This is a genomic window from Acinetobacter higginsii (genome assembly GCF_000369525.1).
In the GTDB taxonomy this organism is placed as follows: domain Bacteria; phylum Pseudomonadota; class Gammaproteobacteria; order Pseudomonadales; family Moraxellaceae; genus Acinetobacter; species Acinetobacter higginsii.
This window is the reverse complement of the sequence record NZ_KB850072.1, coordinates 1,133,473-1,191,143: the sequence shown is the minus strand read 5'-3', so window position 1 is coordinate 1,191,143 and position 57,671 is coordinate 1,133,473. Positions and strand designations below refer to the sequence as shown.

General features: G+C 39.3%; 60 protein-coding genes and 1 pseudogene (1 of these 61 running past the window's edge). 28 read left to right on the top strand and 33 right to left on the bottom strand.

Going from position 1 to position 57,671, the window contains the following annotated elements:
• Both F902_RS11595 and F902_RS11590 read left to right on the top strand, forming a co-directional pair.
• A protein-coding gene (locus F902_RS11595) for an MFS transporter (RefSeq protein WP_005203600.1) crosses the window boundary here: on the top strand, positions 1–73 show its end. The gene continues 1,109 nt to the left of window position 1, outside the view; the window shows 73 of its 1,182 coding nt (coding positions 1,110–1,182); its start codon lies beyond the left edge, outside the window; it ends in the stop codon at positions 71–73.
• A 334-nt stretch (positions 74–407) separates the two neighbouring features.
• Positions 408–1,301, top strand: coding sequence for a LysR family transcriptional regulator (locus tag F902_RS11590; RefSeq protein ID WP_004653458.1), 894 nt, complete (start codon positions 408–410; stop codon positions 1,299–1,301).
• A gap of 164 nt (positions 1,302–1,465) precedes the next feature.
• Here the strand turns inward: F902_RS11590 and F902_RS11585 are convergent, their stop codons facing one another.
• The 3 genes from F902_RS11585 to F902_RS11575 form a co-directional block, all read right to left on the bottom strand.
• Positions 1,466–2,764 (bottom strand): NADH:flavin oxidoreductase, encoded by a 1,299-nt coding sequence (locus F902_RS11585; RefSeq protein ID WP_005203598.1) that lies wholly within the window; start codon positions 2,762–2,764, stop codon positions 1,466–1,468.
• Positions 2,765–2,991: 227 nt separating this feature from the next.
• Positions 2,992–4,260, bottom strand: coding sequence for an NADH:flavin oxidoreductase (locus F902_RS11580; RefSeq protein ID WP_005203597.1), 1,269 nt, complete (start codon positions 4,258–4,260; stop codon positions 2,992–2,994).
• 105 nt (positions 4,261–4,365) lie between these two features.
• The gene (locus F902_RS11575; RefSeq protein ID WP_005203595.1) at positions 4,366–4,863 is read right to left on the bottom strand and encodes a DUF2505 family protein; all 498 of its coding nucleotides are present in this window, start codon (positions 4,861–4,863) and stop codon (positions 4,366–4,368) included.
• A gap of 234 nt (positions 4,864–5,097) precedes the next feature.
• Here F902_RS11575 and F902_RS11570 point away from each other — a divergent pair, with 234 nt between their 5' ends.
• Complete coding sequence (locus F902_RS11570) at positions 5,098–6,126, top strand: AraC family transcriptional regulator (protein WP_026057457.1); 1,029 nt, start codon at positions 5,098–5,100, stop codon at positions 6,124–6,126.
• A 286-nt stretch (positions 6,127–6,412) separates the two neighbouring features.
• On the opposite strand, the gene F902_RS11565 is transcribed toward F902_RS11570, so the two are convergent.
• The 4 genes from F902_RS11565 to F902_RS11550 are packed head-to-tail and all read right to left on the bottom strand — an operon-like array spanning position 6,413 to position 9,752.
• On the bottom strand, positions 6,413–6,850 hold the full coding sequence (locus F902_RS11565) for a DUF2147 domain-containing protein (RefSeq protein ID WP_005203590.1): 438 nt from the start codon (positions 6,848–6,850) through the stop codon (positions 6,413–6,415).
• Between the two features lie 27 nt (positions 6,851–6,877).
• Entirely contained in the window at positions 6,878–7,669 is a 792-nt protein-coding gene (locus tag F902_RS11560; protein WP_005203588.1) for an enoyl-CoA hydratase, read from the bottom strand.
• Between the two features lie 33 nt (positions 7,670–7,702).
• Complete coding sequence (locus F902_RS11555) at positions 7,703–8,656, bottom strand: fumarylacetoacetate hydrolase family protein (protein WP_005203586.1); 954 nt, start codon at positions 8,654–8,656, stop codon at positions 7,703–7,705.
• Positions 8,657–8,672: 16 nt separating this feature from the next.
• The gene (locus tag F902_RS11550) at positions 8,673–9,752 is read right to left on the bottom strand and encodes an amidohydrolase family protein (RefSeq protein WP_005203584.1); all 1,080 of its coding nucleotides are present in this window, start codon (positions 9,750–9,752) and stop codon (positions 8,673–8,675) included.
• A 190-nt stretch (positions 9,753–9,942) separates the two neighbouring features.
• Here F902_RS11550 and F902_RS11545 point away from each other — a divergent pair, with 190 nt between their 5' ends.
• Entirely contained in the window at positions 9,943–10,407 is a 465-nt protein-coding gene (locus F902_RS11545; RefSeq protein WP_005203582.1) for a DUF2147 domain-containing protein, read from the top strand.
• 53 nt (positions 10,408–10,460) lie between these two features.
• Here the strand turns inward: F902_RS11545 and F902_RS11540 are convergent, their stop codons facing one another.
• The gene (locus F902_RS11540; RefSeq protein ID WP_005203580.1) at positions 10,461–11,747 is read right to left on the bottom strand and encodes an OmpP1/FadL family transporter; all 1,287 of its coding nucleotides are present in this window, start codon (positions 11,745–11,747) and stop codon (positions 10,461–10,463) included.
• A gap of 220 nt (positions 11,748–11,967) precedes the next feature.
• On the opposite strand from F902_RS11540, the gene F902_RS11535 reads away from it, so the two are divergent.
• The 9 genes from F902_RS11535 to F902_RS11495 all read left to right on the top strand — a co-directional run bounded on the left by F902_RS11535 (position 11,968) and on the right by F902_RS11495 (position 20,821).
• A complete protein-coding gene (locus F902_RS11535; protein WP_005203578.1) occupies positions 11,968–12,828 on the top strand; it encodes an alpha/beta fold hydrolase in 861 nt (286 codons plus the stop codon).
• 12 nt (positions 12,829–12,840) lie between these two features.
• Positions 12,841–13,845: a VOC family protein gene (locus F902_RS11530; protein ID WP_005203575.1), complete on the top strand. Its 1,005-nt coding sequence runs from the start codon at positions 12,841–12,843 to the stop codon at positions 13,843–13,845.
• A gap of 17 nt (positions 13,846–13,862) precedes the next feature.
• Positions 13,863–15,611: a bifunctional 3-(3-hydroxy-phenyl)propionate/3-hydroxycinnamic acid hydroxylase MhpA gene (gene mhpA, locus F902_RS11525; RefSeq protein WP_005203573.1), complete on the top strand. Its 1,749-nt coding sequence runs from the start codon at positions 13,863–13,865 to the stop codon at positions 15,609–15,611.
• The gene (locus tag F902_RS11520; RefSeq protein WP_005203571.1) at positions 15,608–16,399 is read left to right on the top strand and encodes a 2-keto-4-pentenoate hydratase; all 792 of its coding nucleotides are present in this window, start codon (positions 15,608–15,610) and stop codon (positions 16,397–16,399) included. Before mhpA ends, F902_RS11520 begins: the two co-directional genes overlap by 4 nt.
• 8 nt (positions 16,400–16,407) lie before the next feature.
• Positions 16,408–17,376: an acetaldehyde dehydrogenase (acetylating) gene (locus F902_RS11515; RefSeq protein WP_005203569.1), complete on the top strand. Its 969-nt coding sequence runs from the start codon at positions 16,408–16,410 to the stop codon at positions 17,374–17,376.
• 3 nt (positions 17,377–17,379) lie between these two features.
• The gene (gene dmpG / locus F902_RS11510) at positions 17,380–18,408 is read left to right on the top strand and encodes a 4-hydroxy-2-oxovalerate aldolase (protein ID WP_005203568.1); all 1,029 of its coding nucleotides are present in this window, start codon (positions 17,380–17,382) and stop codon (positions 18,406–18,408) included.
• 4 nt (positions 18,409–18,412) lie between these two features.
• Positions 18,413–19,261, top strand: a complete 849-nt coding sequence (locus tag F902_RS11505; protein WP_005203567.1) for an SDR family oxidoreductase — start codon at positions 18,413–18,415, stop codon at positions 19,259–19,261.
• A gap of 52 nt (positions 19,262–19,313) precedes the next feature.
• Positions 19,314–20,141 carry a lysophospholipid acyltransferase family protein gene (locus tag F902_RS11500; RefSeq protein ID WP_005203566.1) on the top strand — a complete coding sequence of 276 codons (828 nt, stop codon included), beginning with the start codon at positions 19,314–19,316 and terminating at the stop codon, positions 20,139–20,141.
• A 65-nt stretch (positions 20,142–20,206) separates the two neighbouring features.
• The gene (locus tag F902_RS11495; RefSeq protein ID WP_005203565.1) at positions 20,207–20,821 is read left to right on the top strand and encodes a TetR/AcrR family transcriptional regulator; all 615 of its coding nucleotides are present in this window, start codon (positions 20,207–20,209) and stop codon (positions 20,819–20,821) included.
• 282 nt (positions 20,822–21,103) lie between these two features.
• Here F902_RS11495 and F902_RS11490 read toward each other — a convergent pair.
• From F902_RS11490 to F902_RS11480, 4 genes and pseudogenes are all read right to left on the bottom strand, one after another.
• Positions 21,104–21,339: pseudogene (locus tag F902_RS11490) on the bottom strand (VF530 family protein).
• A gap of 356 nt (positions 21,340–21,695) precedes the next feature.
• Positions 21,696–21,827 (bottom strand): hypothetical protein, encoded by a 132-nt coding sequence (locus F902_RS22980; protein WP_005203564.1) that lies wholly within the window; start codon positions 21,825–21,827, stop codon positions 21,696–21,698.
• A gap of 20 nt (positions 21,828–21,847) precedes the next feature.
• Positions 21,848–22,174 carry a hypothetical protein gene (locus tag F902_RS11485; RefSeq protein ID WP_005203563.1) on the bottom strand — a complete coding sequence of 109 codons (327 nt, stop codon included), beginning with the start codon at positions 22,172–22,174 and terminating at the stop codon, positions 21,848–21,850.
• Positions 22,175–22,189: 15 nt separating this feature from the next.
• Positions 22,190–23,668 (bottom strand): phage/plasmid replication protein, II/X family, encoded by a 1,479-nt coding sequence (locus tag F902_RS11480; protein ID WP_005203562.1) that lies wholly within the window; start codon positions 23,666–23,668, stop codon positions 22,190–22,192.
• A 120-nt stretch (positions 23,669–23,788) separates the two neighbouring features.
• Between F902_RS11480 and F902_RS11475 the strand changes: the two genes are divergently transcribed.
• The 8 genes from F902_RS11475 (at position 23,789) to F902_RS11440 (ending at position 30,899) form a co-directional block, all read left to right on the top strand.
• Positions 23,789–23,992: a hypothetical protein gene (locus tag F902_RS11475; RefSeq protein WP_005203561.1), complete on the top strand. Its 204-nt coding sequence runs from the start codon at positions 23,789–23,791 to the stop codon at positions 23,990–23,992.
• A 465-nt stretch (positions 23,993–24,457) separates the two neighbouring features.
• Positions 24,458–25,093, top strand: a complete 636-nt coding sequence (locus F902_RS11470) for a CDP-alcohol phosphatidyltransferase family protein (protein WP_005203560.1) — start codon at positions 24,458–24,460, stop codon at positions 25,091–25,093.
• 10 nt (positions 25,094–25,103) lie between these two features.
• A complete protein-coding gene (locus tag F902_RS11465) occupies positions 25,104–26,852 on the top strand; it encodes a bifunctional alpha/beta hydrolase/class I SAM-dependent methyltransferase (RefSeq protein ID WP_005203559.1) in 1,749 nt (582 codons plus the stop codon).
• A 97-nt stretch (positions 26,853–26,949) separates the two neighbouring features.
• Positions 26,950–27,405, top strand: coding sequence for a hypothetical protein (locus tag F902_RS11460; RefSeq protein WP_005203558.1), 456 nt, complete (start codon positions 26,950–26,952; stop codon positions 27,403–27,405).
• 108 nt (positions 27,406–27,513) lie between these two features.
• Complete coding sequence (locus F902_RS11455) at positions 27,514–28,881, top strand: phosphatase PAP2/dual specificity phosphatase family protein (RefSeq protein ID WP_005203557.1); 1,368 nt, start codon at positions 27,514–27,516, stop codon at positions 28,879–28,881.
• A complete protein-coding gene (locus F902_RS11450; protein ID WP_005203556.1) occupies positions 28,878–29,300 on the top strand; it encodes a hypothetical protein in 423 nt (140 codons plus the stop codon). The genes F902_RS11455 and F902_RS11450 overlap by 4 nt, the downstream gene beginning before the upstream one ends.
• A gap of 7 nt (positions 29,301–29,307) precedes the next feature.
• On the top strand, positions 29,308–29,958 hold the full coding sequence (locus tag F902_RS11445; RefSeq protein WP_004807180.1) for a lysophospholipid acyltransferase family protein: 651 nt from the start codon (positions 29,308–29,310) through the stop codon (positions 29,956–29,958).
• On the top strand, positions 29,955–30,899 hold the full coding sequence (locus F902_RS11440) for a phosphatidate cytidylyltransferase (protein ID WP_005203555.1): 945 nt from the start codon (positions 29,955–29,957) through the stop codon (positions 30,897–30,899). Before F902_RS11445 ends, F902_RS11440 begins: the two co-directional genes overlap by 4 nt.
• Positions 30,900–30,902: 3 nt before the next feature.
• Here F902_RS11440 and F902_RS11435 read toward each other — a convergent pair whose 3' ends face one another.
• On the bottom strand, positions 30,903–31,928 hold the full coding sequence (locus F902_RS11435; protein WP_005203554.1) for a helix-turn-helix domain-containing protein: 1,026 nt from the start codon (positions 31,926–31,928) through the stop codon (positions 30,903–30,905).
• A gap of 130 nt (positions 31,929–32,058) precedes the next feature.
• Here F902_RS11435 and F902_RS11430 point away from each other — a divergent pair, with 130 nt between their 5' ends.
• Entirely contained in the window at positions 32,059–32,757 is a 699-nt protein-coding gene (locus F902_RS11430; protein ID WP_005203553.1) for an NAD(P)H-dependent oxidoreductase, read from the top strand.
• A gap of 47 nt (positions 32,758–32,804) precedes the next feature.
• Here the strand turns inward: F902_RS11430 and F902_RS11425 are convergent, their stop codons facing one another.
• The 5 genes from F902_RS11425 to F902_RS11405 all read right to left on the bottom strand — a co-directional run bounded on the left by F902_RS11425 (position 32,805) and on the right by F902_RS11405 (position 38,161).
• Entirely contained in the window at positions 32,805–35,495 is a 2,691-nt protein-coding gene (locus F902_RS11425) for a TonB-dependent receptor (RefSeq protein ID WP_005203551.1), read from the bottom strand.
• A gap of 78 nt (positions 35,496–35,573) precedes the next feature.
• On the bottom strand, positions 35,574–36,038 hold the full coding sequence (locus F902_RS11420; RefSeq protein ID WP_005203550.1) for a YbaN family protein: 465 nt from the start codon (positions 36,036–36,038) through the stop codon (positions 35,574–35,576).
• An 11-nt stretch (positions 36,039–36,049) separates the two neighbouring features.
• Positions 36,050–36,628 (bottom strand): biliverdin-producing heme oxygenase, encoded by a 579-nt coding sequence (locus F902_RS11415; protein ID WP_005203549.1) that lies wholly within the window; start codon positions 36,626–36,628, stop codon positions 36,050–36,052.
• Positions 36,629–36,699: 71 nt separating this feature from the next.
• Positions 36,700–37,668: a FecR domain-containing protein gene (locus F902_RS11410; protein ID WP_005203548.1), complete on the bottom strand. Its 969-nt coding sequence runs from the start codon at positions 37,666–37,668 to the stop codon at positions 36,700–36,702.
• A gap of 7 nt (positions 37,669–37,675) precedes the next feature.
• On the bottom strand, positions 37,676–38,161 hold the full coding sequence (locus tag F902_RS11405) for a sigma-70 family RNA polymerase sigma factor (protein WP_005203547.1): 486 nt from the start codon (positions 38,159–38,161) through the stop codon (positions 37,676–37,678).
• 173 nt (positions 38,162–38,334) lie between these two features.
• Between F902_RS11405 and F902_RS22455 the strand changes: the two genes are divergently transcribed.
• A complete protein-coding gene (locus F902_RS22455) occupies positions 38,335–38,559 on the top strand; it encodes a hypothetical protein (protein WP_151716717.1) in 225 nt (74 codons plus the stop codon).
• A 30-nt stretch (positions 38,560–38,589) separates the two neighbouring features.
• Positions 38,590–40,818, top strand: a complete 2,229-nt coding sequence (locus F902_RS11395) for a phosphocholine-specific phospholipase C (protein ID WP_005203545.1) — start codon at positions 38,590–38,592, stop codon at positions 40,816–40,818.
• A gap of 101 nt (positions 40,819–40,919) precedes the next feature.
• Here the strand turns inward: F902_RS11395 and F902_RS11390 are convergent, their stop codons facing one another.
• Positions 40,920–41,666, bottom strand: a complete 747-nt coding sequence (locus F902_RS11390) for an iron-containing redox enzyme family protein (RefSeq protein WP_005203543.1) — start codon at positions 41,664–41,666, stop codon at positions 40,920–40,922.
• 294 nt (positions 41,667–41,960) lie between these two features.
• Between F902_RS11390 and F902_RS11385 the strand changes: the two genes are divergently transcribed.
• Complete coding sequence (locus F902_RS11385) at positions 41,961–43,190, top strand: GGDEF domain-containing protein (RefSeq protein WP_005203541.1); 1,230 nt, start codon at positions 41,961–41,963, stop codon at positions 43,188–43,190.
• A gap of 107 nt (positions 43,191–43,297) precedes the next feature.
• Here the strand turns inward: F902_RS11385 and aroC are convergent, their stop codons facing one another.
• From aroC to F902_RS11350, 7 genes are all read right to left on the bottom strand, one after another.
• Positions 43,298–44,389: a chorismate synthase gene (gene aroC / locus F902_RS11380; RefSeq protein WP_005203539.1), complete on the bottom strand. Its 1,092-nt coding sequence runs from the start codon at positions 44,387–44,389 to the stop codon at positions 43,298–43,300.
• An 11-nt stretch (positions 44,390–44,400) separates the two neighbouring features.
• On the bottom strand, positions 44,401–45,411 hold the full coding sequence (gene prmB / locus F902_RS11375; protein ID WP_005203538.1) for a 50S ribosomal protein L3 N(5)-glutamine methyltransferase: 1,011 nt from the start codon (positions 45,409–45,411) through the stop codon (positions 44,401–44,403).
• Positions 45,412–45,537: 126 nt separating this feature from the next.
• Positions 45,538–46,743: a tryptophan synthase subunit beta gene (trpB, locus tag F902_RS11370; protein ID WP_005203536.1), complete on the bottom strand. Its 1,206-nt coding sequence runs from the start codon at positions 46,741–46,743 to the stop codon at positions 45,538–45,540.
• Positions 46,744–46,780: 37 nt separating this feature from the next.
• Positions 46,781–47,968 (bottom strand): vWA domain-containing protein, encoded by a 1,188-nt coding sequence (locus tag F902_RS11365; RefSeq protein ID WP_005203534.1) that lies wholly within the window; start codon positions 47,966–47,968, stop codon positions 46,781–46,783.
• A 12-nt stretch (positions 47,969–47,980) separates the two neighbouring features.
• Positions 47,981–48,832, bottom strand: coding sequence for an AAA family ATPase (locus tag F902_RS11360; RefSeq protein WP_005203533.1), 852 nt, complete (start codon positions 48,830–48,832; stop codon positions 47,981–47,983).
• 35 nt (positions 48,833–48,867) lie between these two features.
• Positions 48,868–49,254, bottom strand: a complete 387-nt coding sequence (locus F902_RS11355) for a hypothetical protein (protein WP_005203531.1) — start codon at positions 49,252–49,254, stop codon at positions 48,868–48,870.
• Entirely contained in the window at positions 49,247–49,552 is a 306-nt protein-coding gene (locus tag F902_RS11350) for a YcgL domain-containing protein (RefSeq protein WP_004653415.1), read from the bottom strand. The genes F902_RS11355 and F902_RS11350 overlap by 8 nt, the downstream gene beginning before the upstream one ends.
• 170 nt (positions 49,553–49,722) lie before the next feature.
• Here F902_RS11350 and F902_RS11345 point away from each other — a divergent pair, with 170 nt between their 5' ends.
• On the top strand, positions 49,723–50,457 hold the full coding sequence (locus F902_RS11345) for a class I SAM-dependent methyltransferase (protein WP_005203530.1): 735 nt from the start codon (positions 49,723–49,725) through the stop codon (positions 50,455–50,457).
• A gap of 20 nt (positions 50,458–50,477) precedes the next feature.
• Here the strand turns inward: F902_RS11345 and F902_RS11340 are convergent, their stop codons facing one another.
• From F902_RS11340 to F902_RS11325, 4 genes are all read right to left on the bottom strand, one after another.
• Positions 50,478–51,620, bottom strand: coding sequence for a ribonuclease D (locus tag F902_RS11340; protein WP_005203529.1), 1,143 nt, complete (start codon positions 51,618–51,620; stop codon positions 50,478–50,480).
• Between the two features lie 286 nt (positions 51,621–51,906).
• A complete protein-coding gene (gene recR, locus F902_RS11335) occupies positions 51,907–52,503 on the bottom strand; it encodes a recombination mediator RecR (RefSeq protein ID WP_004653413.1) in 597 nt (198 codons plus the stop codon).
• Between the two features lie 105 nt (positions 52,504–52,608).
• Positions 52,609–52,938 carry a YbaB/EbfC family nucleoid-associated protein gene (locus tag F902_RS11330; RefSeq protein WP_004653412.1) on the bottom strand — a complete coding sequence of 110 codons (330 nt, stop codon included), beginning with the start codon at positions 52,936–52,938 and terminating at the stop codon, positions 52,609–52,611.
• Between the two features lie 12 nt (positions 52,939–52,950).
• Positions 52,951–54,138, bottom strand: coding sequence for an O-succinylhomoserine sulfhydrylase (locus F902_RS11325; RefSeq protein ID WP_005203528.1), 1,188 nt, complete (start codon positions 54,136–54,138; stop codon positions 52,951–52,953).
• A 135-nt stretch (positions 54,139–54,273) separates the two neighbouring features.
• Between F902_RS11325 and F902_RS11320 the strand changes: the two genes are divergently transcribed.
• Together F902_RS11320 and F902_RS11315 are read left to right on the top strand one after the other, a co-directional pair.
• Positions 54,274–55,359, top strand: coding sequence for an alpha/beta fold hydrolase (locus F902_RS11320; RefSeq protein ID WP_005203527.1), 1,086 nt, complete (start codon positions 54,274–54,276; stop codon positions 55,357–55,359).
• 3 nt (positions 55,360–55,362) lie between these two features.
• Entirely contained in the window at positions 55,363–56,235 is an 873-nt protein-coding gene (locus F902_RS11315; RefSeq protein WP_005203526.1) for an NAD(P)-dependent oxidoreductase, read from the top strand.
• Between the two features lie 100 nt (positions 56,236–56,335).
• On the opposite strand, the gene F902_RS11310 is transcribed toward F902_RS11315, so the two are convergent.
• The 3 genes from F902_RS11310 to F902_RS11305 all read right to left on the bottom strand — a co-directional run bounded on the left by F902_RS11310 (position 56,336) and on the right by F902_RS11305 (position 57,535).
• Positions 56,336–56,893: an isochorismatase family protein gene (locus F902_RS11310; protein ID WP_005203521.1), complete on the bottom strand. Its 558-nt coding sequence runs from the start codon at positions 56,891–56,893 to the stop codon at positions 56,336–56,338.
• Between the two features lie 44 nt (positions 56,894–56,937).
• Complete coding sequence (locus tag F902_RS22640; RefSeq protein ID WP_171061119.1) at positions 56,938–57,114, bottom strand: hypothetical protein; 177 nt, start codon at positions 57,112–57,114, stop codon at positions 56,938–56,940.
• Between the two features lie 118 nt (positions 57,115–57,232).
• Entirely contained in the window at positions 57,233–57,535 is a 303-nt protein-coding gene (locus tag F902_RS11305) for a TM2 domain-containing protein (RefSeq protein WP_005203520.1), read from the bottom strand.
• Between the last annotated feature and the right edge of the window lie 136 nt (positions 57,536–57,671).

Here is a 57,671-nt window from a genome sequence, read left to right as displayed (position 1 = left end):
GATAACTTTTGTAGCCAGTGCACTTATTTTGGTTATTTCTTCTATTTTGATATCTCGTTTGACGACAAAGTAATCCAATTGAGTCGAATATTCATAAACGAATATGAATAAAGAAATAAGCATTGTCACGAGCAGAATGTTAGATTAGAGCTTATATATTTCTTTTAAAAATGAACGTGGTGAGGGAATATGCCATGTTCAAATCTCTTATAGTTTTTAAGAATCATAGATTTTTTATTTTTAACTTCAATTATTTGTCCGGAGCATAACAGATTATAGAAATACGAAAATGTATGAGCAAGGAGCTAAAAGGGGATAGAGTCATGAATAGGATTAATAAATCATACGTTTCTAAGTGGTATTATTTCAATATTAACGCTTAAATTACTGAACCATAGAGGATCTATATGATTACAAAAGAGAACTATAATGATCTATATGCCTTTCTGATGGTGACTCGTGAAGGTAGTTTTACTAAAGCAGCAGGTAAGCTAGGTGTTTCCCAGTCTGCTTTGAGCCATACCATTCGTGGACTGGAAGAGCGTTTAGGGATGTTGTTGCTCACTCGGACGACACGTAGCGTTTCTCCAACAGAGGCTGGTGACAAACTAAGACAGACGATTGGAGCGAGTTTTGATCATATAGATAATGAATTATCATTACTGTCGAAACTAAGAGATACACCAGCGGGAAATGTAAGAATAAATGCAAGTCATCATGCTATCCGTTATGTGCTATTACCTAAATTAAAGCAATTAACGCAGCTTTATCCAGATATCAATATTGAGCTAACAGCAAATAATGGCATGGTTGATATTGTAGCGGAACGTTTTGATGCAGGTGTCCGTTTTGGTAGTCGGGTAGCGGAAGGAATGATTGCTGTTCGGATTAGTTCAGATGTCAGAATGGTTGTTGTGGCATCGCCTGAATACCTTGTGCTAAAAGGCATCCCAGAAAAACCTCAAGATTTGATTCAACACAACTGTATTGGCTATCGATTGTCTACTCAAGGTGGATTATATCAATGGGAATTCTTGGTTGAAGGCATTGAAACTAAAATTAAAGTTTCTGGGCAATGGGTCTTTAATGATTCTGAGCTTATTGCTGATGCAGTATTAGCTGGAGAAGGCATTGCTTACATTCCTGAAGAGCTCATTCAGGACAATTTATTACAAGGGCAATTAATAAAAGTATTGGATGAGTATGCAATAGCATACCCAGGATTTCATTTGTATTATCCTCATCGTAGGCAGCAGTCACCAGCTTTGAAACTTGTTATTGACACATTAAGAATAAATTAAATCATTGTTGGTGGCACATTAAGCTTATGGGAGTTCTTGTTATTTCTTTACGAAATGAGACCTTGAGGAAAACTTATTTAACTGAAGCAAATATAAAAGTGCATTTTAGAGGTATAAAGTTATAAAAACTAAAAACCAAGTTCATGAACTAAAAGATTCATACATTAAAAAAGAATATCTGTGTCTAGCATTATCTGACGTTTATTTGACATTTCTGGTTCATAGCAATCCACCGCCATTCCCCCTAAACGAGCAATACATTTATTGCAATACTGGCAAATTGGATAATCAAGCTCTGAATGATATAAGTTATGGTAAAGATAAGGATCTGCGATAAATGCACGGGCACACGATATAGCATCACTATGTCCATTAATTAAAGCATTTTCCATTACCTCTCTTGAGACAAACCCACCACTTGCAATCACAGGTATATCCAGTGCGTGTTTAAAGTGTTTTACATAGGGCATGTTATAACCTTCACCTTTTGGAGTCGACCAAGTGAGAAAGCTTTCAATCATGGGAGACATGGACAAGGCTATTTTCTTCCGAGTAGATGAAAAACCCATTCCCGAACCATGCTCTATATTTGTTTTTAAGAACCCATGATAAGAACCAGACAGCATGGGTGGGACAGACTCATAATGAGCTCGACTGATCTCAATCGCATCAACTCCCTCATTTTGTAGAGCAACTGCAAAAGTCACTAACTCATCAGTGGTTGCGCCTCGTCGAAAAGCGAGAGCATCTGTACCATTTACTTTAGCCAAAATCGGAAAATCATCTCCAACACACTGACGAATGGCTTTAACAATCTGTAAGGGTAATCTCATTCTATTATCTAGATTGCCACCATATAAATCATTTCGTCGGTTGGTGTAAGGTGCTAAGAATTGGCTGATCAAATAACCATGAGCAAAATGCAATTGAATACCATCAAAACCCGCCATTTGCGCCCTAATCGCAGCTCGAACAAAATCATCAATGATCTTTGGAATTTCATTGAGTTGTAAAGCACGAGGTTTTGTACCTAATGATTGTTCCATTACGTTTGATGCAGATACCACAGGATTATCTGCATCATTTGGTCTGACTACTTGACGGCCGCCATGATTCAGTTGTGCAATTAACTTCGTTGTTTGACCTTGTGCATGGATAGCATCTACCCAAGTTTTTAAACCTGCGATTTTATTATCTGCATCAATGCTTGCCTGTTTTCCTGCTGAATGACCTTGCTTAGAAATACAAAGATTTCCAGTAAAAATTAAAGGGGTCTTTGCTTTTGCCATAGGGAGATAGAAGTCTATTAACTCATCTGTAACAAATCCTTCGGCTGTAGCTCTTGTTTCACTTGTTGCAGATTTAAAAACACGTCCAGAAACAATCATTTTACCAATCGTCAAAGGTTGATATAAAAGCTGTTCTATTTGTTTTTCACGGGGCTTATCATTGAATTGTGTCATAGAAAATTATCACTATTTGTTTTCAGTTGACTGAATCTAAATGTTATTTGAGGGTTTCTATTTCTATCGATCTTTACGCTCAAAAACTTAACTTTGATTCAATTTTAACTTTTAGAAAATCTATAATTCTTTGAAATAAAACATATTTACATCCCTGAGGTATCTAATCCTCAGAACAAAGAAGTTAGAGTGAGGATTAGAGTATCCTTCTGGATGATTGAAATACATTAACTTGAATGGAATATTCTAGCTTTAAGCATGCGATCACGATCTGGTTGCACTTTAGGGTTGAAGCAACCTACACCTAATTGACCACCAGCACTTCCAATACATAAATTACAATAATCACAAACTGGGGCCTGTGGAATCGGATGATATAGATGATGGAATAAATAAGGATTTGCGATCAAACCACGTCCTATAGAAATTGCATCTATTCGTTTTTCTCGAACAGCATTTTCCATTGAAGCTTTGTCATTAAATCCACCGCAACTAAATACAGGAATAGTGAGCGCCTTTTTAAACTCCTCAGCGTAGCTCACATTAAAGCCTTGGCGGGCAGGGTAATTATGGTTGAGAAATGGTTCAAAAAATATTGCAATAACACGCATAAACAAACGCTGCCATAATGGGAATGTGGAAGCCATGCCGACCTGAGTTTGTCTTTTTATAAAACCAGACCATTTTCCAGACAATGTACTTGGGATTGTGGAAAAATGTCCTCGAGTAATTTCAATTGCATCTAAACCCTCATTTTCAAGTTGCTTCGCCAACATGATTTGATCTTCAACTTTAACTCCGCCTGGACGATCATCGCATCCGTTTAGCTTCGCAATAATTGGATAATTAGGGCCAACTCTTTCCCGAACCGCTCTATATATTTCTAAAGCTAGATTCATGCGTTTTTCAGCATTCCCACCATACTTATCTTTCCTTCGATTAGTGCCTGGCGTCAGAAACTGACTAATCAAATAACCATGAGCCATTTGAATCTGTACCCCATCGCAACCTGCTTTTTGAGCTCTTTCTGCGGCATCTGCATAAGACTTAATTAAATCCGGAAATTCTTCTAGTTTTAAGGAGCGAGAAATTCCCAATAAAGTAGGGTGTAAACGACCAGTAGATGTAACGGGATAATCAGTGATACCTTCAGCAGGTGAACGCATTTGAGATCCACCGTGATTGATCTGAGCGATTAGCTTTGTTCCATATAGGTGGCACATATCAGCTAGTTTCTTCATCCCCAAAATTTTATCATCATGATCTAAAGCTAACTGTTTACCACCAGATTTTCCTTGCCAAGAAACAAAAATATTTCCTGTAATGATTAAAGGTAATTTAGACTCCGCCATAGGTCGATAAAATTCTAATATTTCATCAGTCATAAATCCTTCGTCAGTGGCTAGAGTCTCATGAGTTGCTGTTTTAAATACTCGTCCTGAAACTTTCAGAGACCCAAAGTAAATTGGATTTTCTAATATAAAATTTGAAGACATTTCTTTGGCTTCCTTAAAATATGATCGTTCTAATTACCCAGAAATAGCAGTGCCAACAGATTAATGAGTTACACTATTTCTGAAGATTGGAAATATTTAAATTAATCAGATATATGCATGGCTTTTAATTTCATCACATACAATTTTCAATTCAATATCACTAAAACGTCGAATTTCAGACTCAGCATGTTTTGCAAGCATGTTGCCAATTAAGGGGACATTCACTTTAACTTCCCAGTCAATAGTGATTGTCAATTTTCCATTTTCTATTGAATAACGTGCTTGGTTATTAAAACTACTTGGCATATTCATTTGAAAAGTGGATTTGCAGACTAAATGCTCAATATCCCAATGATCTTCGCGAACAAGTTTGAATGCTCCATTTAAGAACTTTCTTGCCATTTCTGGGATATTTACATCTAGATTTTGGGACCGTTTAAGGTAATATTTTGAACCAGTAAATTCTTTATTGAGTATCTCTAAATTTTCACACGGTACTTTTGAGCAGACACTTAGATGAAACTTTTGATTTGACAGTATTTTTTGGGCCTCTGCCCATGTGCAGGGTACTAACTCCTGTTTTACCGTAAAGCGATGTGCCATTTCCTAACTCCTTTAAGGCTGGGTAGACGTACTGTTCATACACAACATCATCAATGAAATTAAGTTATAAGGCTTGATGGGAAATGCCAAAGAATTGATACTTTGCGCCAAAATATAAAAATGAGTAAAGATTTTAGGAATCAATTATTTTTACGGTTTTATAATTGATTTACACTTACTTGACACCTCTAAGAAAACTATTTGATACTTTGTGCCATATTAGAATGAAACGAGATTATTGGATTGAATAAGCCGTTGCATAGTAGAAAGATTCCTGAAACATATGTTCGATTATTGTTTCAATATCTTGAGGCACAAGGAGATGATCCAGAAAAAATTCTTGGCGAACCTTGGCCTGTAGCCGATTCAAGTGGCTTAGGTGGGATCGATGTTGATCATTGGGAAGAGTTGCTTGTTATTGCAAGGGAATATTTGAATGATCCTTTAATAGGTTTGCATGTTGGTCAAACGATTACGGCACAGCATCTTGGAATTTTAGGTTCCGTCTTTCTAGCTTGTGAAAATCTTGGAGCAGTCTTAGAGCGTTTTGAGCGTTATCATCGCCTTTTATATGATGTTGTTCCCGCATCTGTCCAGATGCATACTGACTATGTAGAAATTTCATGGGAGGTTCAAGACTACCAAGTCAATAGCTTATCTGATGAAACTGGTTGGGCCGTGATAATCCAGTTTTGTCGAAATCTAATAGAGGGCCAAGATAAATTAAAAGCTGTTCATTTTATTCATAAGAAACCAACAGATATCAAGCCATATGAAGATTTTTTCGGGTGTCCTGTTCTATTTGAACAGCCTATACCGCTTATGCGCTTTGATATGGAAATGCTAACGATACCGCTTAAAAACTCTGATGCGACTTTAGTTGCCATACTAGAGAAGCATGCGGATACTTTACTTGCAAGTTTGCCACATAATGATGAAATTATTGAACAAGTTAGAAAGCAGATCGCTTACTTGATCCCTCAAGGTGAACCCGACGTAGAACAACTTATAGAGATACTAAATTATTCACGTCGGACGTTTCAAAGACGATTGAAGGAAGCGGGAACGACCTTTAGAAAGGAGTTAAATTTTGTGCGATATGAGTTGGCAAAATCTTATCTAAGAGATCAAAGATTACAAATTGTAGAAATAGCATTGTTATTAGGGTATGCAGAACATAGTCCATTTACTAGAGCTTTCAAAGAATGGTCTGGTAAAACTCCACAGCAAGTAAGAGATGAGATGAAAATCAGATCTCATTGATTTGATGAACTTTTCTATCTAGACGAAGAATAGAGCAATAAATGTAACTATAAGAACTCTATAAGGTGCCTAATATATAAATAAGTTGAAAAGTCATTCATTACATATCAAGCTCAAAGCTGAGCAGCCCCATAACTTGAATAAAGTTCAAGATATTCAAAAAAGGGTTGCAGCAAGTCGGTGCAAGCTTTGAATTAAATGATATTAAACATTAAGTATTTCTTATTTCGAATAGAGCTATTATTGGATTGAACAATAACTTCAATCCAATAATAAAAAATTCTACTTATTTAACTTTATACCAAGTCTGACTTCTACCAAGTGCAGAAATACCGATATAACCACGACCGCTGAGCTTCTTGCCGTCAGGAGATAGGGTAGCATTAAAACTGTATGTTTTACCTGTCTTAGGATCTAAGATTGATCCATTTGTATATTTGCTTTCACCTGAACTTTTTAAATTTTTGACGATCGTCAGACCGACTAATGATTTATTTTGGTAGGCTCCTTCGCACTTAGTACATTTATTCGCTTCACTAGAAACCAGAATTTTTTCGATGGTCGCTGATAGAGCACCATTTTTATCTTCACTAAATCTTACAAGAGCTCTTGGTTGATTGGTTTGATCATCAATCGTTTTCCATACCGTACCATTAAGCTGGTCTGATGCAAATGAATGAATTGAGTAAGAACCGAGTAGAAGCAAAAAGAAAAACTTTTTCATCACTATAAATTTCCTGCTGAAAAATAATCAATTAAATTGGTTGAAATTGGGTTGACGCTTTTGAGAAAAAGCAGCCAGAGCTTCTTTAAATTCAGGAGATTGTAGACGCTCTAAAAAAATCTCTCCCTCTGTATCAATACAATCAAGTACAGAGCGATTTTCTGACTGTTTAAGCATGGCTTTGGTAATTTGCAATGATGTATTCGGTAGAGAAGCAAGCTTGTTTGCTTTTTGCAAAGCATAGTCATAAACATCCGTGATCACTACATCATTCACCAAACCAATATCTTTAGCAAATACAGCATCAAATGGTGTAGCCAGCATTAAAAGTTCAGATGCACGCAAGTATCCAATTTGTCGTGGTAACAGTAGACTTGAAGCACCCTCTGGGCTTAAGCCAAGACTGGTAAATGGAAGCTGAAAACGGGAAGTTGGATCACAATAAACAAGGTCTGCGTGTAATAAGATTGTTGTTCCGATACCAATTGCGACACCTTTTACAGCCATAATCAATGGCTTTTTTAATTGATGTGCAGCTCTAAGCAGCTTAAAAGCAGGAGCGTCTAAACCGAGTTTTACAATCTTATCAAAGTCTTGTAAATCGTTACCTGCAGTAAAGTCTTTATCAATCCCTCTAAGGATGACAACCTTAACTTCTGAAATGTGATCAGCTTGAATAAGTGCGGCTTCTAGTGCCAAATAGAGGCTACTATGAAGCGCATTTTTCCGATCAGGTCGATTGATCATGAGAGTGAAAACACCATCATTAAAATGAATATCTAATTCGGGATGAATGTGTTTTAAATTAGCCAAGCTCATATAGAATCCAGTGAGAATTGAATTTATTCAATGTTATGAAATTTGATGTCGCTGATAGCCTAAATTGATTTTGCCATCACTACTAAAAATATGAGATTCAATCTGATCACCAATTTTTAGATATTGGGAGCGTCGAGACTGGCTTTTGTTAAACAATTGCCATTTGATCTTCTCAGGTAAAAGCCCTGTCATTTTTATCAGTGTTGTCGATGGTAATCTAAGTGCACATCCAGATGGTGTACCTGTCATGAGTACATCACCGACTTCAAAATTAGTAATCTGAGAGAATTCAGTCAGTGTCTCAGCGGGTTTAAAGACTAGATTCTCTGTCGAATCCTGTTGACGAACTTCACCATTTACTTTTAGGCAAAGTTGTAACTTGTTTAGATAATGCATTTCAGCTTGATTCAGTAAACACAGTACAGGACCAAGCGGACAGAATGTACGATAACTTTTTCCTTTATAAAACTGCATTTGCGGAATTTGGATGTCACGCGCTGAAACATCATTACCAATACATATACCTGCAATATATTCATGTAAGTTTTCTGCAGTGACGGTGACGCTACCTTGCGTTTTTTTCCCTAGGACTAGTGTTAATTCAATTTCATAGTCTAATAAATCAACATGGTTTGGTTTTTCAATCCATCCAGTTGGACCATGAAGCGATGCCAATGATTTGGTAAAAAACATATTAAATGACTGGGTATCAGGATTGATTCCCGAATCAAGCATATGTTGGCGATAATTCGCACCCTGACATAATATTTGAGATGGATTGGTAATTGGGCTCAGTAATTTCACGTTAGCAAGTAAGTATTTTTCTTTACTTTCCGTTGCCAATTTTGCCAGTTGGAGTATGCCACATTGAATGATTTCCTGAGTGCTTTCAAAGTCATGCTGAAAGGAAATAATTTCATCATTCTGAATGAGTCCCCAACGTTTTTTTTGTTGAGCATCAATAAAATGAACAATATGTAAAGCCATAACAAATATCCCAATTTTATTTTGAGCGTTTCTTTTCTGCGATAGCGATAATCGGCTGAGTCATCCAACGTTTAAATTTATTGCCGAAAGATTCTTGTTGATAAATTGGGCGTGGACTGACTTCTTCATTGGCTTTGTGGTATTGAGGAAATAGGCTTAACGCATTGCCTCTTTGAATTTTATAGTGATCGGTTTCATTAAAAATGCTCAGTTCTCCAAGAGACTGTACTTGCATATGGGAGGCCGGCGCAGGCGCAAATGGAAAATCACTGCCAAATAAAATTCTTTCTGTGCCAACAAGCTCTTTTAAAGCTGACATAGCGTAAGGAGATGGTGATAAAGCAGTATCAAAATAAAAACGCTTGATATAGGTCATTATCCCTTGAGGTGCATTTTTATTCATGTCAGAGATTAGGTTGCCTAGAGAGACTCGCCATGCAATATAAGGTAGGAAACCTCCTGCATGAGCTAAAATAAACTGGATATCTGGAAAGCGTTCCATCACACCAGAAGTAATCAGGTTGACTGCTGCACGTGTGGTGTCTGGTAAAAATTCAAGAATAAATCCAGGCGTGGTCAATCCTAGATTTTCACTGGTCTCATGCAGATTGGGATGAATAAAAACAATCGCTTTACGTTTGTTGAGTTCGAACATAAGTTCTTCAAAGCGACTATCTCCAAGAAAAACACCATTGGTGCTTCCCAATAATACAATCCCATCCGCTTTCAGGACTTCTAAAGCATAGATGGCTTCTTTGCATGCTTCAGCAGTTAAGGGCATTGGTAGCACTGCAAAAAAACCAAATCGGTTTGGAAAGTTTTGCCGCATTTCAGCCGTATATTCATTGCATTGACGAGCCAGGCGACATGCTTCTTGTACATCACCAAAATAGACACCAGGAGCGGATAAAGAGACGATGGCAGTCTCAGTGCCGATCTGATCCATAATGTCAATCGATTGTGATGGTGTCCAGACAGGTAAAGGAGCACCCGCGACTTTGTCGATGCCTTTATTCAGCATTGCCTCTCTAAAAACTGGAGGAACAATGTGATGATGCACATCAATTCTTCCTTGCTGAAATATTGTATTTGTCATATCTGATCCTCAGCCGAGCTGTTCGTTTTTAGTTGCTAGTATTTCTAGACAACAAAATATCAATATGCTTATATTAGATCAATAGTGATTAAAATTGAACAATAGTGTTTAATATTTTTTGTATTGTTTTAATTGCGAATACGTTTAATTTTTTGAAAAGATAATTTTAACGAGCAGGGGGAAAACGCTTATGAAGTCAATAGGGACTATTTTTATCCAAATTTTTCTATTCAATATTTTTATAGCAAATACATGGGCTCAAGATATTACAGGGATGTGGAAGGCAATTGATGATAAAAGTGGTTATGCAAGGGCAAAGGTGAATATTTATAAAAGCAATGAAGGGCAATACGAAGGAAGAATTGAGGAGATATACCCGTTGCCTGGTCACAGTACAGCATTTACGGATAAATGCTTTCGCTGTAAAGGAGAACTTAAAGATACGCCTCTGAAAGGAATGAAGATTCTGTATGGCTTCAAAAAAAATATGAATAGACCAGATGAGTACCATGATGGTCATGTCATTGATCCGATGAGCGGTAATATTTATAAAGGTAAAATTAAAATCAATGCCAGTGCTACAAGAATGATTTTACGAGGATATATTGGTACTTCAGCCTTAGGTCGAAGTCAGGTTTGGATGAAAGTGGACTAAAATTTGATGGCCCAAGCCAACATGATCTTATGATGTCGACTTGGGCTATGTGATTAAAATTTATAATTCAACTGAAGTGAAAAAATATCTGCGTCAGTGTCAAAAGAACCAGTGAGTGTTTGCATCGTTGGTTTACCTGCTACAACAGTTGGACTTTCAATTGTTGCTTCATTTGCAAAAATATGTGAGTAGCCAACATCCATACTTAGGTTTTTACTTACTTGAAAGCCTGCACCCAATGAAAGCCAAATGCGATCAGTATCAGGAAAACGAACTGTTCGATCAGAAGATGACTCAACCACAGATTGATCATAAGCCATACCGAATCGGAGTTGTGTTGACGGTGTAATTTGATAGAGAGCGCCGATACTTGATCTTAAACCATCTTTAAAGTTAAGTTGCTCCTCGTATACAACGGCATTATTATTTGGATTTACTGCACTAAAAGCAGGAAGAACAGACCAATCATACCAAGTGAATTCTGCAAGACCTGTCAATTTCGGAGTCAAACGATAGGCACCTGCTAAACTCGCACTTTGTGGCATTTTAATTTCTACTTCTGCTGGAGTAGTGAGTTTTGCAACTGGGGTAGTTACAGTCAGTGAACCATCCAGTTTTAAACTTGTTTCAGAACGATAGGTCAAACCTATGTCTAAATTTTCTGTAGGTCTTAAAAAGAACCCGATATTTCCTGCCCAGCCATGTCCATCACCTTTTAATTCGCCTTGAGCATCACCTAAATAAACGGGTGGATTGGTATTGATCAGTGGAGCAGCCTTTCTGGTAAGGGTGGCATCAAAATCGAGATAGTTTAATCCCAATCCAATCATGAGCTGAGGGTTAATCTCATAAGCTAATGAAGTATTCACATTAACACCAGTGACTTCAGTTTTTAGCCCTTTATAACGGCCAACAAAATCCTCATCCCATTCGCCTTTATTTCCGTATAACGGAGAAACACTCATTCCCACGGCAAAAGGTTGTTCACTTCGATACACATATTGAGCGCTTGGAATCACAAATTTGCGTTCAATGCTGGCTTCTGCGTTGCCTGTTGGAACGATGGGTGAAATTGATGTGTTATTTTCTCCTTTGAAATCAGTTTTAGCATCAACATACGATGCAGAACCTGATAAATAATGGCCTGAACTTAAACCCATCATTGCTGCGGGGTTATAGGCAACCACACTTGCATTTTGTGCAAGTGCTGATGAACCAGCAAAAGCATAGCCAACGCCAGCTGCAGTCTGTGTATCGATAAAAACACCAGATGCGTAAGTTAAAGAAACAGGGCTTAAAGCAATAAGAAATATGAATTTTGATTTAAGTGGTCCGATCACAACAGTATCCTTGAAATTTACATGAATATAAAATATTAAACAAAAGTGTTCAAAAAGCAATTACTATGTAAAAATTATATTTTTTAAGGTTTTTAACGAATATTTTTTTATAAAAATTATATCTAACTGAAATATATAGATTTAAATTAAATGAACAAATATTGATTAATTTGAACAGTTATGTTCAAATTAAATATATAAAGTATTTGAGAAAGAAAAAATGACGAACACTCATACATTGACATCCCAAGTGGTGAAATTTGGTCAGAGACAGATTTTTTTAAGTGAACAGGGTGAAGGTTTCCCGATTCTTATGTTGCATGGTGGTGGTCCAGGTGCTTCAGGGCTATCTAACTACTCCAAGAATATTGACGCATTGGCAGAAAAATATCGCGTTCTCATCCCAGATATGCAGGGTTATGGGCAGTCTTCAAAGGGAGTGAATCGTGATGATCCGTTTGGAGATTTAGCAGATGCAATGTTGGGCTTATTGGATCAATTAAAAATCAAGCAAGTCCATATTATTGGTAATTCTCTTGGTGGTGCATGTGGCTTACGCATGGCACTAGAACATCCAGAGCGAGTTGCAAGCTTGATTCTTATGGGACCGGGCGGAATTAATACCACCAAAGGTCTACCGACTAAAGGTTTGAACTGCTTGTTAAATTACTACGGTGGCAAAGGACCGAGTATGGATAAGCTCAGAACCTTTATCCGTGAATACTTGGTCTTTGATGGCAGTCAGGTGCCTGAAAGTGTCATCCGTGAACGTTTTCAAGCCAGTATCGATCCAGACGTAGTTGCAGCACCGCCATTAAGAAGACCTACGGGCTTGAAAGGTGCGATTCGCATGGACTTCACCCGTGATTCACGACTTAAAAAATGCAAGGTTCCAACCTTGGTGGTGTGGGGGGCGAATGATTTAGTGAACCGCCCGAGTGGCGCATTAACCTTGCAGAAAATCATGCCGAATTGTGATGTGTATTTATTTGCTAATACAGGTCACTGGGTGCAGTGGGAAAGGGCGGACGAATTTAACCAGTTGAGTCTAGATTTCTTTGCTAGACAGAGCAATGTTTGAAAAGGTGAGTATATGAATAGCACCGCAGTAGATCAGGATATTTTTGGTTCAGTACGCATGGGTTATGCGGTAATTGAATCCAATAAATTAAAAGAATGGAAAACTTTTCTGCAACAAGGTTTGGGTCTGCATTTTAATGCAGGTGCAAAATTAATCAATGAACTCAGCTTTCGCATGGACGATCATGCCAAACGCCTGATAGTGCAAAAGGGAAAGTCAGAAGATTTTGTCGCACTAGGTTGGCAGGTTAAAGATCAAAAAACGTTAGACATTATTCTTGGTCGCTTGGCTGAACGTGATATTGCCGTTGAGAAAAGTACGCAGGCTGAGGCTGAGCAAAGAGGAGTTAAACAGTTTTGGCGAATTGTTGGTCCTAAAAAACAGAATATCGAGCTGTTTGTTGAAGCCAACTTGAGTGATGAACCGTTAAATATGCTGACCTCAAGCTTTGTGACTGGTGATGCAGGAATGGGACATGTGGCGGTTACCTCACGTAGGCCTGTAAAAATGCAGCGTTTCTGGCAGGAAATTTTTGATGCCCGTGTCAGTGATTATATTGAGCAAGTCATCAGTGGCGTGACGCTGGATATTACATTCCTGCGTTTAAATGAGCGTCATCATTCCGTTGCAATTGCTACAACACGTGAAGTCAATCTTGACCCGATTCGCAGCAAAGTACAGCACATGAATTTACAGGGTGCGTCTTTAGATGATTTATCCAATGCCTTTCAACGATGTAAACAACTTGGTTATGAAATGGCGCATGAGATTGGGCAGCATCCAAATGACAAGGAATTGTCTTTTTATGTGATTAGCCCATCAGGTTTTGAGATTGAGTTGGGTTGGGCACCGTTGGTTGTCGATGAAAAAAAATGGCAAACCACCAAGTATTTTGCCATCAGTTCATGGGGACATAAACCTGAGAATCCAAGCAAAATTTATATGCTCTCGACCAATTTAGGTAATTTAAAGCAGGGAATCTCTACCGTGATTCACCCTGAATATTCTCCCATCTAGCTTTAGAGGTTCTAAACATGACAGGTCAGAAAACAAAAAAATCGACATCAGAAAATGTAGATGTGGTTATCGCGGGGCTAGGACCAACTGGATTGGTATTGGCACATATTTTAGGTAAACGTGGGCATCAGGTGTTGGTGTTGGAACGTGAACCTGTGTTTTATGGTAATGCTCGTGCGGTATATACCGATGATGAGTGCATGCGAATTTTTCAGTCGATAGATATGGCTGAAGAGCTGCAAAAAGATATGTTGTTGGATACGCCTGTACAACTTGTTCGTCCAGACGGCACTGTGATTGCACAATACAAGCCGCTAAAACGTCCATTTGGTTGGTCGGTGGTGAATTTTTATTATCAGCCGTATTTGGAAACATCTTTAACCAATGCCTTAGAAAAATATCCAAATGTTAAAATTTTGCGTGGACGTGAACTGATTAATTTTAATCAGGATGCAGATAGCGTGACGGTGATTCATCAAGCCACACAAATTTATCGTTTTAGTGATGAGTCAGATGTCAAAACCGAAGCACAGGGTGATAGTGATATTCAGCAAGTCACCGCTCGTTATTTGGTCGGTTCAGATGGTGGACGTAGTACCGTTCGTGCCAAACTTGGCATTGAAATGTCAGGGAAAAACTTCCCAGAGCCGTGGCTGGTGGTGGATTTAAAGCAAAAAGACCGCAATAAAGGCTTACGTCACTTACCTTATTTTAATTTTGTAGTAGATCCCGATTTGCCAGTGGTGAGCTGTGTACAGCCAGATGGTTTCCATCGCTTTGAGTTTATGCTGAAAAAAGGTCAAACCAAAGAATATATGGAACAACCTGAAACAGTACGTATGTTGTTATCCAAATTTGTCAATCCTGATGACTTTGAAGTAAAACGTAAACTGGTCTATACCTTTAATGCTTTGGTTGCTAATCAATGGCGAGATAAACGTGTACTTTTGGCAGGTGATGCTGCCCATATGACCCCACAATTTATGGGGCAAGGCGCAAGCTCAGGGATCCGTGATGCAGGCAATTTAGGCTGGAAACTCAGTGCGGTACTCAATGGTCAAGCTGGAGACAAATTATTAGATAGCTATGAAAGTGAGCGTCATGATCATGCCAAGGCAATGATTCAGGGTTCTGTCTTATTAAAAGATCTTGTTTCAATGACCAATCCAGTGATTGGGAAAATCCGTGATGGTGTAATTAAAGGCGTACTTTCTACCCCAAAATTAAAAGAATGGGGACAAGAAGGTGGGTTCAAACCAAAACCTATTTATACCAAAGGACAATATTTCGGTTTAGCACGTAAACATCGTTTAAGCCCTGAAGGTGGCTTATCTCCGCAGCCTATTGTCCGTGGTTTTGATGGTCGTCCTGTACTTTTAGATTCTCTATTAGGTGAGAACTATTCTTTGATTGGGTTATCAGTGGATCCAACATCAGGTTTATCAAACACATCTAAACAAGTCTTAGAACAAATTGGCTGTAAATTTATCACTCTATATCCATATTCTGGTCGACCTCAAGGCCATATCAATAGAGATTTAAATCCTGATGTGCTTGAAGTGGAAGATATTGATGGCGATATGGTGTGTTGGTTTAAAAAGGCATGTAAGACATCGCAATCCATTGCAATATTACGTCCTGATAAATTTACATTTGCTGTTGTTGATCAAGTCGAAATTAATTCGACCATACAGCAGTTAAAGCATCAATTGGATTTAACTGCTGATAAAACTGGTTCTCACACAATTGGCGGGGTGAATGTATGACGATTAATGATCAAGAACGTTTAAATTCTGCGGCTTTGGCATTGCGCCACGCTAGACAATCAGGTCAAACAGTTGGGCAAATATCTGAATCACATCATATTTCTGGTTTAGATGAGGCTTATGCTGTTGCACAAATTAATAGTGATTATAAGGTCAGCCAAGGTGCAAGAATTATCGGCAAGAAAGTTGGTTTAACCTCAAAAGCAGTGCAACAACAGCTTGGTGTGGATCAGCCTGATTTCGGGATTTTATTCGATGATATGGAATACCTAGATGGTGACACCGTTCCTGTCAGCCGACTTATGCAGCCTAAAATTGAGGCTGAAATTGCTTTTATTGTTGGGCGAGATCTTGTTGGGCCAATGCCATCGTGGGGAGAGTTCATATCCGCATTGGCTTATGCCTTACCCGCTTTAGAAATCGTCGATAGCGCGATTCATAACTGGAAAATCACGTTAGAAGACACGGTAGCCGATAACGCATCTTGTGGTTTGTTTGTTCTAGGGAATCAGCCGATCGAAATAGGCAGCTTAAATCTAGCAAAAGTAAAAATGGAACTTGAACACAATAAAGTTGTGGCATCAAAAGGTAATGGAGCCGCGTGTTTAGGTCATCCTTTAAAAGCTGCTTGGTGGTTGGCCCGTACCATGTGTGAAAAAGGGATTGGTTTAAAAGCTGGTGAGGTCATTTTATCTGGTGCGCTAGGACCAATGGTCAATGTACAAGCTGGTGATAACGTGACCGCCTATATTGGCCGTCTTGGTTCAGTCAGTTGCAAATTGGTGTAGGGGAAAACATGAATAGTCAAGCAAACAATAAAATCAAGGCTGCGATTATTGGTAGCGGCAATATTGGCAGCGACCTCATGATCAAAATGTTACGTTATGGTGAGCATCTTGAAATTGCCGTAATGGTCGGTATCGACCCTGAATCAGATGGTTTAGCCCGTGCCAAACGCATGAATGTTGCCACTACCCATCAGGGTGTACAAGGACTAATAGATTTACCTGAATTTAAAGACATTGATATTGTATTTGATGCAACCTCTGCTGGGGCACATATCAAAAATGATGCCTTATTAAGACAACATAAGCCGAATATTCGTATGGTGGATTTAACTCCTGCGGCAATTGGTCCTTATTGCGTTCCTGTGGTGAATCTGGAACAACACATTGATCAGCCCAATGTAAACATGGTGACTTGTGGTGGACAGGCGACTATTCCAATGGTTGCTGCAGTCTCGAAAATTGCTAAAGTTCATTATGCTGAAATTGTGGCGTCTATTTCCAGTAAATCGGCAGGGCCAGGCACACGAGCAAATATTGATGAATTTACCGAAACCACATCAAAGGCACTGGAAACAGTTGGTGGTGCAACAAAAGGCAAGGCGATTATTGTCCTCAATCCAGCCGAACCGCCATTATTGATGCGTGATACGGTGTATGTGCTGTCTGAAGCTGCGGATCAGGCTGCGGTTGAAGCCTCGGTTGAGCAGATGGTGGCTGAGGTTCAAAAATATGTTGCTGGCTATCGCTTAAAACAAAAAGTCCAGTTTGAGGTAATTCCTGAATCTGCCCCACTCAATATTGCAGGATTAGGGAAATTTTCTGGGCTAAAAACCAGTGTGTTTTTAGAAGTTGAGGGCGCTGCGCATTACCTACCTGCCTATGCCGGAAATCTGGATATTATGACTTCGGCAGCGTTGGCAACAGGCGAGAAAATGGCGGCATCGCTCCAGTCACAACGTGCATCGGATGAGGGCTAAGAGATGGATATGATCAAAAAATTATATATTTCCGATGTGACTTTGCGTGATGGCAGTCATGCAGTCCGCCATCAATACTCCATTCAAAATGTGCAAGAAATTGCCAAAGCGTTAGATGAAGCAAGAGTAGACAGTATTGAAATTGCGCATGGTGATGGATTACAGGGTTCAAGCTTTAACTATGGTTTTGGCGCACATACAGATCTGGAATGGATTGAGGCTGCTGCGGATGTACTCAACCATGCAAAAATTGCGACATTATTGCTGCCTGGTATTGGTACCATCCATGATCTTAAAGCTGCTTATAACGCGGGTGCTCGAGTTGTTCGTGTGGCAACACATTGTACTGAAGCTGATATTTCCAAGCAGCATATAGAACATGCCAGAGAATTGGGCATGGACACCGTGGGCTTCCTGATGATGAGCCACATGACCACGCCTGAAGCATTAGCACAACAGGGTAAAATGATGGAGTCTTACGGTGCACAATGTATCTATGTCGTAGATTCGGGTGGTGCGATGTCGATGAATGATATTCGTGCACGCTTCAGAGCGATGAAAGATGTTCTAAAGCCTGAAACACAAACAGGAATACATGCGCACCATAATTTAAGTTTAGGTGTTGCGAACTCTATTGTTGCTGTTGAAGAGGGCTGTGATCGTATTGATGCAAGCCTTGCAGGTATGGGGGCAGGTGCTGGCAATGCTCCGTTGGAAGTTTTCATTGCTGCTGCTGAACGTTTAGGTTGGCATCATGGTACTGATTTATTTACGTTAATGAATGCTGCTGATGAATTAGTAAGACCATTGCAAGATCGCCCAGTACGTGTAGATCGTGAAACACTTGCATTAGGGTATGCAGGGGTATATTCAAGCTTCTTGCGTCATGCCGAGATAGCTTCTAAACGTTACGGCCTAAATACCGTTGATATTTTAGTGGAACTGGGTCGTCGTCGTATGGTGGGTGGGCAGGAAGATATGATTGTCGATGTCGCTTTAGACCTTCTAAAAAAACAGCAACAGGCAGGATAACAGCATGGCTCAATTTAAATTAAATGGCAAAGTGGCTTTAGTAACGGGTGCAAATTCAGGTACCGGCGCAGTTACCGCAAGAGAGTTGGCATTACAAGGTTATCATGTGTTTTTAGCCTGCCGCTCGCAGCAGAAAGCGCAAGCTGTACTTCAAGAAATCCAAAGTCTTAGTTTTGGGCGAGCAAAAGCGGAATTTATAGAGCTTGATCTGGCCAATTTAGATTCTGTACGTCAGTGTGCGGCACAATTTCTTTCCAGAAACTTAGCCTTGCATTTACTCATTGCCAATGCTGGCTTGGCAGGCCAGAAGGGGATGACTCAATCAGGTTTTGAACTCACATTCGGCGTTTGCCATGTTGGACATTTTCTTTTAACGCAATTACTGACTGAAAAATTAATTGAATCAAAACCTGCACGGATAGTTGTAGTTTCGAGTAAGGCACACCGACATGTTCAAGGTATTGATTTCAATGCTGTGTTGAAAACAACCAAGAGTTTTGGTGGCTTGAAAGAGTATGGAGTGGCCAAACTTGCAAATATTCTTTTCGTGAAAGAACTCGGTCGTCGCTTATATGGTACAGGCGTCACCGCCTATGCCATACATCCTGGTGTGGTTTCAACTAATGTCTGGCGAGGTTTGCCACAACCGCTAGTTAAGTTAATTAGCCATTTTATGATTAGCCCTGAAGAGGGAGCAAAAACAACACTTTATTGTGCTACCCAACCGCAGCTTGCTGGTGATACAGGGTTCTATTATGAAGATTGTAAAGTCAAAGTTTCTTCACATGCTGCTCAGAATATAAATTTAGCCAATGAGCTGTGGGAAAAGAGCTTAAATTGGGCAAAACAATAAACCAAGTTTTAAGAATACAGGGACGTCTTCTTAATTTGATGAGGTGAATAAAATGGATAACTTTGTACCCCCAAAAGAAAACTATGGCAAATGGGGACGTGATCTAGAGCGTTGGTATTTTGATCCCGTCTTTTTAAACTCGGATCAACTCAATATGTCAAAACCTGCATTGTTTGTTGGAAATCATACCTTGTATGGTCTTTTGGATGTGCCATTGTTTGTTGAACATATACGGGAGCAACATGGTATTCACTTACGATCTTTAGGGGATCGTATGCATTTTCATATTCCAGTATGGAAAGACATACTCACAAAAGGTGGTATGGTCTTAGGTTCGCCAGAAAACTGTCATGCCCTGATGGAGGGGGGACAGTCAATCATTGTATTTCCTGGTGGTGCACGTGAAGTTATGCGTAGGAAAGGGGAAAAATATCAACTGATTTGGAAAAGGCGAACAGGCTTTGCCCGCCTAGCAATAGAACATGGTTACGATATTATTCCCTTTGCTTCTGTTGGAGCAGATGACTGCTTTGATATCGTTGTAGATGCTAATGATATCCAGAATAATTCAACAGCCCAAAAAGTATTATCTGCATTCAAACTCAATGATAAATTGAGAGGTGGGGACATTTTGCCTCCCTTACCAACAGGTGTGGGTTATTTACCAATCCCTAAACCTCAACGTTTTTATTTTAGTTTTGGAGAGCGAATATCTACTTTGGATGTTACGCAGGATGAACAAGCTATATGGGGTATTCGTGAGCAAGTTGCGCAATCCATTGAAAAGCAAATTTCAGAACTAAAAGAATACAGATCAACCGATAAAAAGGAGAACTGGAGCTGGTTACGTAAGAAACTCACAAAAAGTTTTGATGAATAGTATAATTTGTATAATAATAGTCAAATTTGTTCAAATAAAGCATTCTTGTTCAAAAGGTTTAAATTGTGCGTTTATCTTCATCACAGCAAAGAATTCATAAAACAGCATTAAAACTTTTTGCTGAAAAAGGCTCTACGAATATTAGTATAAGTGAGCTCGCTTCAGCTTCTGGTGTGGCTCGTGGCACTATTTATAATAATCAGCTAGATCCTGATACTTTGTTTGAAGACATTGCATCTCAACTCGCTGAAGAAATGAATGCACGTGTTATTAAAACACTAGGGAATGAATCAGATTCGGCTATCCGTCTTGCGACGGGCATTCGTATGTATGTTCGTAGAGCGCATGAGGAGTCCGATTGGGGACGATTTATATGCCGCTTTGCTTTCAGTTCAAGATCACTAATGGCTCTATGGTCAAGTAGTGATTCACCATTGCCAGATGTAATGGCTGGTTTAGACAGTAAGCGATATACATTCCGTGAGGATCAACTACTTTCGATTATGTCTTTGATCGCAGGTTCAGTTTTAACATCCATTTTTCTCGTATTAGAAGGACATAAAACTTGGAGAGATGCTGGTACTGAAATTGCTGAGTTATTGCTATACGCTATGGGCGTAGACCGTGATGAAGCCTATAAGATTGCAAGAAGGGAATTAGCTCCTTTATTAGAGCTATAACCATTGCATTAAAAATCAAAAGTCTATCATCAGATAACATTTTAGATATAAAAAGCCCATGTTACTTAATCATGGGCTTCTTTAATGCAAAAACACTTTGGGTGAAAACCATCTGAGAAAAATCGCTACCAAAACAAAATTTAAACAATAAATTCAACAACTTAACACTTAAATATTAACATCCATTTTAGCCACACTATATGGTTATCAAAAATGCTTTTTTAATAAAATAGCTAATATAAGAAATAACACAGCGCATGGGTACTATATGATCAATGATAACTACGATTTCTGTTTGGCTTTTTGGCGTAAGACATATAAATATAAGTTTTCTACTTTTTCACGTGCCCATGGTGTGGTACGTAAGAATCGCAATGATGATTTAACACTTGGATCTATACAAAAACATCTAATTTCAATTTTACGACTCAAGCCTTCAAAGCCACCGTAATAATCCAATAATTCATCCAAAATATCAGCAAGTTTTTTACCGTGTGAGGGTCATTGGAGACGTTCATAATAGATCAACCATATTTTGGGAGACCATCATTATAACCTGAGCTCGTTGAAAAATGAGAGGGTTAGCATTTAAGCGTAATTAACATAGAAAATTACAGCTTATCTTCCTATTGATGTGTGCTGAAATAGCAGGAGACATTCACTTGGGTGATTCTAGGCAGCCGACTTGTAAAAATCTTCTGCCATTTATGGAGAACTCTAAGTCAGCAACGTGAATCTCTACGATCATAATTCACGTCGTTGAGCTGTAGCTACAAACAGTAACTTGCGTAGCGGTGCTGCTCAGGCCACAGTCTTAGATATCCTATTTAACATAATATACATTATACGAAGTATAGTATTGTTAAGCCTTTGATTAAAAAAGAGTTTCTCCACAATGCGGACAATATTCCCATTCTTCTTTGTCTGCATACTCAGCTAAAAACTCATATTCACAGTTTGTACAAGTAATCTTATCTAGTTCGTCTGCATCAAGTTTCTGAGTCATGACGAGATCCTTTAAGCCGTTTATTTTTGTTGTTCAATTTTCTTTTCTTCAAGCATTAAGACTTTGCCGTCTCCAGTAGTCTTGTAGAAAATCGACATGCCATTCATTTGAGTTGATAACTCAACTGGTAGATAGATTTCACGACCTTTGAATGAAAGATAAAAATCTTTTAAATGCTGATGTTCTGGAACGACTTTAATTGGTTGAGAAAATGGAACCATTTGCTCTAAGCCTTTGTCATAGCGTTGAGCTGAGAAAATAAGACGCATTTTTGGTTCGCCTTTATCGTCTACACCGTTCTGTTCGACATTTAGAAGTTTTGCTTTATAGATAAGTAATTGAGTCATGATATTCACCTTGAGTTAAGCAGTACGTAGTTGATAACTGAACATTGAAACTGGTTCGACGAAGTTTGGAGGTAATTGATCTTCAAATTTCATTTCGAACATTTTGATAAATGGAATAACGTTGTTCGTTGATTGAACATGTAGATTTTGTAGGTAAACCAATGAGTAACCGCATTTTTTTAATGCAGCTACAAGATTTCGGAATTGTGATGGGCTGTATTTAGACTTCATTTCCTCAAAGCCAAATCGTTCGAGATCGTAATAGAACTTCTCTATGTTTTTTGCCTTACGTTCTGAAACAGTACCAGCAGGTATTTCTTTTTTAAAAGCTTTAAATATCTGAATGTAAACGTTTATATGACAGAAATTCTGTGATGGTTTTTCATGTAAACGCTGTAAGTAAGTACCACTAAAGCCTGAGTCAATCAGGTCGGCTGCAAGGTTTAAAAAACGTTTGTGGTTGTATTTCTTTTTAGTTTCATTGTGACCAATGGATTCAAGCAAAAGGTAAAACTCCATGAGTTCATCAACCTTTCGTGTACAGATTTTCTTTTCAGTAGATACAGTTTGATGAACAGCAAGAATATTTTTAAATACGGTTTCATGGTCAGATACTTTCATATTTGTACCCTCAAATGCTTGAAATAGTTGGTGATTAGCTTTAAGCCAGATGTCTTGTAAAAAAGTAGGATTAGCGCGTTGGTAACGGATAAGTTGAAATAAATTAGTCGGAATATCGAGTTCTTTCATAACGTATGCTTTGATACTGGTTTCAAAGCGTAATAAGCCTTTGGCAAATTCTTGTAATTCAGGGTCTGACATGACTTTGACTACACGTTCAGCGCATTTGTCATTTGACTTGGCAAGCTTGATTTGCTCTTCAAGTTGTTCCTTGAATTCGTTGTTTTTGACATAGACTTTTCGCGCATAACGTTTACAACGTTCAGAGCCGAAATAAAGCGTGTTTTTAAAGGTTGCGTCTTTGGTTGATTTACGGATGTGTTGTGTTGAAACATTTCTCATTAGAGCAAGAACTTTTTCAGCTTCTCTATCATCACGAAAACGAAATGAGTAAGTTGCATCAAGCAACTTAACCTCTGTCATACCAATGTCGAGGATGTCATAAAGTGCAGGATTTGATTGAGCAAGATAGCCCAACATTTCTAAAGCACCCTCTTCTATCCAGTCAGTTCCGTAGACGTTATGCCCTTGCATAATTTTTGCAGGTGAGCATTTAAGTTCTACATAAGGATGTCCGATGACATCGTGAAATAACTTAAATGACATTTTTGTATGTGAGGTTGGGATTTTTGACCATACATGATGCAAGATTTGGTTTTTAACAGTCCCATCTTCATCTTTATATACATCGTATGAACCAATCTTTAGACCAAGATCAAGCAAGTCAAAACAAATAATGCAGTGTCGTCCGTCACTTGTTAATTCAACAAGCTCCGTTTTGACTGGTATCCACATTACGATTTTGTCTAGCATTTAGACCCCAAATCACAAATTCATAAATCATTTAATGAGCATAAAAGCATAAATCACAAATGAATACAAGCAGAAATCACAAATTCATTTAGAATGAAATCATTTTGAAAGGAATATCAAATGGCTAAGACTTTTAGATTTACTGATGAAGAAGAACAAGCGCTTAATGAAGTAGCTTTGAAACTGAATAGAGATTTAGTAAAAGTTGGTAAAAAACCATTAAGAGACACTGAAATTTTTCATGAAATTGTTAAGCAAACGTTGCTTGATGGTTTAATTGAAATAAACAGAGATGGATTAATTAAAATCGATACAAAAAAATAAAAGAATATGAAATCGAGATAGATATAAGGATATCGCTTAAATTTAGGCGTTAAGTCCACCCCAGAGATGGTGGACGAAACTTTGTTAGACGACATAAAGTGACGCTAAATACTGCCCTCCGCTTCTACTCCTTGTCGTCGTCCCTCCTTCGCGTCGGTCGAGCTTTGGGCAGTGCTTCGACTTCGCATAATGAAGATTGATGTTAAATATCAATCGAGTGCATCTTCGATTATCGCATTGTTGACATACAAAAAAAGACGTGTAGAAACACGTCTTTATTTATATATCTAACACATTGATAAGTAACATAATCTAGAAATTATGCGAAATAAAACAATTATCAATAATATGATGCTTAGCAACTACTGTAATTACCATTTTCCCGCTATCCCAATGTCAGTTGACATACATTAGAAAGTTACACACAATGCTATTCACTATATAAATATGCATATATCAATAACAATGCCTTCGATTTATCAGTTAAAACCAGCATTTCAGAATTTACTTCGTCCATTTGTACAATGGCTTTACTCTAAAAAGATTACAGCGAATCAAGTTACGCTTTTAGCAATGTTCATCTCTGTCGCTTTAGCAATTGCACTTTACAGCCTGCATCTTTACCAACAACCTTTAATTCTATTTTTATTGTTTCCTATATGGATGTTGGTTCGTATGGGCTTTAATGCAATTGATGGCATGCTTGCACGTGAGTTTAATCAACAATCAAAACTTGGCGCATATTTAAATGAAATCTGTGATGTCATCTCCGATTCAGCGCTTTATCTATGTTTTTTAGGCTTAGCTTTTATCAACCCATTCCTGTTGGGTTTAGTTGTCTTTCTAGCGATTCTGAGTGAATATGCTGGTGTTATGGCGCCATTAATTGGTCAGGAACGCCGTTATGATGGTCCTATGGGTAAAAGTGATCGTGCATTTTGGTTTAGTTTAATTGCGTTATGTGTCAGTTTTAGCCCGTATTTAATAGAAAATAATTACATAAATTCAATAATTTACTTCTGCAATGGGCTGCTTATTTTCATTGCAGCACTATTGGTTTTGACAATTTATAACCGTATTAAAAACAGTATTCAACTTTAAGGAAAATCAGATGCAAAGCTCACAAAAACATGTATTTACCAGTCATGATGATACCCAATTAGCCTATCAACATTGGCCAGCAGCTACAGAAAAAGTGACAAAAAAAGCAATTATCTTATTCCATCGTGGTCATGAACACTCTGGACGTATGGCACATTTGGTCAATGAGCTTAACTTGCCAGAATTTGATTTCTTTGCGTGGGATGCACGCGGACATGGAGATTCACCAGGTTTACGTGGTGATGCACCCAGTTTCTCTGCATGTGTGAAAGATATTCAATCTTTTGTACAACATATTGAATCGACGTATAACATCGTATCAACCAATATCGCCGTCATTGGTCAAAGCGTTGGTGCAGTTTTGGCAGCCACATGGGTACATGATTATGCACCAAAAATCAGAGCTTTATGCTTAGCTTCACCTGCATTTGATATCAAACTGTATGTACCATTTGCAAAAGCAGGTTTAACTGTTTTAAGTAAACTCAAAGGTAATTTCTTTATTACCAGCTATGTAAAAGCCAATATGCTGACGCATGATGTTGATCGTGCAAAAACATATGATACAGATCCACAAATTGCCAAAGCCATTTCTGTACGAATGCTTTTGGGCTTATATGCAGCGTCAGAACGTATCGTTAATGATGCACAAAATATCTTTGTTCCTACTCAGGTTTTATGCTCTGGATCAGATTTCGTGGTATTCCGTAAACCACAACAAAAATTTTATGAAAAGCTTCCTCATCCACGAAAAGAGTTTCATGTACTAGATGGTTTTTATCACGATACTTTAGGCGAAAAAGACCGCCATATTGCAATCGAAAAAATTCGTCGTTTTATCTTACAAAGCTTTGCTGAAGATTATCAGGCGCCTGATGTACTGAATGCCGATAAAATTGGTACAAGTTGTGCGACGGCTGAACAACTGAGTAGCCCACTTCCCGCTTCTTCCATCAAAAATCTATTCTGGAATCTAACCAAACGTAATTTAAAGCTCGGTAGTAAATTCTCGCATGGCTTAAAAATTGGTGAAGATACGGGTTATGACTCAGGCAGTACTTTAGATTTTGTTTATCGAAATCAAGGTGAAAGTAAAAATATTCTTGGCAATATTATTGATCAGCAATATTTAAATGCGATTGGTTGGCGTGGAATTCGTGTGCGTAAACAACATATTGAGCAGTTATTGGCAAAATATGCGAAAGTACTGACCAAGCAACGTAAAGATGTTCGCATCCTAGATATTGCAGCGGGTCATGGGCGTTATATTCTAGATGCTGTAAATGAACTTGCAACACCACCCAAATCAGTACTTTTAAGAGATTATAGCCAGTTAAATGTTGATTCTGGTTCTACATTAATTCAGCAAAGAAATCTTGAAAACATTGCTCAGTTTGAATTAGGTGATGCCTTTGATACAGCATCACTAGCCAAAGTTAAACCAAAACCCAATTTAGTCATTGTTTCTGGGCTTTATGAATTATTTAGCGATAACGATTTATTAAGACAATCACTCTCTGGTATTCATCAAGCGATGCTACAAGGCGGCTTCCTGATTTACACGGGACAAATTTGGCATCCACAACAAGAGTTTATTGCACGTGCGCTTACCTCACATCGTCAAGGTGATGCTTGGGTGATGCGGTTACGCTCGCAAGCCGAAATGGATGCATTGGTTGAACAAGCAGGCTTTAAAAAAGTGGACCAATGTATTGATGAATTTGGGATTTTTACAGTTTCTGTTGCTCAAAGAGTTTAAATAAAAGGCTTCCCTTTTTAATAAATATCGTAAAAGTTTTTTGGTTCGATAAGAGCTGAGGCTGAAAAGCAGCGTAGAAAAGTGGAGGTTGTTAATCATGAGCTTTGATAGGTTTATCAGGGATAAATACCAGTTTCTTGTTGATAGAGACTCTCTAAATCCAGAAGATATTACGGACATACTGGATGGATTGAATGCTCTCGGAATACCAATAACGAGTCAACTGGCAAAGTTTTATTTGAAATATAAGCCGCATCTTGTCGGTGGACGGCATATTAATGAACTATTAGATCCATCTTCATCTAATAATGAAATACTATTTCAAACGACTTATGCGGAAAATGTGCTGGACATACCAGTTGGTTTTTTGTCGATAACCAATGATGAAGGAGAAGGTATGATTTTGTACGAAAAATTGACAGAAAAAGTCTATAATGTTAGCTATGACGATATTGATAAGTTGATTTCTGGGGAACTAGAAGCTACTTGGATTAATTTTTATGCGTTTTTGGAGTACTATTATTCTTTTGAGGACTCTAATCAGAAAGTATAGCAAGTAAGGTGCATTAACGCAGCGTAACGCACCATTTTCTAAACTGTATTGATGAATTTGGAATTTTTACAGTTTCGGTTGCTCAAAAAATTTAAATAAAGACTTTGTATGCAAAATAATATTCTAGATCGTCAACTCGGTACTTGGAAATGGGGATTACTCTGCTTAGTCCTTTTAGCCCCATTTTTCTTCTTAACCTATGGTTTTGCAAATCAATATGCATCCAGCCTCAGCAATGTTCCGAGTATTGTTTTTGAATGGGAGCATCATATCCCACTTTGGCCATGGACCATTGTGCCGTATTGGTCAATTGACCTATTTTATGGCTTGTCTTTATTGTTATGTTGGAATAGATTCGAATTAAAACAACACTCGCTTAGGCTATTTGTAGCCCAAATTATTTCGATCAGTTGTTTTTTAATCTTCCCCTTAAAATTCAGTTTTGAACGTGCTGAATTACATGGTTTCTTTGGATTATGGTTTGATGTATTGATGGGTTTTGACAAACCCTTTAATCAAGCACCTTCATTACACATTGTTTTATTAGTCATTCTCTGGGATTTTTACCGTCGGCATATCCAAGCAAACTACCGTTGGCTGGTACATCTATGGTCTTTTCTGATTGGGCTCTCTGTGTTGACCACCTGGCAACATCAGTTTATTGATATTCCTTTGGGACTATTGGTTGGTGCATTCTGTTTATGGCTATTTCCACTCACGGTTAAAGCTCCTTATCAAAAAAATGGCTTACAACAATTGACGAGCAAACATTTAAAATTAGGGTGTTTTTATTTAATTGGAGCCTTAGTTTGTACAGCGCCTGCATTTTTATTTAAAGGTGCTTGGCTATGGATGTTATATCCAGCGATCAGTCTTTTCTTAGTCGCTTTAGCATACTTTTTGGTTAGACCTCATTTTTTCCAAAAACAAGAAAATGGTCAAATGACTGTCGCTGCATGGTTATTGTTCGCACCTTATTCTCTAGTTGCATGGATAAATAGTCGTGTTTGGACCTATCAACATCCTAAAGACTCGTTGATTCTTCAACTCAACGGCGTTGATCTATATCTAGGCCGTATCCCAACAACTGAACATAGTAAGCAATATCATGGTGTATTTGATTGTTGTGCTGAATTGCCGGCAAACAACGTTCATCATTATGAAAAATATAGTACGCTTGATTTAATTCCAATCCAAAGCCCACAACTATTAGAAGCAGCAAAAAAGTTTGATCACTTTATCCAGCCTTTAATACAAGCAAATGAATCACAACAAGTATTGATTTTTTGTGCGCTTGGCTATTCACGCAGTTGTAGTGTATTGATTGCATGGCTATTACAACAAGGCTATGTGAATACCTCAGAGGAAGCTGTTAGCTTGATCCAAAAGTCACGACCTTGGATCGTTCTGAGTGAGACACATATTGCTGAAATTAAACGCTTCCAACTGCTGCTCACCCAGGAGAAGCAGCTATGAAAATGAATTTTGTCGTGGTTAGTCAATTGCTCAAGCAAAGTCAGAGTATTTTAAAGTCAGGATATTTAGCTTTTGTTTTATCAATCATTATCTTATCTTTATTTTCGAAAATGCAGATATTGATTCCTCTTTTACTTGTTACTGGGCTACTGGCGATTCACCATTATCTATTTATTCGGATTGAATTTGATCGTGGCCTGTTACAGCATATGGTTGACCAACCTGAGGACCTAGAAAGTCTTACTCAGCAATTGGATCAATCATTGTTAAATTTAAAGTTGATTCCATCTAGTAAAACGGGTCGTGATTGGTCGATACGCTTCAAAGGCTGTTTAAGACTGTTAAAAATACAGATCATCATTGTCTTAATTCAGTATTCTGTATTTATTGTACTTTTTTATAAATTAGCGCATAGATGAAGGTTGAATGAAAAAAAATATAATTACGCAATCCGTTGCTCGTTTTATCGCATTTCTTACCCGTCGTGGTGCACGCTTGTTAACTGGCGCACGAAGTTTATGGGTCGGCTGTGAACCTGAACTTAAGCAACGGATCTATTATGCCAACCATAATAGCCATATTGATTTCATTTTATTATGGTCTTCTTTACCCACTCACATCCGTCGCAAAACACGACCAATTGCAGCATCAGATTATTGGCTTAAAGATGGACTTAGACGCTTTTTGATTCAAGATACTTTTTCAGGTGTTACCATTCAACGGAACCGTAGTGATCAACAAGATCCATTACAGCCAGTAAAAGACGTCTTGGCAGAAGGCTATTCCATTATTTTCTTCCCTGAGGGAACACGTAATTTAAATGATGATGTCGAGATGCTGCAGTTTAAAAGCGGTCTTTATCATCTCAGTCAGCAGTTCCCTGACGTTGAAGTTGTGCCTGTTTGGATTTCTAATTTAAAACGAGTCATGCCTAAAGGTGCATTTATCCCCTTGCCTCTACTCTCAACAGTCATCTTTGGTGAACCCTTAGCACTTGATCAACTCACGGGCAAAGATCAATTCTTGCAGCATGCTCAGCAGCAATTATTGAAATTAAAAGAGGCCGAGAACCAATGAGTTTAGACAACCTACAACAAACTTATCTATTGTTTGGCATCTTTGCAGTCATTTTGATTATTGCCTCAAGTATTGGCTTTATCCTCAAACAAAAGGCAGGTACAGCCCCTTCTCCTGTTATTGATAACCTGAATGCGCGTATCAATGCGTGGTGGATCATGCTAATAGTCTTGGCAGCCGCCATTCTATTGGGGAAAACTGCTTTTATTGTCCTGTTTGGCCTTATTTCATTTTTTGCATTACGTGAATTTATTAGTTTATTGCCAACACGGCGTGGCGACTATCTGCCATTACTGATTGCGTTCTACTTTGTTATCCCTTATCAATACTATTTGGTCTATACCAATTGGTATGGGTTGTTTTCGATTTTCATTCCGCTGTATGTGTTCTTGCTCATCCCCATCGCCAGTTTAAAGCTGGAAGATACCACACACTTCTTGGAACGCAGTGCCAAAATCCAATGGGGTTTAATGGTCAGCGTATTCTGTATCTCGCATGTCCCAGCCCTGTTAAATCTGGATTTACCCCAATTTAAAGGGGAAAAAATTTGGTTGGCGATTTGGCTAATTATGGTGGTGCAAGCCTCAGATGTACTGCAATACGTATGTGGCAAACTTTTTGGAAAACATAAAGTAGCCCCTACACTTTCCCCATCAAAAACCGTAGAAGGACTGATTGGTGGCATTGTTCTCGCAACCGCACTCGGTGTATTGATGTCATCACTCACCCCATTCAATTATTGGCAAGCGGCTCTGATTGGCTTAATTGTTTGTATTTTTGGTTTCTTTGGTGGACTGGTCATGTCTGCGATCAAACGCGATCGTGGCGTGAAAGATTGGGGACAGCTTATTCAAGGTCACGGCGGTATGTTAGATCGTATCGACTCTATCTGTTTCTCTGCACCAATCTTCTTCCATATCCTTCGATATTGGTGGAGCTAATCTCTATGAAGAAAGTCGACCAATGCTGACTTCACGGAAAAACTTAGGCGTTACATTGGTCCACTTTTTAAATGCCCGTGAAAAATGGGAAATATCGGCATAGCCTAAACGTTCTGCAATTTGCTCAATCGAAAGTTTAGACTGTTTTAATAACTGCTCCGCCTGATTCCTGCGTACTTCGGCTACAAGACTCTGGAAAGACGTTTGTTGATTGCTTAACTGTCGCTGTAGGGTTCGTTCTGAGAGATGAAGTTTTTCAGCAACCTGTTTCAGCGATAAGAAGCCAACATCTTCATCATATAGCAAGGCTTTGACTTGTGAATCCAAGCGATTTTTTTGATCCCTTTTCATCGCAAGCTTATCAGCATCTTGCTCACATTGTTGTTTGCTGAGGCGGGCCAATAAGGCATCTGCGGTCTTTAAAGGGATTGATAGCGATGCCTTATGGAAGCTTAAACAATCTTTTTCACACTCAAAACAGATATTTGAGTGATTGAATTTTTGAGTGTTCTTATAAAAATCTGGTTTGTCTTGTTGAAACTTAAACTGGATTCCAAGTTTATTTTGGGCTAAGTTTTCCAAAATTTGTGAAAAACCCAAGATCAAAAACATCATTCCATGTCGATTCAACTTAAATTTTTGTGAAGGTTGGTTGAAATACAAATAAGCCAAGTCACCTTCTATCTTTAATTTAGGTTTAAACACAGAACAATGTAAGCCGATAAATTGCTCTAGAATCTTGATTGCATCACCTAATGTTTTAGAGGCAGTTGCGGCAATGCCGACATGACCATAGCAAGAGACTCGCATTTCCTCTGCAAGATAAAGACTAATCGCAGGTTCATGCGTCAGTAAGGCTGCTTTATCCAATAAATGATTGAAAATATCGAAATCTACATACCAAAACGGCGCATTTAAAGTATGTGCAGAAATCCCAGTTCCAGACAAAAGCTGTTCTGGTGATACATTCCATTTTTGTATGACATCTACTAATAGATTGACATAAGTACCGGGTAATTCTGGATTCATGCAGTCTCCATGAAACAGCGAAAATTTGGCGTAAAATGGTAAATATTGGCGGTTAATGAACTATGACATCTTTCTCGGTTTAAGCATAGTAGCTCTATCTAAAAAACTCAGCTTTTAAACTGGTGAAATCATGCATATTTTGATCATTCATGCACATCCTGAACAGCAGTCATTTACCTCTGCACTTAAGAATACAGCACAGCAAACCTTTGAACAGCAAGGTCATACGGTCGAGGTTTCTGATCTCTATGAAATGAACTTTAACCCTGTTGCTTCTAAAGATGATTTTGGCAGCCTGAACCAACCTGATTATTTTAATTATGCTTTGGAACAGCGTCATGCATTTAAACAGCAGCAATTTTCAGCAGATATTCAAGCGGAAATTGAAAAAGTTCAACGTGCTGATCTGGTTATTTTTAGCTTTCCTTTGTATTGGACCTCTGTACCAGCCATTTTAAAGGGTTGGATTGACCGTGTATTTGTCTCTGGTCTCTTTTACGGCGGCAAACGTTTTTATAACCATGGCGGTATGACAGGAAAAAAAGCCATGTTATGTTTAACACTCGGTGGCCGTGACCATATGTTTGGTGAAGGTTCTGTACATGGGCCGATAGAGCATTATTTATCATCGTTGCAACGTGGCACACTTGCCTATGTCGGCTTTGAGGTACTGCCTCCATTTATTGCCTATCATGTGCCTTATATCAGCCAACAAGATAGACAAAAGATTGTGAGTGATTTCGAACACTATTTGCAAAACATAGATGATTTACAAGCCTTAGCATTTCCGTTACTGGAAAGCTTTGACGATAGAATGAATCCACTGTAATAAAACAACGATAAGGCTCTAGGCTAAGAACCTTATCGTTTTATCTGTTAGAACTTCATTTCAATGCCTGCTTTGATGGTACGTCCTGGAAGCGGCATACCAATCACCGTACCAGGATCAAAGTTATAGCGATTTGTTAAGTTATCGACATTAAATGATAAGGCAACATTTGGATTCCACTTATAGCTTGCAAACAGATCAATTAAAGTTTCAGAAGAAATTTCAGTCACAGCCCGTCCACTTACACCTGTACTTGCCAACCAACCTTTAGGGTTTTTCTTTTCCGAGTGGTACTTAGCACGAGCACCGACCACAAGTTTATTTTCAAATAGGTTTTTGCCTACTGTAATATTAAAAATCTTACGTGGTGGCAGACGAGTAGAGATCAGACTCCAAGAATCTCCCACTTCATTACATTCCGCTTTACTTGCAGGACAGACTTTAGGTGCTTGATACAAGGTTCCATTCAAGCTGGTAAAGAAACTCGGATGATTGTAGGAAAGATCAAACTCCAAACCCTTCATTACAACTTGATTATAATTGACGAAGGTATAAGAGCTTGTATAGGGAAGAATAAAGTCAGGCGTAATTTGATTCGGAATTTCTTTTCTTTGTACGCCCTGTGTCAGAAAATCTTTCGTTTGATTGCGGAAATAATTCAGGTTAAATTTTAAATGGTCATCTTGAGCAAACACGTTTTCACGCTCACCGATAAATCCTAACTCAATAAGACGTGAATTCTCAGGTTTAATCGGTAGGTCTGGATCATAACTAAAGGTTTGACCTGAAACAGTTGATTCAAACAGACTTGGGCTACGATGTGTATTGGAGAGTTTTCCATAAAGATCAATACCGTCCCATAATTTATAGTTGAGTTGAGACATCCAATCGATGTTCCCTCCTAAGTCACGTACAGCATAACCCTTATTATTTAAGTCTGAATGCGCCACAGGTGTCATTGGTCGGTACTGATCACCATAGTCTTTCACTTTGGCTTTATGCCATTTACTCCCTAAACTTAAACTAAAGTCATTAAAAACATAGTCACCATTGAGGAAAACTGAGGACTCTTTGCGTAATCCATCCCGTGCAATTTCATGATCAACCAGATGACGCGGCTTCATACGCTGTTCATCGTAGGTTAAACCATAATTGAATGTGACCTGATCAAATTTACTGGTATTTTCAAGGTTTAAACCACTACGATAATCTTGGAAACTCCCCCAATATTGATCTCCATAACTAGAATTTTTCATCCCAATCATGCCATTGTGCTGGCGATATTTAGCGTTTGTATGCCACACCCCTAATTCGAGATCTACCAAAGAGTTATGTTTCGGCTTATAAGTATAACTGGTACTGAATGCATTAACGGCTGCTGAACCTAGAGACCACTGTGGCATGGTATAGGCATTTTCTATGTATTTTGGCTCAACATACTCGTCATCGATATATCCGTACGGCGGTGAATTAGGGTCAATCACTTTAGATCGACTCCAATAAAAAGCCATGACTTCACCCGCTTTTTGGACATGACGTCGCAAATTTACTTCGACACGATGTTCATCGGTGATATTCATTCCAGCTTTAATAATGCCTGAATCACTTTGATAACTGGTATTCACTACCTCTTGACCTGGACCAACGTCGACAATATCCCGCTTTTCGTAATGCTCAATGCCATGTTTGCCAGCATAGTAATTACCAACTTCTCGCTTACTATAAGCAGCGACTAAGTCAAACATATCGTTCCGATAAGCCAGTGCCAATGTACCAGCACCATTTTGAAAATTGTTAGATGAAATTTTATTGTGCAGCAAATAAGACATTTGCTCCTTTTCATTGTCTGAGGTTTGTGGTGTTCTGTTATTGTTATAAAAGCTTCCTTTGAGCATGACACCGGCATTTTGATTTGGCAATAAAATATCATTGGCACTTAGGGTTCGCATTTTTACAATCCCTCCAATTCCACCTACGCTAAACTTAGCCCGAGATGCACCTTTTTCAACCTCGATTTGGCTGATCAAATCCATATCGATATAAGTACGGTCACTCTCGCCCTGATAACCTCGGAAGGTATGACTGGACTGTAAACTACCGTCAATGATCACTGGAACACGCCCTTCACCCTGCATGCCACGGATTCCAATATCTATTGCACCTGCCTCATTACGTAAGCTGTTGACCTGTACCCCTGCAATATCGGAAAACACATCCCCATTACCCGTTCCTCTAAATCGGCTAATCTGTTCTCGATCAAGATGAGTGGTATTTACCTTTTGGTTTTGTTGTTCGGCATTCACTTTTATTTCTGGCATGACCACAATAGCTTTAGCATCCTGCTCTAAGTGTGAATGCGTATTTGCATGAGAAGTTAGTTTTTCTACATGACTGAGCATGGAGCTGTTTTTGGGAACTAAAAGATAGGTTTGCCCTTGTTTGATGACTTGATAAGGTTGATCCGACAAGAGATAGTCAAAACCGTGCTGAACTGAATACTTTCCTGATATTCCCTTACTTTTCAGACCTTTTAGCTGCTCAGAATCATAGCTCAACACAATGCCAGACTGTGCCGCAAAGCTTGACAGCACGTAGCCCAATGGGTTCTCTGCAATTTGATAGGTTCTCTCTACAGCTGGCTTATCTAATATCCGAACAGATGACGTTATCTCTGCATGAGCTCCACTGATACAAAAACAGTGTATGAGTATTGCTAATGTTTGCTTTTTAAATTTCATAGGAAGATCCACACTTGCTAATGATTTTCATTTTCAATAATCATTACCCAGTGATTTCCAAAAATATGACATTAAATTTCAACTTTTTTCTGCTCTACTCCATACCCACAGTACGAAAACAAGTAAAAGAAGCATGAAAGTTAACTTGATGTGCAAATGCAAAGATGAAAGTATCAAGCTGATTAAAATTAAAACAATCGTTAATGTCATCATATATTTACGTGAACGGGAAATGGATTTAAATCCGCCCGCGTATTGGGTAAGTAGCAGATGGATGTAACGATTCTGATGAATCCAGCGATGCAATTTTGCTGAGCCTTTAGCAGCAAAAAAGGTAGCGAGAAATAAGAAATCAAAAGTAGGCACGCCGGGTAATACGATACCCAGCACTGCCAAAATCAGACAAATAATGGTTAGAGCGATATACACTCCACGCATGATGATCGATGCATGGAGTTTTTCTTTTTGCGGTGCTTGTAAAATATCTACATCACTGCAATCTGTACTTTTCGCCTTATACCTTATAGAAGCATTTTTTGGCATAGGGTTGCTGCTTAATCAATATTTTTCAGCAAGCTACCAAAGTAATCAAATGCCTGTTTGGCTCCTAAAATGACTTGATCTTGTTCACTCTCACTCAATTGAGCAGTATCAATTTCAGTAATGAAGTGCTTCCATACCCTCGCTCTACCTTCTGGATACGCAGCCAAATTACGTGCCCCAAATTCAGCATTCAGTCCTAAAAGCTGCTGTGCTTGTTTAAATAAAAATGCTGCACCTAAAGTTGAACCTTCAGATACGTAAATCCAGCCTAGCGCTTCTGGAAAACCTACATTTTCAGCAAGTAATTCATGAACTTCAGGTGTGAGCTGTAAGTCATAAAGATCCAGTAATGCTGCTTGGGAGCGACCGCGAATATCCAAATCAGAAATAAGGGTAGAAACTTCAGGGTGCCTGAATAAATATTCAACATTTTGCTGAAAATAATATTGAGCCAAGGTAAATTTTGCATAACGCTGTGTATCAGCAAATACTTGAGCTTCCTCCATCAAAAGATGCATCTGTTGGTGCTGACTGGCGGTTTCAATTTTTAACCGTGACGCAAGCTGATTGAGGACGAGTGAAGTTGCCATAAGATTTCTCCAGTTACTTAGGTTTAACTGTATTACCCGTCCAAAGCCAAAAAGCTGACAGCAATTTTCAATTATTTTTCTCTTTTTCCATTTTTAGCCTGAATTGTAATGACATGATCACCTAAATGTCGCTGCATACGAATCGGATAGCTTAATTCCAAAGCAGACTGCAACTGAATCAAGTTATTGACAGGATAAGAACCAGAGACCTTTAATACTTTTAATTGAGGATCGATATCAACATATTGATGCTGATAACGCCCAATCTCTTGCAATAGCTGCTCTAAAGGCATTTCAAATGCCATGATCATCTGATTTTTCCAAACCAACACATTCGGATCAAGCTGTCCCAATGCTTTAAAATCAGTATCATCAAAACATAACTGCTCACCTGCCTGCACAACTGTCATTTTTTTAGATTGATTCAGCGTGACCTTGACCGCACTTTCAATCACGCCTAAACAGGTTTGCTGTTGTTTATTTTTGAGATATTGCACATTAAAGACTGTTCCTAATGCTTGTAAATGCGCGCTTTCAGTCTCGACAAAAAATGGACGATCGCTGTGAGTCTCTTTTGCGGTATGAATCTGTATTTCACCGTAGTGCAATCGCAGCGTTCGTTGATGTGGTGTATAGCGAACATCAAGTGCTGTACTGGTATTTAATTGAAGTTGTGTTCCATCCTCAAGTGTCACATTCTTCTGTTGACCAATGGCCGTACTGTAATCAGACAACCACAAATATTTATAATCAGAATTCCATGCAATGATACTTCCCAGACACGCAATACAAGCCACGACAAGATGTTTGCTCCACTGAAACCGTGCCGCCTGATTACCTTTTTTAATGATTTCCTGACCATTTTCAGGAAAATTTTCAAAACTGCTCAGTAAATACTCTGCTTTAAGCCATGCGGTTTGATGCGCTTTGCTTTGATTTTTCCACGCTTCAAATTCAATCTGTTGAGCATCGGTTAATGCTGATGCCTGAATCAGCACAATCCATTCAGCTGCCTCTTTTAAAATTTGTGTCTGAGACATTTAAGTATCAATCCATGATCGCTAAACATTGAGTCAGTACAGCAACCAAATCTCGCATAACCGTTCGTGTAGAAATATCCAAACGATTCGCAATCTCTTGCTGGGTAAGCCCCTCAAGTTGAGACCAAATGAATACCTGCTGTTGACGTTCAGGCATTTGATTTAAAAGTTGGTTAATCAGACAGAGTGATTCAATTGCTGAGATTTTTTGCTCAGGGCTAATCTCATCATACTCAGGTCGACTACTCAGTGCTTCCAAATAGGCTTTTTCTATCGACTTACGTTGGTACCAATTAATTAATATGCCTTTGGCAACTGTGGTTAACAACGCACGCGGCTGATCAAAATACAATTGATCTTTACGCTTTAAAATACGAATAAAAGTATCGTGAGCTAAATCTGCTGCATCTTCACTGTGATTGAGACGTCGTTTCAACCATTGGTACAGCCAAGAATGATGTTGACGATAGAGCGTATTAACTGGATCAGACATTTTAAAAGATAATGATAATCATTAATAATATCTTAACAAAAAATATGAAAATGATCATCCCTATTTTTCTACCTGAATCGAAATCCACATGGTGGTTAATTGAATTTTTTTTAAAACTAGTTTTTGCAGTAATCAATTTGCACGCTTTACACCCACTTTCATATGAAACGTCAATGAATCGTCATAAAGGTGACACTGAGCTGTCACACGGTCTGTCTAGTGTGTTGACATCTTTGTTATGGATGAAGCAAATGTTGAAAAAAACCAAACGATGGTTGGCATGTCTTTATGTTTTCCCCTTCTTATTCGCTCTCACCGCGTGTAATGACTCAAACGACAATCAGGTCGCAACGAAACCTGATGACAGCAAAAAACCAGTCATGCGCTGTGCACCATAAGCATAAGAATAACTAGATAGGGAAAATATCGTGATTAATCGTCGTCAATTTTTAGCAAATACACTTAAAACGGGCTTTGGCGCTGCTGCGTTAACCACCTTTCCAGCCAGCATTCAAAAAGCCTTGGCGATTCCAGCCAATAATAAAACAGGTACGATTCAAGATGTTGAGCATGTCGTTATCCTGATGCAGGAAAACCGGTCCTTTGACCATTATTTTGGAACATTAAAAGGCGTTCGTGGTTTTGCCGATCGTTTCACCATTCCTTTACAAAATGGACGCACCGTTTGGCAGCAACAACGTAGTAATGGAGCATTATTAACACCATTTCATCTAGATGGCTCAAGTAATAATGCCCAACGTGCACCTGGGACCAATCACACTTGGGTAGATAGCCAAAAAGCATGGGACAATGGCCGTATGTCAAACTGGCCAACCTATAAAACTGACTATGCCATGGGTTATTTCAAGGAACAGGAAATCCCTTATCAATTTGCATTGGCCAATGCATTTACCATTTGTGATGCTTATCACTGCGCTATGCATACTGGTACAGATGCCAATCGTTCATTCCACTTAACCGGAACCAATGGTGCAGTGCCGACCAGTACCGCATTTGTGAATAATGAATGGGACTGGATTGATGGAGATCCAAAAACGGTAGATGTTGGTTATACATGGAAAACCTATGCTGAACGCCTAGAAGAAGCAGGAATCAATTGGATTTGTTATCAAAATATGCCCGATGAATGGGGCGATAACATGTTAGGTGCCTTCCGCAGCTTTAGAAAAGCCAATATCGATTCGGGTTATCCCGTCTCAAGTGGTGGAGCACCCAATAGCCCTTATAACAAGGCTGCGCAAAAGTTACCTTACAAAGCCTATGATGCAACCACAGATAATGCCAAAAATCCGCTTTATAAAGGCATTGCCAATACCTTACCTGGTAATCAACCGGAAGAATTCCTAGATGCATTTAAAAATGATATCAAAACTGGCAAATTGCCACAGGTATCATGGATCAATGCACCTTCCATTTATTGTGAACATCCTGGCCCATCAAGTCCCGTACAAGGCTCATGGTTTATTCAAGAAATCTTAGATGCGTTAACAGCCGTACCTGAAGTTTGGAGTAAAACTGTTTTCCTGATTAATTTTGATGAAAATGATGGTTATTTTGACCATGTTCCTTCTCCATCAGCACCAACATTGCAAGCAGATAATACGTATGCAGGCAAATCAACCCTCAGCCCAGCGGATATGCGTCATGAATACTATGTACATGATGCACCTCTAGGCAGTACCAGCCAACCGAACAAGGACAATGGTGTTTATGGTCCCGGTCCCCGCGTTCCTTTATTTGTGATTTCACCTTGGAGTCGTGGGGGGATTGTCAACTCTCAAGTCTTTGATCACACCTCGGTATTGATGTTCCTCGAAAAACGTTTTGGCGTTAAAGAAAGCAATATCAGTCCTTATCGCCGTACTGTATGTGGAGATCTGACCTCTGCATTTAACTTTAAAACACCGAATGAAGATGTACTGCCAACACTAAATGGTAAACAAACACGTGAGCAAGCGGATCAATTACGTAGCTCCCAGCAAAAGTTACCCAATGTTCCAATTCCAAGCAATTTACAATTGCCAATCCAAGCCAGTGGTATTCGTCGTTCAAAAGCTCTGCCTTATGAATTGCATACCAGTGCACGCTGCCTGAATGACGGAACAGTCAAACTGCTGTTTTCAAATACAGGGACACAAGGTGCGGTGTTTCATGTCTACGACAAATTAAATTTAACTCGTGTTCCACGTCGTTACATTGTAGAAGCAGGAAAAACTCTCGATGATGTCTGGAATTCGCAGAAAGACAATCAAGGCTTATACGATCTTTGGGTGATGGGACCAAATGGCTTTCATCGACACTTCAAGGGTGATCTGAACCGTAATCAAGATCTGCAAATCAATCCTGAAATTCGTGTTTGCTATGATATTGCCAATGGTAATGTTTATACCGATCTAAATAATACGGGTGCTAAAGATATTGAGTTGGTGATCACCCCAGTGGTTTATAGAACTGACGCTCCACTGAAACTAACCGTAAAAGCAGGACAAAGCGCCACTCAGCATTGGGAGTTGAAAGATGCTTGGCAATGGTATGATTTTGCTGTGACGTGTACTCAAGATGCTAAGTTTTATCGTCGCTTTGCAGGTCGTGTAGAAACAGGTGAAGACTCTGTGAGTGACCCTGCGATGGTTTAAGATTTAAACAGAATAAGCACTTAAGTCTCCTTGGTTCCAAAACCAAGGAGACTTTTATCACATACATAGATCAGATCTAATTCAGACTGAATAGCGAATCCTTAATTTTTATGCTGTAGCTTATAGCACTCATCTAAGGCGAGTTCATAGTATTCAAGCCCTTCCTTTGCCGCTAAGAATGCTTTCTTTTGCAGTACAGGGTCTTTATCACATAGGCGCTTAATCAGCTCCATCGCTTCATAGGGATGTAGATCATCATAATGTGCATGTGCTCTTAACCATGCTAGAGAACGCTTGTTGATGTTTACTTCTGGATGTTGAGTGTAGGTTTGAATCCCTTTATAGACCTGAATGGTCCAGTCACCTGTCGCCCACTCTATCGCAAGATTGGTCGCTGCAATACTCTCTGCTAAACTTCCACGAAAATTAACATCCCACAAGAAGTGATTAACGGCATTCATGGCGACAGGTGGTTTCACATTATTCAACATTTCAACTGTCAGACCAAAGCCCCCCGCCCAGTCCTGATACCAGTTCAAATGCCGCTCCTCAACCTTGATGTTTTGAATCAGCCAGTCTCGGGTTTCGGTTACCCCTTCCAGTGAAAAAGCAGTCGCTTTCGCTAGCGATCCCGCCATATAGGAAGGAAAATGTGCGACCAGTGGATAAAAATTCAGTAAGGCTGAACGAAAGCATTCAAGGCTTAAACAGCCATTGGCCATATCTAAGAATAACGGATGTTTACTCACTCGTTCTTTTGAGGGTAATAATTCATCCCAGAATCGTTGCGCCCAACCCGAATGGGGTGTAATTTCTAATTTTGTTCCATATTGATTCATAGCAGTCATTGCGATGCATCCTATTTCGTATGACTTAATCCAATCATCTTCGATGATTGCTGCTTTTTTATAAATTGTATCCTAATACCGTAAAGATACAATCGTTTGTGATTTAGTTTGTAACAGTTTTTATTTCTTGAATCTAATTTAAACTTGAATCATTATATTAGGCAATGACCCTTATATAAAAATTAATATTTTTTTATAATCTAATACACATTCTATTTAAATCAGTGTAACGTAGTAAAAAAATAATCCCTATTTTGACATTTATAACAACATTTGGGAGTGGTGAGAGATAAGATGAAGTTGAAAGCTTCCAATATTTTGGGACAAGAACAAATCGACTTGTTAATTTCTCGCGGGCTAAATTTAGTTTGGTTTCCTAAAGAATTAGAAGTGATCTATCGAGATCAGTACAGAAATGAGGCTGCGCATGAGTTCCGCTATCGCGCCCCTATTATTTTAGGTTTATATCTATTTCTAAGCTTCGGTATTTATCAGGTTTTACCTACAGACCTACGTATTACTTGGATGGCAACCTACGGTTGGGTGGGTATCATCATTACATTGGCATGGTTACTTTCGTTCCTGCCAAGCATGAATAAGTGGTTCGATTACTATGTTTGTATCGGCTCAACAGGCGCCGTTGCAATCTCTTTCACCATCATTAACGTATTGGAGCAAAGTCAAAATAATGTCTTGTTCCATGCTGCGATGATGTATGCGGTGGTCATCATCTATGCCTTTGTAGGAATGCGTTTCTACACAGCCATCATTGCTGGTTGGGTCGGCGGATTGATTGGTATTGCAGCGAGTACATGGTTTAGCGGGGCAATTGATTGGACCTTCCTCAACCGTACTTACACCTTCAGTAGTTTTCTGGGTATGGCACTTGCTTATGCAACTGATCGCCAGCACCGTGAGAATTATTTGCAGAACTGTATGATTGAACTTAACCGTTTAGAATTGATGCGACAAGCACAACAGTTGTCTATTTTATCCCAGCAAGATGCTTTAACTGGTCTTGCCAACCGACGCTACCTAGATGAAGTATTGGAAAATGAGTGGAAAAGAGCAACACGCCATGAAATGCCGATTACCATCATGATGATTGATATCGACTTCTTTAAGCTCTACAACGATACTTTAGGACATATTCAAGGCGATCAATGCCTGAGACGTATTGCGATTATGTTGGGCTCTATCGCCTCGCGTAGTGGTGATCTGGCTGCACGTTATGGTGGAGAAGAGTTTCTACTACTCTTCTCAATGACTGACCGTGATCAAGCCATTACTCAGGTACAAAGATTGATGGAGCTAGTACGTAATATTGGAATTTTGCACCCACGTAGCAATGTTTCAAAACATGTGACCATTAGCGTAGGTGTTGCAACAATGGTTCCCTGTGTAGGTGACAGTCTTTCTGAGTTTGTTGCACAAGCGGATCATGCATTATATATCGCAAAAAGTAATGGTCGAAATCAATATCACATTGCAACATCAGATAATATGATTTCTGAAGCATTATAATTCATTAATGGTTATTAAATGAATATTAAACTAATTTAATCTAAGTATTTTAAAACGTGACACAAGCCGCAGATATAATAAATTATATGTGCGGCTTAATATTTTTATTATGGTTCGATTGGTTTAAATGGAGCAACAACATCTGCATTTTGTGCACGATGTCTTAAAAAATGATCCATTAACACGATCGCAAGCATTGCTTCAGCAATTGGTGTTGCACGTACACCGACACACGGATCATGACGACCTTTGGTCAATACATCAGTATTTTCACGTTCAATCGTAATGGTTTTACCTGGTGTGGTAATACTTGCAGTCGGTTTCAATGCAATCGCAACACGAATGCTCTGACCGCTTGAAATCCCACCCAAGATGCCACCTGCATGATTGGCAAGGAAGCCATCTGTCGTCAGTTCGTCACGGGTTTCATGGCCAAACTGCCCCGCAACCGCAAAACCATCACCAATTTCAACACCTTTAACCGCATTGATGCTCATCATGGCATGGGCAATATCCGCATCTAAACGATCAAAGACAGGTTCACCCCAACCCACAGGTACTTTTTCAGCAATGATTTCAAGCTTGGCACCACAACTGGTGCCTTGCTCGCGTAATGCAGTCACAAGTTGCTCAAAGCGAGGTACCGCATCCACATCACCACAGAAAAATGGGTTATTCGGCACTTCTGCCCAATCCAACTTTTCTGCAACCTCATTGCCAATTTGTGTGACATGTCCACGAATATCAATACCAAATTTTTCAGCAAGATATTTCTTGGCAATTGCACCTGCCGCAACACGCATTGCCGTTTCACGGGCGCTCGAACGACCACCACCACGATAGTCTCGGAAACCGTATTTTTGCGTATAAGTGTAATCCGCATGGCCTGGACGGAAAGTTTGAGCGATATTGCCGTAGTCTTTTGATTTCTGATCCGTATTACGGATTAATAAACCAATCGATGTTCCTGTGGTTTTACCTTCGAAAACACCCGAGATAATCTCAACTTGATCTGGTTCTTTACGTTGCGTTGCAAACTTCGATGTTCCCGGTTTACGGCGGTCTAAATCTTTTTGCAAATCTGCTTCACAAAGCTCAAGACCAGGCGGCACGCCATCGACAATCGCCATCAAGCCCGCACCATGTGACTCGCCACAGGTTGTTACTCGAAACAGTTGCCCAATACTATTCCCTGCCATGCTTTAACCCCTTAGTTTTGAACTGATTGCTGAAAGACTTCTTTATAACGGCGGCATTGTTCAGCAGTTAAAGCAAAAATACCAGAACCGCCTTTTTGGAAAGTGAGCCAATGGAAGTCAACTGTATTGAAGTTCTGACGCATTGCCCATTCAGAGTTACCAACTTCAATCACAATCAGGCCATCTTCCGTTAAATAATCAGCAGCTTGAGCTAACATCTTACGGACTAAATCTAAGCCATCTTGCCCCGCAGCCAGTGCAAGCTCAGGCTCATGTAAGAATTCTTCTGGTAAATCCGCCATATCTTCTGCATCCACATACGGTGGATTGCTGACGATCAGGTCATATTGGTTTTCAGCAGGAATTTTTGAGAACAAGTCAGATTCAAGTAAAGCCACTTGATACTGTTTATCATGGTGCTCAGTGTTGATTGAAGCCACTTCCAGTGCTTCTTTTGAAATATCAGTCGCATCGACTTCTGATTCTGGAAAGGCATAAGCTAACGCAATCGCAATACAACCGGAACCCGTACACATATCTAAAATACGTTGTGGTGTTTTCGGATTGTTGTTTTCAGGCAAGTTGTTTAACGCTTCCAACATACGGCCATTTTCATCTAGGCAGTACGGTGCAAAACGTTGTTCAATCAACTCAGCAATCGGTGAACGCGGAATCAAAACACGCTCATCTACATAGAATGGCTTATTGAAGAAATAGGCCAAGTTCAATAAATATGAGGTTGGAATACGATCATTGATACGACGTTCTAACAAGCTGAGGAATTCTGCTTTTTCGCTTGGTAAAAGTTTGGCATCCAGAATTTCAGCGTCCGCTTTCCACTCAAGTGATAGTGTTTGTAGTACCAATGCAGAACTCTCTGCAAAATAATCTTGAGTACCTTGACCTAAGTGCGCGTCATATTGACGTAGTGCGGTTACCCCAAAACGAACAAAATCTCGAATGGTTACTAGGTTTTCAGCCGCTTCTTGTAAATGTTCAGGGCTGATTGTCGGTCGCTCCACTTAGGCGTCTCCAAAAGTGCTAATTGCAAAACGCTTTATTCTAACGGGATTAAGGTTGATTTAACAATAAAAAAACCGCCTCTCTACAAGAAGCGGTCTATTCACAATGAGATATTCAGTCTGAACTTATAAGCCTAGCTTTTCTGCGACATAATCCGAGTCTTTATCGCCACGACCAGAAAGATTCACCACAATCTTAATGTTCTTATCCATTTTAGGTGCTTCACGTAATGCCCAAGCCACAGCATGTGAACTTTCTAAGGCAGGTACAATACCTTCAACACGTGAAAGTGTCATAAATGCGTCCAAACATTCCTGATCCGTCGCTGTTTCGTATTGCACACGGCCAAGCTCTTTCAGGAAACTATGTTGTGGCCCGACACCCGGATAATCCAAGCCTGATGCAATCGAATGTACTGGTAATGGCTCACCGTTATCATCTTCCAGTACATAGCACGCCATACCATGAATCTGCCCGGGCTTACCCAAGGTCAAAGTGGCTGAGTGTTTATCTGTATCTAGGCCATGACCCGCAGGTTCTACACCGACTAATTGAACTTCAGGCGTATTTAAAAAAGCGGTGAATGCGCCAATCGCATTAGAACCACCACCAACACAGGCAACCACATAATCTGGATTCTGACCAAAACGCTCATTAGACTGGGTTTTGATTTCATTGCCAATAATCGATTGAAAATCACGAACCATTTTTGGGAATGGATGTGGACCCACCACCGAACCAATGGCATAGATATAGTTTTTAGGATCTTTTAAATACTCTTCAAATGCGCTATCCACTGCATCTTTTAAGGTCGCAGTCCCTTGAGTCACAGCAACCAGTTTCGCACCCAAGATTTTCATCTTCACAACATTCGGATGTTCTTTTTCGATATCAACCTGACCCATATGGATTTCACATGGAATACCAACCAATGCACAAGCCGTTGCCAAAGCCACGCCGTGTTGCCCCGCACCTGTCTCGGCAATGACTTTTCTTTTGCCCATATATTTGGCAAGCAATGCCTCACCCAAACAATGGTTGATTTTATGCGCACCGGTATGGTTTAGATCTTCGCGTTTTAAATAAATTTGCGCCCCGCCCAATTGATCAGACAAACGCTTGGCATGGAACAATGGGCTTGGACGGCCAACATAGTTTTTAAATAAGTCGTTTAACTCATCCTGAAACTCAGCGGTATGACGAATCTCTTCATAAGCCGTGTTAATTTCATCCATGGCTTCTTTTAAATGCGGTGGAATGAACTGACCACCAAAGTTGCCAAAGAAACCTGCTTCATTTGGCAAAGCAACGCCATTAATTTGATGTTCCATGTTTTTTCCTGTTCTTATAAAGTCTTAATATAAAGTTTTAACGCGATAGATAGCGTGTCATATCTTCAATGCCCTTTAAGGTCATTGGAAACATATGATTCTCAAAAATTTCTTTAATCCAGTTAATGGTTTGGGTGTAATGCCAGTAACCTTCCATTTCAGGGTTCAACCAAGCGGTTTTGTCAAAGTGCTGACGTAAACGTCTAAGCCACACTTCACCCGATTCTTCATTCATATATTCAACTGAGCCACCCGCAGATTTTAATTCATACGGCGCCATACTGGCATCACCAACCACGATGACCCGATAATCACGTCCATAAGTATAGAACAGATCCCAAGTATTCATACGGGTTGAACTACGGCGATGGTTATCCTTCCACACATGATCATATAGACAGTTATGGAAATAGAAATATTCGAGGGTTTTAAACTCTGATTTGGCCGCACTAAATAGCTTTTCACACTCAGCGATATAGGCATCCATCGAACCACCAACATCAAACAGCATTAATACTTTAATGCGGTTACGACGTTCTGGAACCAGTTGTACATCCAAAATCCCTTGTTTTGCTGTCTCACGAATAGTGCCATCGACATCCAGCTCTTCAGCCGCACCTTGGCGTGCAAATTTACGCAAACGACGTAAGGCGATTTGCATTTGACGGGTTCCCAAAACCTGATCATCATCCAGATTTTGGTATTTACGTTGTTCCCAAACTTTAACCGCCGAACGTTTACGCCCTGGACCACCAATACGAACACCTTCAGGATGATCACCAAACGCACCGAAAGGTGAAGTTCCCCCAGTACCAACCATACGATTGCCACCCTGATGTTTTTTATGTTGTTCACGTAAGCGTTCTTCCAACATTTTCATCAGTTCTTCGAGAGAACCTGCTTTTTGCAATTCTGCACGTTGCTCAGGTGTAAGATGTTTCTCTAATAGTTCAAGATCAAACCAGTCTTTGGGTAACTTATGAACTTGTTTCAGCAATTCATCTAAATCAAAAGTTTCGATGCCATCAAAATAATCTTTCATGGCACGATCGAACTTATCAAAAAAGCGCTCATCTTTGACTAAAACCGTTTTAGCCAATTGATAGAACTGTTCCTGATCTGCAAACACAAGACCTGAAGCTACCGCCTGATTAAGATCAATGAGCTCACGTGTTGTTACAGGTACGCCATATTTGCGTAAGGTGTAAAACAGTCGCACAAACATTTTTAAACACTCTTAGCGGCGTGACATAAAGGCTAAACGTTCAAGCAATTGCACATCTTGTTCATTCTTAATCAAGGCACCATACAATGGTGGAATCGCTTTGGATTTATCATGATTACGCAACACATCTTCTGGCATATCATCTGCCATCAGCAGGCTTAACCAGTCAATGAGTTCTGATGTTGAAGGTGGTTTCTTCAAATTCGGAACTTCACGTAATTTAAAGAACACCTGTAAGGCTTCACTCACCAAGGTATTTGAAATATTCGGGAAATGTACTGCAATGATGTCACGCATAGTTGCATCATCTGGGAATTCGATATAATGGAAGAAACAACGACGCAAGAATGCATCAGGTAATTCCTTCTCATTATTCGAGGTAATGATCACGATTGGGCGTTGTGTTGCGGTAATGGTCTCACCTGTCTCATAAACATAAAACGACATTTTGTCGAGTTCATGCAATAAGTCATTTGGGAATTCAATATCCGCCTTGTCGATTTCATCAATCAACAATACACAACGCTCTTCGCTGGTAAATGCTTCCCACAATTTACCGGGTTTAATATAGTTTTTAATGTCGTAGACACGATCATCACCTAACTGGCTATCACGCAAACGTGAAACAGCATCATATTCATACAAACCTTGCTGGGCTTTGGTGGTTGATTTGATATGCCACGTAATCAGCTTCAAACCCAAACTTTCAGCCACTTGCTCTGCAAGTAATGTTTTACCAGTACCTGGCTCACCTTTCACCAATAATGGTTTTTGTAAGGCACGAGCAGCTTTCACTGCAAGTTTCAGGCTATCGGTCGCAATATATTGATCTGTACCAGTGAAGTGTTGTGTATCAGCAGACATTTTAAAACCTTATTTTTCTATATGTAACGTTGTATCTAAACTGAACGTGCAGTTTTATTTGCAGTGTATTTTGACCAGCAGAAGCCGATCAGTAACCCCGTACCAATGACAAATAAAATCAATGATAAGTTAGACCAGACTAAGACATGTTCTTTGGTGAGGACACCAAAAAGCAAACCAAAAATTGCTGGTGCTAAGGCCGAGTTTGGACCTTCTGAAATTGTTGGAGTCGCAAGAACTGCAAAGGCAATAATCCAAAGGATGCCACCAATTGGATTGGGTAGGCGTGACATCAAACGATACCAACACCACAATGCAATGAGCGTCCCTGTAACATAAACAATGATCGCAACATTTTCTTCAGGGAACTGATCCAGTACTGAAAGAATGTTTGACCAAATCGCTGTTAGAGTCTCAAGCACCGCGTAAACCCTCTGGTTCTACCGCATTCGGATTGATTAATCCCTCTGGCGGCATCTGAATAAAAAAGCCTTTGGTATTTAATGAATCTAACACATGTAAAACGTTAGCACGTGCAAGTTTACGCTCATTATGAAGTTCTAAATGCATGACAAAAGTGGCTTTGCCAAATGCTTGTAGAACTGTTTCTGGAACACCTTCAAATGGGTTTTCTTGTTCCTTGTCATCAGGATAATTTGGACGAGCAATATACATATACATTTCATCTTTTTTGCTCGATCTATAAATATCGCAGTGCATGTTTACTCACATCTATTAACAATCAAAGACAGCATACATGAAAATAAAAATGGATACATTAACGATTGTTAACGCTAGAGTCGTCTTTTTTCCAGATTCACAATACAACCTATTTCCGAGTATTCGCGCAGAGTGTCATAATCAAGCCATGATTTTTCAATGGCACAGCTATGCAACAAAACAAATATGATGATCCACACTTCTTTACTGAATACTCAAAAATGCCTCGCTCAGTGCATGGCCTAAATGCTGCTGGTGAGTGGTCCGCATTTAAAACACATATACCCGAGTTAAAGAACAAAAAGGTTTTAGACTTAGGTTGTGGCTATGGCTGGCATTGTCAGTTTGCTGCTGAACAAGGTGCTCGTTCAGTGATCGGAATTGATTTATCCATTAAAATGCTTGAAAAAGCACGTCTCTTAACATCAGCCCAAAACGTGGATTATCAACATACCGCAATTGAGGACTTTACAGCAGATAAAGCGAGCTTTGACGTCATAATCAGTTCTCTTGCTTTGCATTACATCGAAGATATTGAGCCTGTGTTTGCCAAGGCTGCATCCTTATTAACGTCTCAAGGCGAACTGTACTATTCGGTTGAGCATCCTATTTTCACAGCCTGTGAACAACAAGATTGGTACTATGATGCAGAGCAACAGCCGATGCACTGGCCTGTTGACCACTATTTCGAACAAGGCAAAAGAGAAACCCATTTTTTAGATGCAAAAGTTGTGAAATATCACAGAACGCTTGAAACCCATATTACAGCCTTATTAACTGCAGGTTTTGAAATTACAGCAGTGATTGAACCCACACCACCTAAAGAAATGGTGGAAAGGTTAAGTTGGCAGAATGAATTAAGACGCCCCATGATGATCATCATCAAAGCCAAAAAAAAGAGCTAATAAATTAGCTCTTTGATTTTCTAACGTGCTATTTTCATTTGCATCGCTAAATATTCAATATCTTCTTTTAACAACGCAATCAATGGTTGCGTCAGAATGTCATAGCGCCAGCCCATTAAATAACTCGGTAAGGACTGCTCATCTAAATGAAATACCACATGTTCATAGATCGCATTCATCCATTTCTTACGTAGTAATACTTCTTTTGGTATCCCAGTTTTTAAGACTACACTTTCAATCAACGCATCAATTTTGGGTGCAACTTCTTTAGAATTACTCTTGATCGGTTTAGCCATGCGCAATGGCCATTCATCCTCTGGCGGTAAGAACTTGAGTAAATCAAGAATCATTTTGCCATGTTCGCGTACAATGTGCGGACGAATATCTTTAATTCGTGCCAACTGAAAATTATTGCGAGGATTCTTTTCCACCAAATCAATCATGGTGGAGTTTCTCAGAATAAAGCTACGCGGCTGATTCAGCGCCTTGGTAATCTGCTCTCGCCAAATGCTGAGTTGTTGCAATTGCATCAACTCACGGCGCGAATGGCGATAATTACCAATATCAGTGTACAACTCTGCCAATGGTGTTTCCATCGCAATCTCTTTGGTGAGATTCTGACAATCTTCCAATACGTATTGATACAGCCCTTTTGCTTTTAGATCTGTTTTCAATGCATCTGCAAGTTTGCTTAAATAGATTACATCATTTGCCGCATAGCACATCTGCTCTTGCGTTAATGGTCTAGCAAGCCAATCCGAACGAGTCTGATCTTTTTCAATCTCAATATTCAAACAGGTTTTAAGCGCATTTTGATAACTAACTTGAAGCCCATGGCCTAGAAATGCCAACGCAACTTGCGTATCGAATACATTATTTAATGGTTTTTGGTCAGCATAATGATAGATCAGATCAATATCTTCGCCACAGGCATGAAAAATATTCTGTTGTGCAGCAAAAATTTTCGGCCAAAAATTGCTGAGATCCAATGCGGTGCCATCAAGCAATAGAATTTGACCATTCAAATTGATTTGGCAGACACCAAGTTTAGGATATAAGGTATCGACCTTAATAAACTCGGTATCAAGGGCGTAGACAGAACACTGTTCCATCTGCTTGAGGAGAACAGCTAAATCTTGTTGCTGTTGGATAAACTGAAACATGTGTGCTCAAGTAAAATAATAAAGAACCATGTGCAATAAAACTGCCCAATGTCAGTCATTGCTCAACTGAAAAATACAAAAAAATTAATTGGTATTCCACATGCAAGACATGAAATTACTCCTCTTCCATTCATCAAAAAACGAAAATCCTTTTCGCCCGTCAATAGTGCCACAAATCACAATAAATAGATCTACGATAATGTTAGACAATATGTAAAATTTAATTATTTGTTTAAATTAACAGCATGAATTTAATATAAATATATAAAAATGCGAATGAACTCAGCTATTTCATTCGCATACGGTTATGTACAGCTTGACTTAAGGTATGACTATCTACATATTCCAGTTCACCACCTTGTGGCACACCTTGCGCAATTCGAGTCATGTGAATCGGTAAATGCTTGGTTGCTTCAACTAAATAATGTGCAGTCGCTTGCCCTTCTACCGTCGCATTAGTGGCTAAAATCACCTCTTGAATCTGCCCTGCGCTGAGCCGCTGAATCAAGTATGGAATTCCGATCTCTTCCGGGCCGATACCATCCAATGGAGAAAGGTGTCCTCCGAGAACATGGTACTTCCCACGAAAACTGCCACTCTGCTCAATTGCCATCACATCTGCTGGTGATTCAACTACACAAAGCAATTGTTCATCTCGCTCTACTGAAGCACAAATATCACAGATTTCATTTTCTGTTAATGAATGACAAATATGGCACTCATGAATATGGCTCGATGCTTCATGTAAAGCATGAGAAAGCGCAAATGCACCTTCACGGTTTTTCATTAACAAATGTAATGCCATACGCTGTGCTGATTTGGGACCAACACTTGGCAATATACGTAATGCTTGAACTAATTGTTCAAATCGTTCACTAAACACAAATCAACTCTCATAATCTCCCTTGCGGAGCTACAACCGCTCCTCACCCATCTTTAATAAAGAGGGGGTACTCCTCCCTTTTTTTAAAGGGAGGCCGGGAGGGATTTAAAATAAACCAGATAAGCCAGGTGGTAAGCCCATACCAGTGTTCGCACCTTTTAACTTCTCTTCAGAAATGGCTTCTGCTTGACGTGCGGCATCATTCATCGCAGCAGCAATCAAATCTTCAATCATATCTGCTTCGTCTTGTAATAAATCAGGACTAATTTCGATACGCTTAACCACATTACGGCAAGTCATGGTTACTTTAACTAAACCACCGCCAGCTTCCGCATGAACTTCAGTTTTTGCAAGCTCTTCTTTGGCTTTTTTAAGATTTGATTCCATATCTTTTTGCATGCGCTGAGCTTGCTGCATGAGCATATTAATGTTCATAAGTTTCTCTCGTTAAATTAAATCTAAACCGCGTGATATGTCGCGAATAATATCATCAATGTCTTCTAAACCAACAGACACACGAATCAAACCTTCTTCAATTCCTGCAGCTTGTTTAGCTTCGGCCGACATTCTACCATGCGAGGTCGTTGCTGGATGCGTAATTGTTGACTTAACATCACCTAGATTACTGGTAATCGACAAGAAACGGGTGTTATCGATCACAGTCCAAGCACCTTCACGCTGGCCTTTCACCACAAAAGATACAACACCACCAAAACCTTTTTGTTGTTTTTTCGCCAACTCATGTCCAGGATGATCGACCAAACCTGCGTAGTAGACCTTTTCAACTTTTTCATGTTGATGCAGCCATTCCGCTAATTTTTGTGCGCTCTCGCAATGGGCTTTCATACGAATGCTCAGTGTTTCCAAGCCTTTCAAGAAAATCCATGCATTGAATGGACTCATTGAATTACCCAAAGTACGAATCACACCATTTACTTCTTCAAGCAAGTCATTTTTACCAACAACTGCACCACCAAGCGCACGACCTTGACCATCAATATATTTTGTTGCTGAATAAAGTACTAAATCCGCACCAAACTTAATCGGTTGCTGTAATACTGGCGTACAGAAGCAGTTATCGACTGCAAATAAAGCACCATTGGCATGGGCGATATCTGCAATAGCCCGCATATCACCCACTTGTGCCAATGGATTTGACGGCGTTTCGATAAAGAGAATACGCGTGTTTGGACGAATCGCCTGTTTCCAGCCATCCAGATCATCCAAATCGACAAAAGTCACTTCAACTGCAAATTTCGCGACATATTTTTCAAATAAAGCGATGATTGAACCAAATACCGCACGAGAACAAATGACATGGTCGCCCGCTTTTAAATAGGCCATACACATTGCATGTACAGCAGCCATGCCTGAACTGGTTGCGACCGCACGTTCTGCGCCGTCCAATACCGCCAAACGCTTTTCAAAAGCTTGTACTGTTGGATTGGTATAACGTGAATAGGTATTACCAGCGATTTGCCCAGAGAATTTTGCTGCAGCATCAGCCGCACTTTCACACACAAATGATGAAGTCAGAAAAATTGGCTCACTATGCTCACCTTCAGAGGTACGATCATGCCCTGTGCGAATTGCCAGTGTCTCTAGTTGGTATTCTAAATCATCGCTTGGATTCATCGTTCTGTATGCCTTATGATCATAATGAAGAAATATGCCAATATTTTGAGCGCCTAAGGTATTTAAGGTCAAGGCGTAAGATGAAATTATCGCTTAGACTTCGTGCAATCTTGACTCATGATGAGACTTTCTAAGATGAAATCGCTTGTGGAACAGCAAAAAATAAATTTTAAACATCTGGCTATGCGTGTCTTCGATGCCAACAAACTGGTTTTGTCCCAATCGACGCCGTATCAAGTGATTGCTCAATTTAAACAAACCCGTGTCCGTTTCTATGCTTCAGAGAACAAACGCTATAAAGAACCACTGGTATTCGTTGCACCTTTAGCAATCAATATGGATATCTATGACCTGTATCCTTACCGTTCATTGGTCAAACACTTTCAGGAAAGTGGTTTTGATGTTTATCTGATTGATTGGGGTAAGCTTACATATAAAAATTATCAGATTAACTTTCTATCTTTTATTGATAACTTTATTCCTAAATGTATTGAAGCCATTCAAAAACATTCTAAATCTGAAAAAATTTCACTACATGGTTGGAGTATGGCGGGGATTTTCGTCACGCTTTATACGGCACGCCATCAGCCGAGTGTAGTGAAAAATCTTGTGGTCTTAGGTAGTCCGATCGACAGCTATGCTTCGGGTTATATTGGCAAGTTATATAAAACTTTGGCTTATCTGACTAACCGTAACCCCACCATTAAAGATTACATCTATAACCGTTTACCGAAGTTAATGATTCATTCACCAGGCTTCCTAAACTCGCTGGGATTCAAACTGTTAGATCCTAAAGGCTGGATTGATGGCAATATCCAGTTATTGAAAAACTTGGATAATCTAAAGTTGGTACAAGAAGATGCGACGCTTAGCCACTTCTTAAATAACATGATTGATTATCCGGGTGGTGTGAACCAAGACATGTTGTTTAATGTCTGGTTGCAGAATCCTTTAAAAAATGGCGCGATTCAGCTCAAGAACAAAACTATTGAACTCAAAAACATCAATTGTTCTCTATTCGTAGGTGCAGGTAAAGGCGATCAACTGGTGACTTCTGAGTCCGCATTCCCGCTGACCCAGTTGACAAGCAGCCAAGATGTCACGTTTACTCTTATCCCTGGCGGGCACTTGGGTTTGATGTCCAGTCAGAACAGTTCAATTGAGTTCTGGCCAACACTGACGACATGGTTAGCCGAACGATCAACACAAATAAAAAGGTAAAGTATGACTCAATCTGTTGCATTCATTGGTTTAGGCGCTATGGGCTATCGTATGGCAGCGCATCTTCCTAAATATTTCGAAAACGTTTTTGTCTGGAATCGAAATTTTAGTAAAGCAGAACAACATGCAACAGAATATGGAACTCAAGCCGTTGAACTTGCTCAAGCGGTACAGGCCGATATTATCTTTTCTTGTTTACCGACCAGCGATGACGTTGAAGCATTAATCGAAGGTATTGAAATTAAGTCGGGCTCGATCTGGATTGACTGCACCAGTGGAGTGCCCGAAGCAGCACGCCGTCTGGCTGAGAAATTAAAAGCTCAAAATGTGGACTTTTTGGATGCACCTGTTAGTGGACAAACCATTGGTGCTGAAAATGCAACTTTAACTGTCATGGTTGGCGGTGATGTCAATGCATTTGAACATGCTTACCCTGCAATGGCAGCAGTCGGTAAATTAATTCAGCATGTAGGTGAATCTGGTGCTGGTTTTGCGGTAAAGGCCATTAACAATATGCTACTGGCTGTGAATTTGTGGTCAGTTGCCGAAGGGTTTAGTACTTTAAAAGCGCACGGTGTCAATTTGGATGCGGCACTGAATTGTATTAACGCCTCTAGTGGCAAAAGTCTGGTTACCGAAACCATTTTCCCGCAGCGTGTATTAAGTCGTGAGTTTCCTGTGACGTTTGGATTACCTTTACTGGCGAAAGATACAGGCATCGCGCTTGATCTTGTCAAGGATGCTAAGCTCCCTGCTCCGATTTTGTCGTTAACGCAAAGTTTGATTCAAGCAGCGAATTTAACGGCTGAGACCAATAGTGACTTCTCTGCAGCCGTTAAATTGTATGAGTCGTGGAGTAAAATTACGCTGAAATAGGATTTATTCTATATAAAACTTTATCTGTAAAATATTAAAAACCGCTCTATTGAGCGGTTTTTTAAAACATATAAAAATTGTTATTTATAAACTTTATATATCAGACTCTCTTAAAAACCACCTCATTCACCGATGCACAAATCCTAATTTCATCACCAAGCGACCACTCTGCTGCTCTCGCCGCCATCGCAGCAGGTACACCATGCGATCCTGGTCCTGCTGGCACATCATATGTTGCATGGGCGTCATGTGGTAACAATACGTCATAACCAAGCTCTAATGCAGCACGTGCAGTTGCTGCAACACACATCTCGGATAGAGCACCACATATTGCGAAAGACTTGATCTCGTGATCGTCCAATATCTGTTGAAGTAGGGTTCCACTAAAACCATTATCTTGATTTTTTCTTATGATAAATTCATGAGATTGTGGTGGAAAAAATAGCTCCCAACCAGCTTGATATGGTTCATCTAAAGCCCCTATATCTCCATCATTTTGCAAGAAGATCACGGGAGTCTTAGTAAAGCGAGCTTTAGCAAGTAAAATACTGATCGATGAAGTGAGTTGTTTAGAGTCAGGCACAGCACCACGTCCTAATACAAAAGCATTTTGCATATCTACAATAACCAATGCATCGACGATATTTTCTAGAATCAAAATAGTTATCTCCTATTGATCCATGAACATGTTATTTATCGCTTTTATTTATTATTTACATCAATTTTGAAAACCTTGCCATTACATACTGAAACTGTATATATCTGCATATCTATCTCATATACATATTCAGTCGCTTCACATAAGCGACGACCTTCTTTATGTATAAAGTATCTTGGAGAGGTTTTACCCATTTTTCTAAGCAAATCGCTTTCACCCATGTGAATAAATTCGTAGGATGAATGCGTTGAATAAATCCAGCCGTGCTAGAAATTCTATAACTTAAAATAAGAAAACCCTCATATATAATGAGGGCTTTCTTGATAATTCTGATCTAAATTATCCGTATTTTTTTGCAAACTCTTCATCACTTGAGCATAGATAAATGATGAATTCAATAAATGCGATAAGTGAAGGAATAAAAGTCCAACAAAAGATTAGATATAAAAATCCTTGCCCGATTCGCCCTAAATAGAATTTGTGTACACCAAAGCCACCTAAAAAGAATGCAAGTAATGCTGCGGCAACTCTACTTTTTTTACCTATCGTGACTGTTTGTTGTCTAACCCCACATTTCGGACAGATCTCAGCTCGACTATCAATTCCTTGCCCACACGCAAAGCAAAATTTCGTTTGACTCATTAATTTATTCCAATCTTTTATTTATTGCGCCGAGATTCTCTCACTCTACTCACCAATATTCAATATAAGGTTATTATTTATATAAAGTTATTAATCTGAATTATATTTGATTATTATATAAATTTCTTTTTTTTAA

Excerpts from the sequence above, each read along its gene's own strand:
- F902_RS11360 (WP_005203533.1), bottom strand. The coding sequence starts at position 48,832 with ATGTCTGCTGATACACAACACTTCACTGGTACAGATCAATATATTGCG.
- F902_RS11385 (WP_005203541.1), top strand. The coding sequence starts at position 41,961 with ATGAAGTTGAAAGCTTCCAATATTTTGGGACAAGAACAAATCGACTTG.
- F902_RS11415 (WP_005203549.1), bottom strand. The coding sequence starts at position 36,628 with ATGGCAACTTCACTCGTCCTCAATCAGCTTGCGTCACGGTTAAAAATT.
- dmpG (WP_005203568.1), top strand. The coding sequence starts at position 17,380 with ATGGATATGATCAAAAAATTATATATTTCCGATGTGACTTTGCGTGAT.
- F902_RS11445 (WP_004807180.1), top strand. The coding sequence starts at position 29,308 with ATGAAAAAAAATATAATTACGCAATCCGTTGCTCGTTTTATCGCATTT.
- F902_RS11365 (WP_005203534.1), bottom strand. The coding sequence starts at position 47,968 with ATGTTTGTGCGACTGTTTTACACCTTACGCAAATATGGCGTACCTGTA.
- trpB (WP_005203536.1), bottom strand. The coding sequence starts at position 46,743 with ATGGAACATCAAATTAATGGCGTTGCTTTGCCAAATGAAGCAGGTTTC.
- aroC (WP_005203539.1), bottom strand. The coding sequence starts at position 44,389 with ATGGCAGGGAATAGTATTGGGCAACTGTTTCGAGTAACAACCTGTGGC.
- F902_RS11565 (WP_005203590.1), bottom strand. The coding sequence starts at position 6,850 with ATGAAAAAGTTTTTCTTTTTGCTTCTACTCGGTTCTTACTCAATTCAT.
- mhpA (WP_005203573.1), top strand. The coding sequence starts at position 13,863 with ATGACAGGTCAGAAAACAAAAAAATCGACATCAGAAAATGTAGATGTG.
- F902_RS11555 (WP_005203586.1), bottom strand. The coding sequence starts at position 8,656 with ATGGCTTTACATATTGTTCATTTTATTGATGCTCAACAAAAAAAACGT.
- F902_RS11455 (WP_005203557.1), top strand. The coding sequence starts at position 27,514 with ATGCAAAATAATATTCTAGATCGTCAACTCGGTACTTGGAAATGGGGA.
- F902_RS11580 (WP_005203597.1), bottom strand. The coding sequence starts at position 4,260 with ATGTCTTCAAATTTTATATTAGAAAATCCAATTTACTTTGGGTCTCTG.
- F902_RS22980 (WP_005203564.1), bottom strand. The coding sequence starts at position 21,827 with ATGACTCAGAAACTTGATGCAGACGAACTAGATAAGATTACTTGTACA.
- F902_RS11470 (WP_005203560.1), top strand. The coding sequence starts at position 24,458 with ATGCCTTCGATTTATCAGTTAAAACCAGCATTTCAGAATTTACTTCGT.
- F902_RS11465 (WP_005203559.1), top strand. The coding sequence starts at position 25,104 with ATGCAAAGCTCACAAAAACATGTATTTACCAGTCATGATGATACCCAA.
- F902_RS11320 (WP_005203527.1), top strand. The coding sequence starts at position 54,274 with ATGAAATCGCTTGTGGAACAGCAAAAAATAAATTTTAAACATCTGGCT.
- F902_RS11450 (WP_005203556.1), top strand. The coding sequence starts at position 28,878 with ATGAAAATGAATTTTGTCGTGGTTAGTCAATTGCTCAAGCAAAGTCAG.
- F902_RS11560 (WP_005203588.1), bottom strand. The coding sequence starts at position 7,669 with ATGAGCTTGGCTAATTTAAAACACATTCATCCCGAATTAGATATTCAT.
- F902_RS11330 (WP_004653412.1), bottom strand. The coding sequence starts at position 52,938 with ATGAACATTAATATGCTCATGCAGCAAGCTCAGCGCATGCAAAAAGAT.
- F902_RS11440 (WP_005203555.1), top strand. The coding sequence starts at position 29,955 with ATGAGTTTAGACAACCTACAACAAACTTATCTATTGTTTGGCATCTTT.
- F902_RS11420 (WP_005203550.1), bottom strand. The coding sequence starts at position 36,038 with ATGCCAAAAAATGCTTCTATAAGGTATAAGGCGAAAAGTACAGATTGC.
- F902_RS11315 (WP_005203526.1), top strand. The coding sequence starts at position 55,363 with ATGACTCAATCTGTTGCATTCATTGGTTTAGGCGCTATGGGCTATCGT.
- F902_RS11350 (WP_004653415.1), bottom strand. The coding sequence starts at position 49,552 with ATGCACTGCGATATTTATAGATCGAGCAAAAAAGATGAAATGTATATG.
- F902_RS22640 (WP_171061119.1), bottom strand. The coding sequence starts at position 57,114 with ATGGGTGAAAGCGATTTGCTTAGAAAAATGGGTAAAACCTCTCCAAGA.
- F902_RS11435 (WP_005203554.1), bottom strand. The coding sequence starts at position 31,928 with ATGAATCCAGAATTACCCGGTACTTATGTCAATCTATTAGTAGATGTC.
- F902_RS11590 (WP_004653458.1), top strand. The coding sequence starts at position 408 with ATGATTACAAAAGAGAACTATAATGATCTATATGCCTTTCTGATGGTG.
- F902_RS11460 (WP_005203558.1), top strand. The coding sequence starts at position 26,950 with ATGAGCTTTGATAGGTTTATCAGGGATAAATACCAGTTTCTTGTTGAT.
- F902_RS11430 (WP_005203553.1), top strand. The coding sequence starts at position 32,059 with ATGCATATTTTGATCATTCATGCACATCCTGAACAGCAGTCATTTACC.
- F902_RS11545 (WP_005203582.1), top strand. The coding sequence starts at position 9,943 with ATGAAGTCAATAGGGACTATTTTTATCCAAATTTTTCTATTCAATATT.
- F902_RS11585 (WP_005203598.1), bottom strand. The coding sequence starts at position 2,764 with ATGACACAATTCAATGATAAGCCCCGTGAAAAACAAATAGAACAGCTT.
- F902_RS11345 (WP_005203530.1), top strand. The coding sequence starts at position 49,723 with ATGCAACAAAACAAATATGATGATCCACACTTCTTTACTGAATACTCA.
- F902_RS11405 (WP_005203547.1), bottom strand. The coding sequence starts at position 38,161 with ATGTCTGATCCAGTTAATACGCTCTATCGTCAACATCATTCTTGGCTG.
- F902_RS11530 (WP_005203575.1), top strand. The coding sequence starts at position 12,841 with ATGAATAGCACCGCAGTAGATCAGGATATTTTTGGTTCAGTACGCATG.
- F902_RS11575 (WP_005203595.1), bottom strand. The coding sequence starts at position 4,863 with ATGGCACATCGCTTTACGGTAAAACAGGAGTTAGTACCCTGCACATGG.
- F902_RS11515 (WP_005203569.1), top strand. The coding sequence starts at position 16,408 with ATGAATAGTCAAGCAAACAATAAAATCAAGGCTGCGATTATTGGTAGC.
- F902_RS11305 (WP_005203520.1), bottom strand. The coding sequence starts at position 57,535 with ATGAGTCAAACGAAATTTTGCTTTGCGTGTGGGCAAGGAATTGATAGT.
- F902_RS11485 (WP_005203563.1), bottom strand. The coding sequence starts at position 22,174 with ATGACTCAATTACTTATCTATAAAGCAAAACTTCTAAATGTCGAACAG.
- F902_RS11535 (WP_005203578.1), top strand. The coding sequence starts at position 11,968 with ATGACGAACACTCATACATTGACATCCCAAGTGGTGAAATTTGGTCAG.
- F902_RS11325 (WP_005203528.1), bottom strand. The coding sequence starts at position 54,138 with ATGAATCCAAGCGATGATTTAGAATACCAACTAGAGACACTGGCAATT.
- F902_RS11425 (WP_005203551.1), bottom strand. The coding sequence starts at position 35,495 with ATGAAATTTAAAAAGCAAACATTAGCAATACTCATACACTGTTTTTGT.
- F902_RS11475 (WP_005203561.1), top strand. The coding sequence starts at position 23,789 with ATGGCTAAGACTTTTAGATTTACTGATGAAGAAGAACAAGCGCTTAAT.
- F902_RS11505 (WP_005203567.1), top strand. The coding sequence starts at position 18,413 with ATGGCTCAATTTAAATTAAATGGCAAAGTGGCTTTAGTAACGGGTGCA.
- F902_RS11390 (WP_005203543.1), bottom strand. The coding sequence starts at position 41,666 with ATGACTGCTATGAATCAATATGGAACAAAATTAGAAATTACACCCCAT.
- F902_RS11500 (WP_005203566.1), top strand. The coding sequence starts at position 19,314 with ATGGATAACTTTGTACCCCCAAAAGAAAACTATGGCAAATGGGGACGT.
- F902_RS11520 (WP_005203571.1), top strand. The coding sequence starts at position 15,608 with ATGACGATTAATGATCAAGAACGTTTAAATTCTGCGGCTTTGGCATTG.
- F902_RS11480 (WP_005203562.1), bottom strand. The coding sequence starts at position 23,668 with ATGCTAGACAAAATCGTAATGTGGATACCAGTCAAAACGGAGCTTGTT.
- F902_RS22455 (WP_151716717.1), top strand. The coding sequence starts at position 38,335 with ATGAATCGTCATAAAGGTGACACTGAGCTGTCACACGGTCTGTCTAGT.
- F902_RS11340 (WP_005203529.1), bottom strand. The coding sequence starts at position 51,620 with ATGTTTCAGTTTATCCAACAGCAACAAGATTTAGCTGTTCTCCTCAAG.
- F902_RS11550 (WP_005203584.1), bottom strand. The coding sequence starts at position 9,752 with ATGACAAATACAATATTTCAGCAAGGAAGAATTGATGTGCATCATCAC.
- F902_RS11410 (WP_005203548.1), bottom strand. The coding sequence starts at position 37,668 with ATGTCTCAGACACAAATTTTAAAAGAGGCAGCTGAATGGATTGTGCTG.